54 protein-coding genes (2 of these 54 cut by a window edge) are annotated in these 57671 nt (G+C 35.4%); 33 read left to right on the forward strand and 21 right to left on the reverse strand.

The genetic code is table 11. From position 1 onward, the window contains the following. The 7 genes from DFQ03_RS05155 to DFQ03_RS05185 all read left to right on the forward strand — a co-directional run. Positions 1-661: the end of a glycogen synthase gene (locus DFQ03_RS05155; protein ID WP_133672066.1), read on the forward strand. The gene continues 875 nt to the left of window position 1, outside the view; only the last 661 of its 1536 coding nucleotides appear in the window; its start codon lies beyond the left edge, outside the window; the stop codon is at positions 659-661. Between the two features lie 114 nt (positions 662-775). Then, entirely contained in the window at positions 776-2062 is a 1287-nt protein-coding gene (locus DFQ03_RS05160) for a citrate synthase (protein WP_133672068.1), read from the forward strand. Between the two features lie 94 nt (positions 2063-2156). Next, positions 2157-3071, forward strand: coding sequence for a dimethylarginine dimethylaminohydrolase family protein (locus DFQ03_RS05165; protein WP_133672069.1), 915 nt, complete (start codon positions 2157-2159; stop codon positions 3069-3071). 41 nt (positions 3072-3112) lie between these two features. Next, positions 3113-4042 carry a citrulline utilization hydrolase CtlX gene (ctlX, locus tag DFQ03_RS05170; RefSeq protein WP_133672071.1) on the forward strand — a complete coding sequence of 310 codons (930 nt, stop codon included), beginning with the start codon at positions 3113-3115 and terminating at the stop codon, positions 4040-4042. Between the two features lie 108 nt (positions 4043-4150). Next, positions 4151-4762, forward strand: a complete 612-nt coding sequence (locus tag DFQ03_RS05175; protein ID WP_133672073.1) for a hypothetical protein — start codon at positions 4151-4153, stop codon at positions 4760-4762. A gap of 9 nt (positions 4763-4771) precedes the next feature. Next, complete coding sequence (locus DFQ03_RS05180) at positions 4772-5263, forward strand: (2Fe-2S)-binding protein (RefSeq protein ID WP_133672075.1); 492 nt, start codon at positions 4772-4774, stop codon at positions 5261-5263. A 3-nt stretch (positions 5264-5266) separates the two neighbouring features. Further along, positions 5267-7441 carry a xanthine dehydrogenase family protein molybdopterin-binding subunit gene (locus DFQ03_RS05185; RefSeq protein WP_133672077.1) on the forward strand — a complete coding sequence of 725 codons (2175 nt, stop codon included), beginning with the start codon at positions 5267-5269 and terminating at the stop codon, positions 7439-7441. A 15-nt stretch (positions 7442-7456) separates the two neighbouring features. Here DFQ03_RS05185 and DFQ03_RS05190 read toward each other — a convergent pair whose 3' ends face one another. The 3 genes from DFQ03_RS05190 to DFQ03_RS05200 are packed head-to-tail and all read right to left on the reverse strand — an operon-like array spanning position 7457 to position 9832. Further along, positions 7457-8893: an SDR family oxidoreductase gene (locus tag DFQ03_RS05190; RefSeq protein ID WP_133672079.1), complete on the reverse strand. Its 1437-nt coding sequence runs from the start codon at positions 8891-8893 to the stop codon at positions 7457-7459. Beyond that, entirely contained in the window at positions 8893-9405 is a 513-nt protein-coding gene (locus DFQ03_RS05195; protein WP_133672081.1) for a DUF1648 domain-containing protein, read from the reverse strand. The genes DFQ03_RS05190 and DFQ03_RS05195 overlap by 1 nt, the downstream gene beginning before the upstream one ends. A 1-nt stretch (position 9406) precedes the next feature. Continuing rightward, the gene (locus DFQ03_RS05200; protein WP_133672083.1) at positions 9407-9832 is read right to left on the reverse strand and encodes a hypothetical protein; all 426 of its coding nucleotides are present in this window, start codon (positions 9830-9832) and stop codon (positions 9407-9409) included. A gap of 115 nt (positions 9833-9947) precedes the next feature. On the opposite strand from DFQ03_RS05200, the gene argS reads away from it, so the two are divergent. Continuing rightward, entirely contained in the window at positions 9948-11729 is a 1782-nt protein-coding gene (argS, locus tag DFQ03_RS05205) for an arginine--tRNA ligase (protein ID WP_133672085.1), read from the forward strand. A 74-nt stretch (positions 11730-11803) separates the two neighbouring features. On the opposite strand, the gene DFQ03_RS05210 is transcribed toward argS, so the two are convergent. Beyond that, positions 11804-12502, reverse strand: coding sequence for a bacteriorhodopsin-like (locus DFQ03_RS05210; RefSeq protein WP_133672087.1), 699 nt, complete (start codon positions 12500-12502; stop codon positions 11804-11806). Between the two features lie 26 nt (positions 12503-12528). Here DFQ03_RS05210 and DFQ03_RS05215 point away from each other — a divergent pair, with 26 nt between their 5' ends. Continuing rightward, positions 12529-13437 (forward strand): Brp/Blh family beta-carotene 15,15'-dioxygenase, encoded by a 909-nt coding sequence (locus DFQ03_RS05215; protein ID WP_133672089.1) that lies wholly within the window; start codon positions 12529-12531, stop codon positions 13435-13437. Here the strand turns inward: DFQ03_RS05215 and DFQ03_RS05220 are convergent. From DFQ03_RS05220 to DFQ03_RS05230, 3 genes are all read right to left on the reverse strand, one after another. Further along, positions 13428-15947 carry a TonB-dependent receptor gene (locus DFQ03_RS05220; RefSeq protein ID WP_133672091.1) on the reverse strand — a complete coding sequence of 840 codons (2520 nt, stop codon included), beginning with the start codon at positions 15945-15947 and terminating at the stop codon, positions 13428-13430. The genes DFQ03_RS05215 and DFQ03_RS05220 overlap by 10 nt on opposite strands. Beyond that, positions 15928-16839: a FecR family protein gene (locus DFQ03_RS05225; protein WP_133672093.1), complete on the reverse strand. Its 912-nt coding sequence runs from the start codon at positions 16837-16839 to the stop codon at positions 15928-15930. Before DFQ03_RS05225 ends, DFQ03_RS05220 begins: the two co-directional genes overlap by 20 nt. Before the next feature lie 200 nt (positions 16840-17039). After that, entirely contained in the window at positions 17040-17552 is a 513-nt protein-coding gene (locus DFQ03_RS05230; protein WP_133672095.1) for an RNA polymerase sigma factor, read from the reverse strand. Positions 17553-17658: 106 nt separating this feature from the next. Between DFQ03_RS05230 and DFQ03_RS05235 the strand changes: the two genes are divergently transcribed. The 3 genes from DFQ03_RS05235 (at position 17659) to DFQ03_RS05245 (ending at position 21920) form a co-directional block, all read left to right on the forward strand. Beyond that, positions 17659-19431: a hypothetical protein gene (locus DFQ03_RS05235; protein WP_243834425.1), complete on the forward strand. Its 1773-nt coding sequence runs from the start codon at positions 17659-17661 to the stop codon at positions 19429-19431. A 233-nt stretch (positions 19432-19664) separates the two neighbouring features. Further along, positions 19665-21002 carry a signal recognition particle protein gene (ffh, locus tag DFQ03_RS05240; RefSeq protein ID WP_133672097.1) on the forward strand — a complete coding sequence of 446 codons (1338 nt, stop codon included), beginning with the start codon at positions 19665-19667 and terminating at the stop codon, positions 21000-21002. A 33-nt stretch (positions 21003-21035) separates the two neighbouring features. After that, positions 21036-21920 carry a bifunctional 5,10-methylenetetrahydrofolate dehydrogenase/5,10-methenyltetrahydrofolate cyclohydrolase gene (locus DFQ03_RS05245; RefSeq protein ID WP_133672099.1) on the forward strand — a complete coding sequence of 295 codons (885 nt, stop codon included), beginning with the start codon at positions 21036-21038 and terminating at the stop codon, positions 21918-21920. A 50-nt stretch (positions 21921-21970) separates the two neighbouring features. On the opposite strand, the gene DFQ03_RS18770 is transcribed toward DFQ03_RS05245, so the two are convergent. Further along, the gene (locus DFQ03_RS18770) at positions 21971-22117 is read right to left on the reverse strand and encodes a hypothetical protein (RefSeq protein ID WP_166637436.1); all 147 of its coding nucleotides are present in this window, start codon (positions 22115-22117) and stop codon (positions 21971-21973) included. A 115-nt stretch (positions 22118-22232) separates the two neighbouring features. Here DFQ03_RS18770 and DFQ03_RS05250 point away from each other — a divergent pair, with 115 nt between their 5' ends. From DFQ03_RS05250 to DFQ03_RS05260, 3 genes are all read left to right on the forward strand, one after another. Continuing rightward, the gene (locus tag DFQ03_RS05250; protein ID WP_133672100.1) at positions 22233-23963 is read left to right on the forward strand and encodes an alpha/beta hydrolase-fold protein; all 1731 of its coding nucleotides are present in this window, start codon (positions 22233-22235) and stop codon (positions 23961-23963) included. Positions 23964-24093: 130 nt separating this feature from the next. After that, positions 24094-25065: an aldo/keto reductase gene (locus DFQ03_RS05255; RefSeq protein WP_133672102.1), complete on the forward strand. Its 972-nt coding sequence runs from the start codon at positions 24094-24096 to the stop codon at positions 25063-25065. A 205-nt stretch (positions 25066-25270) separates the two neighbouring features. Continuing rightward, on the forward strand, positions 25271-26908 hold the full coding sequence (locus DFQ03_RS05260) for a hypothetical protein (RefSeq protein WP_133672104.1): 1638 nt from the start codon (positions 25271-25273) through the stop codon (positions 26906-26908). Positions 26909-27107: 199 nt separating this feature from the next. On the opposite strand, the gene DFQ03_RS05265 is transcribed toward DFQ03_RS05260, so the two are convergent. From DFQ03_RS05265 to DFQ03_RS05285, 5 genes are all read right to left on the reverse strand, one after another. Beyond that, complete coding sequence (locus DFQ03_RS05265; protein WP_133672106.1) at positions 27108-27533, reverse strand: VOC family protein; 426 nt, start codon at positions 27531-27533, stop codon at positions 27108-27110. Positions 27534-27535: 2 nt separating this feature from the next. Continuing rightward, the gene (locus tag DFQ03_RS05270) at positions 27536-27787 is read right to left on the reverse strand and encodes a DUF7218 family protein (RefSeq protein WP_133672108.1); all 252 of its coding nucleotides are present in this window, start codon (positions 27785-27787) and stop codon (positions 27536-27538) included. Positions 27788-27844: 57 nt separating this feature from the next. Continuing rightward, positions 27845-28684, reverse strand: a complete 840-nt coding sequence (locus DFQ03_RS05275) for an alpha/beta fold hydrolase (RefSeq protein WP_133672110.1) — start codon at positions 28682-28684, stop codon at positions 27845-27847. A gap of 65 nt (positions 28685-28749) precedes the next feature. After that, positions 28750-29304 carry a hypothetical protein gene (locus DFQ03_RS05280; protein WP_133672111.1) on the reverse strand — a complete coding sequence of 185 codons (555 nt, stop codon included), beginning with the start codon at positions 29302-29304 and terminating at the stop codon, positions 28750-28752. A gap of 3 nt (positions 29305-29307) precedes the next feature. Then, positions 29308-30813, reverse strand: a complete 1506-nt coding sequence (locus DFQ03_RS05285) for a helicase HerA-like domain-containing protein (RefSeq protein WP_133672113.1) — start codon at positions 30811-30813, stop codon at positions 29308-29310. 171 nt (positions 30814-30984) lie between these two features. On the opposite strand from DFQ03_RS05285, the gene DFQ03_RS05290 reads away from it, so the two are divergent. Beyond that, positions 30985-31617: a 7-carboxy-7-deazaguanine synthase QueE gene (locus DFQ03_RS05290; RefSeq protein WP_133672115.1), complete on the forward strand. Its 633-nt coding sequence runs from the start codon at positions 30985-30987 to the stop codon at positions 31615-31617. Between the two features lie 16 nt (positions 31618-31633). Here DFQ03_RS05290 and DFQ03_RS05295 read toward each other — a convergent pair whose 3' ends face one another. Further along, positions 31634-32542, reverse strand: a complete 909-nt coding sequence (locus DFQ03_RS05295; RefSeq protein ID WP_133672117.1) for a hypothetical protein — start codon at positions 32540-32542, stop codon at positions 31634-31636. A 45-nt stretch (positions 32543-32587) separates the two neighbouring features. Continuing rightward, a complete protein-coding gene (locus tag DFQ03_RS05300) occupies positions 32588-33301 on the reverse strand; it encodes a class I SAM-dependent methyltransferase (protein WP_133672119.1) in 714 nt (237 codons plus the stop codon). A gap of 75 nt (positions 33302-33376) precedes the next feature. Here DFQ03_RS05300 and DFQ03_RS05305 point away from each other — a divergent pair, with 75 nt between their 5' ends. The 5 genes from DFQ03_RS05305 to DFQ03_RS05325 all read left to right on the forward strand — a co-directional run bounded on the left by DFQ03_RS05305 (position 33377) and on the right by DFQ03_RS05325 (position 37247). Further along, positions 33377-33868 carry a YkgJ family cysteine cluster protein gene (locus DFQ03_RS05305; protein WP_133672121.1) on the forward strand — a complete coding sequence of 164 codons (492 nt, stop codon included), beginning with the start codon at positions 33377-33379 and terminating at the stop codon, positions 33866-33868. 25 nt (positions 33869-33893) lie between these two features. After that, positions 33894-34613, forward strand: a complete 720-nt coding sequence (locus tag DFQ03_RS05310) for a tRNA-uridine aminocarboxypropyltransferase (RefSeq protein ID WP_262711550.1) — start codon at positions 33894-33896, stop codon at positions 34611-34613. A 237-nt stretch (positions 34614-34850) separates the two neighbouring features. Continuing rightward, the gene (locus tag DFQ03_RS05315) at positions 34851-35405 is read left to right on the forward strand and encodes an ASCH domain-containing protein (RefSeq protein ID WP_133672124.1); all 555 of its coding nucleotides are present in this window, start codon (positions 34851-34853) and stop codon (positions 35403-35405) included. Between the two features lie 69 nt (positions 35406-35474). After that, the gene (locus DFQ03_RS05320; protein WP_133672126.1) at positions 35475-36179 is read left to right on the forward strand and encodes an endonuclease/exonuclease/phosphatase family protein; all 705 of its coding nucleotides are present in this window, start codon (positions 35475-35477) and stop codon (positions 36177-36179) included. Between the two features lie 195 nt (positions 36180-36374). Beyond that, positions 36375-37247, forward strand: coding sequence for a sterol desaturase family protein (locus DFQ03_RS05325; protein WP_133672128.1), 873 nt, complete (start codon positions 36375-36377; stop codon positions 37245-37247). Here the strand turns inward: DFQ03_RS05325 and DFQ03_RS05330 are convergent. Beyond that, positions 37236-38471, reverse strand: coding sequence for an exo-beta-N-acetylmuramidase NamZ family protein (locus DFQ03_RS05330; RefSeq protein WP_133672620.1), 1236 nt, complete (start codon positions 38469-38471; stop codon positions 37236-37238). The two genes, DFQ03_RS05325 and DFQ03_RS05330, sit on opposite strands and share 12 nt — an antisense overlap. A 3-nt stretch (positions 38472-38474) precedes the next feature. Here DFQ03_RS05330 and DFQ03_RS05335 point away from each other — a divergent pair, with 3 nt between their 5' ends. Next, on the forward strand, positions 38475-39716 hold the full coding sequence (locus tag DFQ03_RS05335; RefSeq protein ID WP_133672130.1) for an ABC transporter permease: 1242 nt from the start codon (positions 38475-38477) through the stop codon (positions 39714-39716). 17 nt (positions 39717-39733) lie between these two features. Here DFQ03_RS05335 and DFQ03_RS05340 read toward each other — a convergent pair whose 3' ends face one another. Both DFQ03_RS05340 and DFQ03_RS05345 read right to left on the reverse strand, forming a co-directional pair. Beyond that, complete coding sequence (locus DFQ03_RS05340) at positions 39734-40027, reverse strand: type II toxin-antitoxin system RelE/ParE family toxin (protein ID WP_133672132.1); 294 nt, start codon at positions 40025-40027, stop codon at positions 39734-39736. Beyond that, on the reverse strand, positions 40014-40256 hold the full coding sequence (locus tag DFQ03_RS05345) for a type II toxin-antitoxin system ParD family antitoxin (protein ID WP_133672134.1): 243 nt from the start codon (positions 40254-40256) through the stop codon (positions 40014-40016). Before DFQ03_RS05345 ends, DFQ03_RS05340 begins: the two co-directional genes overlap by 14 nt. Positions 40257-40387: 131 nt before the next feature. Between DFQ03_RS05345 and DFQ03_RS05350 the strand changes: the two genes are divergently transcribed. The 6 genes from DFQ03_RS05350 to DFQ03_RS05375 are packed head-to-tail and all read left to right on the forward strand — an operon-like array spanning position 40388 to position 46876. Then, positions 40388-41683, forward strand: a complete 1296-nt coding sequence (locus DFQ03_RS05350; RefSeq protein WP_133672135.1) for a M20/M25/M40 family metallo-hydrolase — start codon at positions 40388-40390, stop codon at positions 41681-41683. Beyond that, entirely contained in the window at positions 41676-42461 is a 786-nt protein-coding gene (locus DFQ03_RS05355; RefSeq protein ID WP_133672137.1) for an aldose epimerase family protein, read from the forward strand. The genes DFQ03_RS05350 and DFQ03_RS05355 overlap by 8 nt, the downstream gene beginning before the upstream one ends. A 29-nt stretch (positions 42462-42490) precedes the next feature. Beyond that, the gene (locus tag DFQ03_RS05360; protein ID WP_133672139.1) at positions 42491-43264 is read left to right on the forward strand and encodes an SOS response-associated peptidase; all 774 of its coding nucleotides are present in this window, start codon (positions 42491-42493) and stop codon (positions 43262-43264) included. A gap of 3 nt (positions 43265-43267) precedes the next feature. After that, the gene (locus DFQ03_RS05365; RefSeq protein WP_133672141.1) at positions 43268-43612 is read left to right on the forward strand and encodes a TfoX/Sxy family protein; all 345 of its coding nucleotides are present in this window, start codon (positions 43268-43270) and stop codon (positions 43610-43612) included. Between the two features lie 54 nt (positions 43613-43666). Continuing rightward, a complete protein-coding gene (locus tag DFQ03_RS05370; RefSeq protein ID WP_133672143.1) occupies positions 43667-45415 on the forward strand; it encodes a SulP family inorganic anion transporter in 1749 nt (582 codons plus the stop codon). Between the two features lie 54 nt (positions 45416-45469). Next, positions 45470-46876, forward strand: a complete 1407-nt coding sequence (locus DFQ03_RS05375; protein ID WP_133672145.1) for an MBL fold metallo-hydrolase — start codon at positions 45470-45472, stop codon at positions 46874-46876. A 349-nt stretch (positions 46877-47225) separates the two neighbouring features. On the opposite strand, the gene DFQ03_RS05385 is transcribed toward DFQ03_RS05375, so the two are convergent. From DFQ03_RS05385 to DFQ03_RS05395, 3 genes are all read right to left on the reverse strand, one after another. Next, positions 47226-48590 (reverse strand): exonuclease domain-containing protein, encoded by a 1365-nt coding sequence (locus DFQ03_RS05385; protein ID WP_133672149.1) that lies wholly within the window; start codon positions 48588-48590, stop codon positions 47226-47228. 294 nt (positions 48591-48884) lie between these two features. Then, positions 48885-49088, reverse strand: coding sequence for a hypothetical protein (locus DFQ03_RS05390; protein ID WP_133672150.1), 204 nt, complete (start codon positions 49086-49088; stop codon positions 48885-48887). Between the two features lie 860 nt (positions 49089-49948). Then, positions 49949-50179, reverse strand: coding sequence for a hypothetical protein (locus tag DFQ03_RS05395; protein WP_133672152.1), 231 nt, complete (start codon positions 50177-50179; stop codon positions 49949-49951). Positions 50180-50396: 217 nt separating this feature from the next. Between DFQ03_RS05395 and DFQ03_RS05400 the strand changes: the two genes are divergently transcribed. From DFQ03_RS05400 to DFQ03_RS05420, 5 genes are all read left to right on the forward strand, one after another. Beyond that, entirely contained in the window at positions 50397-52112 is a 1716-nt protein-coding gene (locus tag DFQ03_RS05400; protein ID WP_208295892.1) for an alkaline phosphatase, read from the forward strand. 195 nt (positions 52113-52307) lie between these two features. Then, the gene (locus DFQ03_RS05405; RefSeq protein ID WP_166637437.1) at positions 52308-52862 is read left to right on the forward strand and encodes an RNA polymerase sigma-70 factor; all 555 of its coding nucleotides are present in this window, start codon (positions 52308-52310) and stop codon (positions 52860-52862) included. 120 nt (positions 52863-52982) lie between these two features. After that, a complete protein-coding gene (locus DFQ03_RS05410) occupies positions 52983-53951 on the forward strand; it encodes a FecR family protein (protein WP_133672156.1) in 969 nt (322 codons plus the stop codon). A 201-nt stretch (positions 53952-54152) separates the two neighbouring features. Beyond that, the gene (locus tag DFQ03_RS05415) at positions 54153-57374 is read left to right on the forward strand and encodes a SusC/RagA family TonB-linked outer membrane protein (protein ID WP_243834426.1); all 3222 of its coding nucleotides are present in this window, start codon (positions 54153-54155) and stop codon (positions 57372-57374) included. Positions 57375-57392: 18 nt separating this feature from the next. Further along, on the forward strand, positions 57393-57671 hold the 5' portion of the coding sequence (locus tag DFQ03_RS05420) for a RagB/SusD family nutrient uptake outer membrane protein (protein WP_133672159.1). It continues 1479 nt past the right edge of the window; the window shows 279 of its 1758 coding nt (coding positions 1-279); it begins with the start codon at positions 57393-57395; its stop codon lies off the right edge, out of view.

A 57671-nucleotide genomic window follows, 5' to 3' on the forward strand; every position in this document is an offset into this window, starting at 1 on the left:
AGCTATTTTTAGATGGCTTCAAGAAAATTCTAAAAAATATAAAGCTGATTTTCTCGCGCATACAGGAGAGAAAATTATGCAATTTGTAGGTAATAGACCAAAATTCATTGTGTCTAGTGTAGCGCGATTAACGGAACAAAAATTCTATTTTCTAAAAAGATCTCCCGAAGCATTTGAGAAAATGCTGGCTAGGTTGAATGAAATTGACGGTATATTCATTTTATTAGGTACTGGCGATCCAGATTATGAAGAGTTCTTTCGTCATATGAGTTATCATCACAAAAATTTTGTGTTTACCAATGGACAATCTGAAGATTTGATTGATTCAATGTACCTAGAAACAGATTTGTATTTTATGCCTAGTTTATTTGAACCATGTGGTATTAGTCAAATGTTGGCGATGAGAAACGGTAACCCATGTTTGGTTCATCATACTGGCGGATTAAAAGATACCGTAGATCATTTGAAAACAGGTTTTGCTTTTAGTGGAGATACCTATGATGAGCAAGTTAGTAATATGGTGAAGAGTTTTGATGAGGCATTGACCATGTGGGAGCACGATAAACCTGCTTGGAAAAAGATAAAAGCGAATGCAAAAAAGGCGCGTTTTACTTGGGAAAAATCTTTAGATGCATATTACGAGTCACTATATCTGTTGTAATCAAAGCTATTCATAGTACTTATTGTTAATTTTACCCAAAACAAATTTATGAAATTGGTAAACCATTCTTGTTTTGTTAACTTTACGAGAAGTATTTAAAACGTAAAAATAAAAATGTCAGACAAAGCTATTTTAGAATATAATGGTGAAAAATATGAGTTTCCTGTAATAAAGGGAACCGAAAACGAACTCGCAATCGATATCAAAACATTGCGTTCGGCTACCAATGGAATTATAACTATTGATCCAGGTTTTAAAAATACAGGATCTTGTGAAAGTGCTATTACTTTTTTAGATGGTGAGAAAGGAATTTTACGTTACAGAGGTTACTCAATAGAAGAGTTGGCTGAGAAAGCTGATTTCTTAGAGGTAGCTTATGCTTTGATATTTGGTGAATTACCAAATGCAGAAGAATTAGCGAAATTTCATAAAGACATTAAAGATGAATCTCATGTAGATGAAGAGATGAAAAAGATTTTGGACGGTTTTCCAAAATCAGCACATCCAATGGGAGTTTTATCTTCTTTGACTAGCGCATTGATTGCATTTAACCCATCAACGGTTGATGTAAGTTCTGATGAAGACATGTACCATGCAATTGTTCGTATTCTCGCTAAATTTCCAGTTCTTGTAGCTTGGACTTTGCGTAAAAAGAAAGGTCTTCCTTTAGATTATGGCGATGATAGTTTAGGCTATGTTGAGAACATTCATAAAATGATGTTTAAGCGTCCTAACCAAGATTATAAAAAGAATAAGGTTGTTATAGAGGCATTAGATAAGTTATTAATCTTACATGCTGATCATGAGCAAAACTGTTCTACTAGTACGGTACGTATTGTAGGATCTTCTCATGCTGGTTTGTTTGCATCTTTATCTGCAGGTATTTCTGCGCTTTGGGGGCCACTTCATGGGGGTGCTAACCAAGCAGTATTAGAAATGCTTGAAGCTATTGAAGCAGATGGTGGCGACACGAAGAAATACATGGCGAAAGCTAAAGATAAGTCTGACCCTTTTAGATTAATGGGCTTCGGGCATAGAGTATATAAAAACTTCGATCCACGTGCAAAGATTATTAAAGTAGCTGCTGATGAAGTATTGGCAGATTTAGGTATAGAAGATCCAATTCTTGAAATTGCAAAAGGTTTAGAGAAAGAAGCACTAGAAGATCCGTATTTTGTGGACAGAAAATTATACCCTAACGTAGACTTCTATTCAGGTATTATCTATAGAGCTTTAGGTATACCAACAGAAATGTTTACGGTAATGTTCGCTTTAGGTAGATTGCCCGGGTGGATTGCACAATGGAGAGAAATGAGATTGAACGGTGAACCAATTGGTAGACCAAGACAAGTATATACTGGTGAAAATTTAAGATCTTTTGTCGAACTGGACAAAAGGTAGATTGCTACCGTTATCAAAAAAACAAAAAGCTCTTTTAATTTTTAAAGGAGCTTTTTTTTATGCCATTTTTTAATTCGTATTTAAATATAAATATATGTTACAGTTAAATATCAAGGATGAAGTTTCAAGGTTAAAAGCAGTGGTTCTAGGTATCGCCAAAAGTTCTGGGCCTACGCCTACCATTGAAGAGGCTTACGATCCAAAATCGGTAGAACACATAAAGGCTGGTACATACCCGGTTGAAGCAGATATGGTTGCTGAGATGGAAGGTTTTAGAAAAGTGTTCGAGAAATATGATGTTAAGGTCTATAGACCTGAAGTTCTTGAAAACTGTAATCAAATATTTACTAGGGATATTGCTTTTGTTATTGAAGACAAATTAATTAAAGCGAATATATTGCCAGATAGGGAACAAGAGGTAGAAGCAATATTACATGTTTTAGATAAGATTGATGATGATGATATTTTGACACCTCCAGAAGATGTTCACGTGGAAGGTGGTGATGTTATGCCTTGGAACGATTATATATTTGTAGGTACGTATACGGCACCAGATTATTCTACATATATAACTGCTAGAACTAATAAAGCTGCTGTTACTTATTTAACGAAACAATTTCCGAACAAAACAATTAAGTCTTTCGAATTAAGAAAGTCTAATACTGTAGCGCAAGAAAATGCATTGCATTTAGATTGCTGTTTTCAACCTTTAGGAAAAGGCAAAGCTATTTTACATAAAAATGGATTTCTTGTAGAAGAGGAATATCAGTGGTTGGTAGACTTCTTTGGAAAAGAAAATATTTTTGAAATAGATGCGAATGAAATGTACCATATGTATAGTAACGTGTTTTCTATTTCACCAGATGTTGTGGTGTCTGAACGTAATTTTACACGCCTTAATAATTGGTTGCGTGAGCAAGGTTTTACGGTAGAAGAAATTGCGTACGCCGAAATTTCAAAGCAAGAAGGATTGTTACGTTGTAGTACCCTGCCTTTAATAAGAGCTTAAAATTAAAGATTTATAAAAAAGAAAATTTAATTAGTACCCCTATGCAAATAACAAATACTATACTGATGATTCGTCCGGTTTCATTTAGAATGAATGAACAGACCGCTGTCAATAATTATTTTATGGAAGATATTGATATGAAGAATCAAGAGATAAATCAAAAAGCTCAAGAAGAGTTTGATGCCTTTGTATCCGTATTAAAAAATAAAGGAGTTAACGTTATTGTTGTCGAAGACACTAAAATGCCTGATACTCCAGATAGTATTTTTCCTAATAACTGGATCTCTTTTCATGCAAATGGTACAGTCGGTGTTTACCCAATGTTTGCTGAGAATAGAAGAAATGAACGTCGAGAAGATATTTTCGAAATCTTGGAACAGAACGGTTTTAAAATCAATGATGTTGTCGATTACACTTCTGCCGAAGAAGAAGAATTATTTCTTGAAGGTACAGGAAGTATACTAATAGATAGAGTAAACAAAAAAGCATATTGTGCATTATCTGAACGTGCAGATGAAGATTTGTTTATTGAGTTTTGTGAAGATTTTAATTTTTTTCCCGTGATTTTTACGGCTAATCAATCTGTTGATGGTAAGCGATTACCCATTTATCATACGAATGTTATGATGGCTTTGGCTGAAAATTTTGTTGTCATTTGTACAGATTCTATTGATGATAAGAAAGAAAGAAAAAATGTATTGGACCATCTTAAAAAAGATGGTAAAGAAGTTATTATTATTACCGAACAACAAATGCATCATTTTGCAGGTAATATGCTTCAGGTTTTAGGTAGTGATGACAAAAGGTATATGGTTATGAGTACTGCTGCTTATGATAGTTTGCGGCCAGAGCAGATTATACAAATTGAAAATCATTGTGCTATTCTACATAGCTCTTTAGATACAATTGAAACTTGTGGTGGTGGTAGTGCTCGCTGTATGATGGCAGAGGTTTTTCTTCCAAAGGATTAATTAAAATAATTACCCTGTTAAATTATATATTTTAATGGGGTAATATTTTTGTAAAGTATTCGCTATCTTCAAGGAGGTTAGATGTTTGTTTACATTTAAAAAATCACTATGAAGCTAAAACCAATTTATACTTTTCTGGCGTTAACTGTCGTGGGCTTCCTATTTGCATTGGCAAATACACCAAAAATTTCGGCTTATGAAATTTTGGAGAAACAATCCAAGAATACCCAAAATTCTAATGACGATTATGATAAGATGATGGATGTACTTACCCATCAACGTTGTATGAACTGTCACCCTAGTGACGACATACCAAAACAGGGCGACGCTAGTCATCCTCATCATTTTGGAATGGCTAGGGGTGAAGATGATCATGGTTTTGAAGCGACTAGTTGTAATACATGTCATCAATCTCAAAATAATTTAAATTCTGGTGTGCCTGGTGCTCCACATTGGGCATTGGCACCAGCTTCAATGGCTTGGGAAGGATTAACCCGCGCGCAAATAGCAGAACGTTTACTTGATAAGAGTATGAATGGTAATCGAAGTCATCAAGAGCTTATTGAGCATATGACCGAAGACGATTTGGTGCTTTGGGCTTGGGAACCTGGCGTAGATGCAGATGGTGAGCCAAGAACAATACCACCAGTTTCAAAAGAAGAATTTAAGAAAGCTGTTGAAAACTGGTTTGCTGATGGAGCAATAATACCTTCTAAATAATAAAATTTTATGGAAATTTCCTTGACTGTAAACGGTGTTTCAAAAACCGTAGATATAGCAGATGAAAACACACCTTTACTTTGGGTCGTTAGAGATACTTTAGATTTAAAGGGTACAAAGTTCGGTTGTGGAAAAGCGGCTTGTGGTGCCTGTACGTTACATGTAGATGGTGAAGCGGTCAGGTCTTGTTCATACCCCGTAAAATTTGCGGATGGAAAAGAAGTGACCACTATAGAAGGGTTGGGAGATAGAGAGAATCCGCATCCTGTTCAACAGGCTTGGATCGAAGAGATTGTGCCTCAATGTGGCTATTGTCAACCGGGTTTTATGATGGCGACTGCTGCCTTGCTGAATAAGGTTCCTAAACCTACAGATGAAGATATCGATAAGAATATTATAAATGTATGTCGTTGCGGTACTTATTACCGAATGCGAAAAGCCATATATAAAGCGGCGAAGTTACAAGCTGAGAAGGTAATTAATGAATCTAAAGAGGCGTAATCGATGGCTAGTAAACGAAGTGATTCAAAGAAGGTTTCAAGAAGAAAATTTTTAGTCAAAGGCGGATTAGGAACTATAGGTGTTGTGGCAATTGGGGCTTATTTATTTAGAAGTCCTATTCGACGTCAAATTTTAGGTGTAGTGAATTCACTCGAAGCGCCTTATCTCGATAATATTGACCAACCCATGATATGGTTCGAGGTAACTTCTGATAATAATATATTGTTATATTCTCCGAAAATGGAAATGGGTCAAGGCACATTTACCGGTATTGCACAAATGGCGGCCGAAGAATTGTCTGTATCTATGAACCAGATTCAAGTGGTACATGCAGCTTCTTCAACTGGTAATGTAGATAGTTTTGCTACTGGTGGTAGTACTTCTATATCTGGACTGTGGAAACCGCTTAGAGAACTTTCTGCCATGCTTCGGGTTATGCTTTTAAAGCAAGCTGCTCTTAAAATGAATGTAGATGTCGATCAGCTTTCTGTTGAAGACGGGCTAATATCCGGCAACGGAAAAACATTGACCTATGCTCAAGCGGCAGCGGGAGTTGAGAATTGGGAAGTGCCAGATGTTCCTGCATTAAAAGATGCCAAAGATTATAAATACATAGGTCAACCTGTTGCTAGGGTTGATTTGGATGCTAAGGTATACGGAGATCCAATATTCGGAATGGATGCAGAAATGCCTGATATGCTTTATGGTGCCGTGGTAAGACCTTTTAAAATAGGTTCAACATTTATTAGTGCAGATACGAAGGCGGCAGAGAATATGCCTGGTGTAGTTAAGATTGTTGTTGAAAATGATTTTGTTGGTGTAGTTGCAAACTCTATGTTAGAAGCGGAGAAAGCAAAAGATGCCATTATTGTTACATGGAATAGCTATGATAATTTAAATACCGAGGCAATTGTCAAAATGATGACTGTCGGTAATGGAAAGTCTTCGGTGATTCAAAAAAACGGAGACTCTTTTAATGATCAAGATAAAGTAGAAATATTAGAATTTAGAAGTCCGATTGGGGCGCACGCTCAAATTGAACCAAATGGTGTTGTTGCTTTTGTTGATGGCGATAGCGCTACTATAAAAATATCCACACAGGTGGTAAGCATTACTAGAAAAGAGGTAGCCAAGCGATTAGATTTAGATGTGGAAAATGTCAATGTAATACCTACTTATTTGGGTGGTGGTTTTGGTAGAAGATTACATACGCCGCATGCAGTGCAGGCGGCAATTTTATCTAAAGCTGTCGGTAAACCTGTTAAATACTTTTTTAGTAGAAAAGAAGAGTTTGAGCATGACATGTTTCGACCGCCAACACATCATGTTATTAAAGGAAAATTAAATGCTGAAGGTTATCTAGACGGACTAGAGCATCAATTTGTGAGTGGTGATGTAGCTACCGATTCTGCCTTAGTACCTAATGCGCTTACCAACTTTTTAGGAGCCGATGTTGGTGCCATTCGTGGCGGATTCATTCAATACACTGCTATTCCTAATTTTAAGGCTGAGTGCTGGCATGTAGAGTTGCCTTTTGCTACTAGCTGGTGGCGTAGTCTAGGATTGTTAGCCAATACGTTCGCCATGGAAAGTTTTATGGACGAAATGGCGCTAAAAGCGAATAAGAATGCGGTAGATTTTAGATTGAATCAAATAGCAGCTGAGCCCATTGACATTCGTTTAAAAAATGTAATTAAAGCCGCTGCCGAAAAAGCTAATTATAGCGAAGAGGTAAAAGATGGTCGTGCAATGGGTTTTGCTGCTTCTATAGATGCAAATACGCCATGTGCGCAGGTAGCGGAGGTTTCAATAGTTAATAATGAAATTGTCGTGCATAAAGTAACCGTTGCCATGGATCCTGGTTTAGCCGTAAATCCTGATCAGATTCGTGCACAATGCGAAGGTTGTATAATTATGGGGATGAGTGCTGTGCTTTATGAGCAAATGTTTGTGGAGGATGGGGAATTAACTCCTACGATCTACGGACCATATCAAATGGCTTTAATGAAGAACGCACCTAAAGAAATTGATGTAGTTCTACTACAAGGCAAAGACACACCAGGTGCGGTGGGGGAGCCGCCTTTAGGACCAATTGGTGCTGCAATTGCCAATGCTGTTAGACGCTTAACAGGCGAACGATTGACCGAGATGCCTTTAAAGTTATCGAAGAAAACTTAACAGCATAATTTATTATTAACTAGCATTCTTCTGATCAGCGATATTTTTAATCATACCACCAAAAATGAAGTAGTGAAACGGTACTATACTGTACCAGTATAACCTACCTCTTAAGCCACGTGGTCTAAATGTTGCGGTTTGATGTAGCACGTTGCTCTCATCTATTTTAAACTCTAGCCATGCCTCGCCTGGTAATTTCATTTCTGCAAATAGTAGTAGTCGTTTAGCTTTTTTGTCAGCTAATAGTACCCGCCAAAAATCTAGCGAATCACCGGCAAATATTTTATGAGGATGTGTACGTCCACGTCTTAAACCGACACCACCAGAAAGCTTGTCCATAAATCCGCGTATTTTCCAAAGCCAATTTCCGTAATACCAACCGGTTTCACCGCCAATGCTCCAAATACGTTCCAATACTTCTTCAGGATGTGAAATTTTTAGTTGTTTATAATCCTTTAGTACTCCATACTTTGGAACTTGAATATGTTTTTCGAGATTATCGACAAACAGTCCGCTGATCATACTATCCTTCCAGCTACTAATCACTAAATTCTGCTCGATTTTTTTAAAAGCCAGGTCAATGGCTTCTTTGTAAGTATGGGGCGTAATACCGAGAATATTTTGTAATCGGGTATCTTTTGCTACTACTTCAATCTTCATACTGTCAACCAAATTCAATGCTAATTTATATGAAGTCGAGGTTACAAAATATAACCAGTACGAAGAAAGTTTTGGGGTCATTACAGGTACGGTCCAAATCCAGTTTTTGAATCCCCTGACCTCTGCATATTTATGCAGCATTTCTTTATAGGTAAGTACATTGGGGCCGGCAATATCGAAGGAATCATTATATGTTTTTTCATTACCCAATGTACCCGTTAAAAATGCAATAACATCACGTATAGCAATGGGTTGTGTTTTTGTTAAAACCCATTTTGGAGTAATCATAACAGGTAATTTTTCACATAAATCTCGAATAATTTCAAATGAAGAACTTCCAGATCCTACAATGATACCTGCTCTTAATACTGTCAATTTAAAGTTACCCTGATACAAAATGTCTTCTACATTTTTTCTGGATTGTAGATGTTTAGATAGATTATTATCATTTACGATTCCGCTTAAATAAATTACTTGTTCAATTTGAGTTTCAGCAACGTATTTGTTGAAATTTTCAGCAGTTTTAGCCTCCATTTCATCAAAATCTTGTGTAGATGAACTCATGGAGTGAATTAAAAAGTATGCGGCATCAATATCTTGAGGAACTACATTCTCTTTTGGTTCTTCTAGAAAGTCAATTTCTATGACTTCTATTTGTTGCCTGGTTTCTTTGTCTACAGAAAGCCTGGTTTCATCACGTACAGCGCAAACTATCTCATGCCCCATTTCTAATAGCTGCGGCAAAATGCGCATACCTATATAACCATTGGCTCCTGTAAGTAGTATTTTCATTATTTGGGTATTTTGAACATTTTAAAAATGAAATAGAGCGGTAGTAGGGTTACGACAGCTACAATAATTATTGATAGGCTTGATATTTTAAAACCTAAGTCGATTTTATGAGCTTGTAAAATCGTTTCTACAATTGTTGGAGTGGCTATAATCGATATTAACAAGTTCATATAAATCAAAGTTTGCAATGACATTTTATAAACTTCAGGGGCATTCTTTTCTGTTATTTTAACTGGGTAATTCATATACCATGGTTTTACCTTTTTGATTATAAAAGCCAAAAGGGCATAGGTTAATCCCATTAAAATAGGGAGAGTCAAAATTGAATCTTTATTTCCATAACCATCAACATCTCCCTTGTAGTTAAAATGTGCAGGAATACTATCTGGTAAATCGGCATAAAAAATGCCAACAACTATGAAATTCAGCGCTATTATAATCCATCCAATAGCAATCTGCCTTTGCTGATTTTTAGTAAGTTTTATATCTATTTTTGGCGAATCTGCGAACATATTATAAATCTTCTATTGATGTTGGTGCATTATCGGTCTTGTAATCCATAATTTTTTTAAGGAATTTTTGTACCGCTTTTGTATCGGACTCCACTTTTATAAAATATTGATCTTTGTAAATGGAGTACACTGAAGCCTGCCCTTTGTATATGGAAAGTTTGTAATAGGGTATCACCAAGGCATAAGATTCTAATAAGGATCTGAACCCAACAATGATACCTTTTGGTCTCATTTCTATATTGCAGGTATTTCTGTTATTATCTAAAATCAGTAAATTCCTTATGTCAATACTGGTTTCTGTAATGATAAGTTTTGGGGAGCCTATACCGCCCAATGCCCATCTTTCTTTTAAAGTAAAAGGCTTGCCGACTTCAGAGTCAATTTTCTTGGAAACCGATTTGTTGTTATAAGATACGTTTACGAGCATGTATGTTTTCTTACACTGTTTTCATTAAAGTTAACGAAATGCCGAATGAATGCCGCATCTGTTCACCTTAAAGCATAAAAAATGATTAATTTTGCAGCCTTAATTAAACGTTTTGGTGAATATTCAAGAGGTACTATCAGATAAAGTAAAAGAAGCGGTAAAATCTATTTTTGACAAGGAATTGCCAAATGTAGAATTTCAACCTACACGTAAAGATTTTGAAGGAGATATCACTATTGTGGTTTTCCCGATGTTGCGCGTGGTAAAGGGGAATCCTGTTCAAATTGGGGAGCAAATTGGTTCTTATTTACAAGAGCATGTAGATGCTGTTGTAGGCTTTAACGTGATTAAAGGATTTTTGAATATCGTTATTGATGATAGTTATTATTTAAATTTCTTCAATTCAATTACCTCCATAGAACATTACGGTTATGTAAAAGAGTCCGATGATGCCGTTATGGTAGAATATTCTTCTCCAAATACCAATAAACCTTTGCATTTAGGTCATATTCGTAATAATTTATTGGGCTATTCCGTTGCTGAAATTTTAAAGGCATCTGGTAAGAAAGTGTACAAGACCCAGATTATTAATGACCGTGGAATCCATATTTGTAAAAGCATGGTAGCTTGGCAAAAATTCGGAAATGGAGAAACGCCTGCTTCAACAGGGCTCAAAGGCGATAAGCTAGTTGGTAATTACTATGTAGCTTTTGATAAAGCTTACAAAGAACAAGTGGCAATATTAGTAGCAGAAGGTATTGATCAAAAAGTTGCCGAAAAAGAAGCACCTATTTTATTAGAAGCCCAAGAAATGTTGTTGAAATGGGAAGCTGGTGATGAAGAAACAGTAGCACTTTGGAAAACCATGAACGGTTGGGTGTACAAAGGTTTCGAAGTTACCTATAAGAATTTGGGTGTTGATTTTGATACCTTATATTATGAAAGTGATACCTATCTTTTAGGTAAAGATGTTGTTGCAGAAGGATTAAAAAAAGGTGTTTTCTTTAAGAAGGAAGACGGTAGTGTTTGGATTGATTTGACCGAAGACGGATTGGATGAGAAAATTGTGCTTCGTTCAGATGGTACTGCGGTTTATATGACCCAAGATATTGGTACAGCTATACAACGTGTAAAAGACCACCCAGATGTAAACGGAATGGTGTATACAGTAGGTAACGAGCAAGATTACCACTTTAAGGTATTATTCTTAATACTACAAAAACTCGGATTCTCTTGGTCTAAAAAATTACACCACCTAAGTTACGGAATGGTAGATTTGCCTAGCGGAAAAATGAAAAGTAGAGAAGGTACTGTTGTTGATGCCGATGATCTAATGGCAGATATGACCCAAACTGCTGCTACAATTTCTGAAGAACTAGGCAAGCTTGAAGATTATAACGAAACCGAAAAGCAATCGCTGTATAAGATGATTGGCTTAGGTGCTTTAAAATACTACATATTAAAAGTTGATCCTAAAAAACGAATTTTGTTCGACCCTGAAGAGTCGGTTGATTTTCAAGGAAATACAGGTCCGTTCATTCAATATACTTACGCACGTATTCAGTCTATCTTAAGAAAGGCAGAAAGCATGGGTATCGATATTTCAAAAGATGCCAAGGTTACAGAATTACACGCAAAGGAAAAGGAGTTGATCAAACAACTTCAAATCTTCCCAGATACAATTCAATTGGCAGCTGAGAATTATAGTCCAGCGTTGATTGCTAACTACACATATGATTTGGTGAAGGAATTTAATTCGTTCTACCAACAAGTTTCAATTTTGGGGGAATCTGATGATCAGAAAAAGGTATTACGTGTTCAGTTATCTAAAAAAGTAGCTGAGGTAATACAAGATGCATTTAGATTGTTGGGTGTTGAAGTGCCTGAGCGTATGTAAAAAAAAAGATCGCCGAAGCGATCTTTTTCATAGCAACTAAAATTATTAACTAACTAAAATAAGTTGCTAAATTGTTATGAAGTTTTTTTAGCGGAAACTGCTGCACCATATACAACAAGTCCAAACCCGATTTTATTTATGGCATCTCCGATGTTGTAAATAACATCCATATTAAGACCTAGGTCCCCAAGACCTTCATACCAGCCTGGAGTACCAGCCATATACCCTAGTGGATATATTGCCCACCCTACAAGTACGAACCAACATAGGGTTTTATGTGCTGATAATACGGCGCCACCTGCTTGTTCCGCTAATTTCTTTGCACCACCAAACCATATTTCGTAAACAATATAGAAGTAAGCAAGACCTGAAATTAAACCCCAAATAGCTGGTCCAGTTCCTGTATTATATACTGCTTCACCAAAATAACCAGTGACAAGCATTACGATTGATGCGGCGATAAGTTTCCACATAAGCGATTTTTTTGCTCCAGCAACTTTAAGAATCAAGTAAAATTCAACACACATTAGTGGTACTGTAAGTACCCAGTCAACATATCTAAAGAATGTTGGGGATTCACCTACTGTAGCCCAATAATCTCGCATATACCAGTAATGGACTGCTGCAATAAAGGTAATCAGACCAGATACTAAAATGGAGGTTTTCCATTTACGGTCAAAATCATTCATCGAAAAGAAAAAGAAAGCAGATGCTGCCATCATGGCCATACAACCAACAAAGAATGTAAAACCAACATAATCATCAGGAACCATTTTGGTGACCAATAAAATTAAACAAAATGAAAAATAAGTATGTTGATTTAATCAAAATAGAAAGTTTAGCTATTGTAGCTACATTCTTTTCGTTGTGGTTGGCAGTTATTTTTGAAGATATGATAGAGCATATTATGTCCTATATTTTTGTTCTTTCATTTGGAATTTTGCATGGTGCAAATGATCTCACCCTTCTTCAAACGACTAAAAACAAAAACAAATCAACTAGAATTTACACGAAGATTCTGTTATATTATATACTTTTCGTGTTTTGCAGTATTTTAATTTTTTACTTCGTGCCAAGCTTAGCATTGGTAGTGTTTGTACTTTTTAGTGGTTATCATTTTGGAGAACAACATTTTATTTCTAAAACGATTAGAACATCCTGTAAAATTAGTGGGCTCTATTTTACGTATGGTACTTTTATCCTTTTTCTCCTTTTTAGTTCAAATTATATAGCAACATCTGAGATTATTAAAAATATAACAGGTTATTTTGTTCCGATTTTTATATTTGAAATTGGCTTACTTTTAAGCGGACTAAGCACATTAGCTCTTAGTCTCATATTGGTATTGAGGAAAGATTTAAAAATTAACCCAATAAAAGAGCTATTTTTTTTAGTAATATTTTTTGTAGTTTTTAAAACAGCTTCTTTACTATGGGGATTTAGTATATATTTTATTTTTTGGCATTCAATTCCCTCCCTTTATGACCAGATATTCTTTTTACATGGTGGTATTAACAAAAGTTCCTTCCGCTCATTTACGATAAGGTCGTTACCTTATTGGTTAATTTCTGTTGCAGGATTACTGTTTTTGCTATTTATATTTAGAGATAATTTTGAAAAGTCTTTAGCTTTCTTTTTCTCTTTTCTGGCGGCTATAACTTTTCCTCATGTGTTGGTGATTAAAAAGTGGAATCAAAATCAAAACTGAACTCTTAAACTTGCGTTGGGAGTAATGCCTAATGATAAGCGTTCGATAGTTTCAATTGTATTATCATCTTGCAGTCTGTAATAGGTGTTTAGGGTATTTTGCCTATTTGTAAAATTTAATACAGATACGCCAAAAATAGCATTCATTTTATCGCCCATTTTTAAGGTGTAATTTGCAGATGCGTCTGCCCTAAAATATTCGGTTAGCCTGCTGCTATTTGGTACTTCGTAATTTATTTCGGTTGGGAAAACGTTTTCATTAATTGGGTCGTTCTCATCAGGTTGTGTAAAGGGTTTTCCTGATTTGTAATTAAATCCCATTCCTATTTTAAGATTACCAACAGTATAGTTACCTGCAAGTGTAATAGCATGTCTAACATCTAAATTGTTTGGAAATGTTGCTGGAACCAAAACATCGAACGTATAGTCGTTTTTGTTAAAGGTGTAGCTAAGCCAAACACTATAGTCGTTATTCTTGGTGTTGATCAAGAATTCAGCTCCCTTAACTACGTATGAGCCAATCTCACCATCAAATTGATTCTGGTTTTGGAAACCCTGTGTATATACATTAATACCATTTACTTCTTTGTAAAAAGCATCTATGCCTACATATAATGTATTGATGTCATAATTGAAGCCAATTGATCCTTGTTTGCTTTTTGTAATGGGCAGGGCATCACCATCAGAAAGTATCCACCGTCTTTTTTCAATCCCTAGAAAGTTCTGTTCCAAATCGATAATCTGATTGGTAACCTGACTTTTATATTCGCCTAATACTTCGGTCTTAAAATTTGGTAGCAGCTCATAGCTAACATTAATGCGAGGTTCAATTATGTATTCTTGAAACGTATCAAGATTTTCAATATAGTTTAATCGACCACCAATGAACCCATTAAATTTTTCATCTTCTGAGCAGTAGGATACCTCGCTATATAATCCGTGTTTACGGATAACACCTTTTATATTACTTGCAAAAGGTGGCTGATTAACGTTAGTGGTGTTTTTAATTCCTGTTTCGGTAAATTCATAACCGTTTATCCAAGCTAGGTTCTCTCTTAATTTGTATTTGGTAGTGAATTTTATATTCGATTCTTTTACTAGATTGTTTTGTTCCAATTGTTGGGCATTATTGTTGGATATGGATAAGGCGTCCAAATCATACTGAGTATAATAAAAGCTTAGTTGTGATGTAAGAACATCTGTCCATTCGCTTTGTAATTCTCCACCAATAGAAAAATTATCCTGATTCAGATTACTTATGTTAGGAGAAAGAGTATCATTAGTTATTTCAGAATAATTAAGATTATTACTCATATTTATAAAACTGACACTCGCTTTCTGATATTTATTGATTTCATATATAAACTTAGCGGTGAAATCATAAAAATAGAATTCACTTTCACTATTTACTTCTGTATCTTGAAATGCCTTTTCTGAGAATGTCGAGTAAGTTGGGGTGTTTAAGAAATCTGTATATGATCTACGGGCAGATACTTGTAACGCCATGTTATCTTGAATTGGAATTTCGCCAAAAACATCGCCCGAGATTAAATTTAATCCTGCTCCGCCAGTAAAATTTAAAGGTAACTCGTCGGTGGCACGCATACTTAAAGTTCCGCTCACGCCACCACTGTAAATAGCAGATGTACCATTTTTAATGATGGTTACTTTTTCAGTTACATACGGATTAAAAGCAGATATTAATCCGAAAAAATGCCCGGTTTGGTACATTTTTATTCCGTCCCAAAGAATTAGATTCTGGTCATTTGTTCCGCCTCGTATGTTAATGTCAGAAACGGTTTCGTCAACACTTTTAATTCCGGGTAAAGCCTGTACGGTCTGCAGTATGTCTGGTTCGCTAACTCCAGGTAAGATTCCGAACTCTGATGAATTTAATTCAATATTTGTGTTAGCCAGTTTCTTTAGTCCCGTTGTTAAAAATTGGGTTACTATGACTTCTTCTAATTCTTGATAGCTGAGTGCCATCGCAATCGCTATACATTCGGTAGTTTTTACAAGTTTTTTCGCTTCAATGAAAATGGGTTTGTAACCGAGGTGTTTTATATGCACTAACGAATTGATAGGTACGTTTTCAAAGCTGAAAGAACCATTGTCATCTGTAACGCCTGATAAATTAGATTCATAAATTTCTACCGTGGCGCCGGGGATATTGTTTTCTTCAAAATTGTCTAGAACAAAACCGCAGATAGAAATAGTGGTAGTTTTATTTAGTGTGTAGTAACGATCATTTAATTTTTTGATAGTAATACCGGTTGCATCTCGTAGGTCTTTAAGAATTTCGTCAAGAGCATTAGAGCTAAATTTTATGATGTAAACCGAATCAACATCAGTATCGGCATAAGAGAATTTTACGTTAAACTTAGATTCTAGTTCAGATAAGAAATCACGTAATGCTATACTGTCTTTTGTTGTGGTCTGGGCATAACTAGCCCCACTGAAAATCAGCAAGAAAAATAAGGTGGTAAAAGTATTAAGGTGCTTCTTCAGCATAGAACAGCACTTTGTTCCCATCTAAGTTAAACTTAATTTGTAAAGGAAGGCTTATGCTTTTAAGGGCAAGTTCTAAATTTTCATTGCTAAAAGATCCCGTAAATAGTTGAGTAGTATCAATATTTTTAGCGTTGACCTCAACATTAAACTGTCGTTGCAGCTCATCTAAAACATAATGAAGCGGAATACTTTTAAAAGAACTCTCTTTAGATAACCATGATGGTTCGCCATTGACCATAGCTTTAGACATCGTGCTGTTTCCTGCTATTGTCATTAAAGAATTTCCGGCAGGTAACTTGGTTTCTTCACCGTTAATAGTAACACTAACCAAGCCTTCAAAACAGGTGACCTCAAAAAAGTTTTCTCTAGATTCTATATTAAATTGCGTGCCTAATACTGTAACCAGGCCCTGAGCAGTTTCTACAGTGAATTTTTTTCCTTTTGCTACTCTAAAATAAGCCTCACCCTTAAGGTCAACATTTCTATTGGTATCCCATTTATTCTTGCTAAAAGCTAACTCAGATTCTGCGTTCAAAATTACTTCAGAGGTATCTGGTAAAGTGATGAATTTGTTCTCAGCATATTCCGTAGAAAAAGATTCGTTTAATGTGCTTAAATAGAAGAATGACCCAGCAATTAATAAGGCCACTACAGCAGCAACACGAAGAAATCTCTTAAAAGGTGATAAAATAAATACTTTGGTTTCTTTTACGGTCTTCGTTTGATCAATAGATTCCCATGCTTTATCCATATCAAATTCAGGCGATTCCAGCTGCGAAGCCGTCGCCTTAATTTTCTGATATGTTTCATAAGCTTCAGACTTTTTGAACTCCGCCAATTCGGCATCGGTCAATTCATCATTAAGCCATTTTGCTAAGTAATTGTCTTGCATATTTTTAGCTTTGTCTTAGTATAACAACTATGTAGAGGAATACCCTACTTTTTTATTTTTTTATTTTTGTATTAAGTATTAAGTTAATGGTGGTGGTTAAGAGTACTAAGTAAAAAGTATTAAATAGTTGTGTTGTATAATTGAAATGCATTTTTTTCACTAACTAACTAACTAACTAACTAACTAACTAACTAACTCACCTATATCCCATCAATTTGCTCTCTTAAACTTTTCAGTGCCAAATGCATCCTTTTTTCTATCGCTTTTACACTTACTCCTTCCATTTCGGCAATTTCTGCATATTTTTTTCCGTCTATCCTATTCAATAAAAAAGTGGTGCGTTGATTTTCTGGCAGGCTGTTCAATGCATTATCCAATTTTTCCTTAAATTGATTTTCCTCCATAATAAACTCCGGAGATTCATTTGTGGTCTTTAAAGTAGTATCGGCATATTTTAACCTTACTTTTTCTGCCTTAATAACATTGAGGTAAAGATTGTTGGCAACAGTATATAAATATGATTTTGCTTTTTCTGGTGCAACTTTGGCACAATTCTCCCACAGCTTTACAAATGCTTCTTGTACAGCATCATTGGCTTTTTCTTCATTGCCAAATTTGTAATAAATATAATTGAAGATGGTTTTAGACGTTTCGTTAAAAACCCTTTTGTAAACCTGCTCTTCGCACACATTTAATTGTTGGTCAGCTTTCAATAGATTGATTTTTACCAAAGATATTTGAAAAAAAATTAAAAAAGAGGTAGGGTATTTTTAAAGTCGATTGTTTTAGAAGCATAATAACAAACAATTCCAAGTCATTATGAAAAAATATTTCAAATATGCAATGTACGTTAGCCTACTAACAATTGTACTGAGCTTTACCGCTTGTCAAGATGAAATCGAAGAAATTAATAACGGTGAAGAGCCAACTGCGATTACAGCAAATTCTTCTACGGCAGATTTAATTCAACGTACCAGTTCTAACGATGGTTCTTGGGATAATATCGTTGATGGTACTAGTTGCTTTCAAATCAATTTTCCGTATACGGTTGAAGTTAACGGTTTAATACTTACCATCGATTCTGAAGAAAATATTGAGCAAATAGAAGAAATTTTTGATAGTGTAGAAGATGATGAAAACCTTCTAGATATAATTTTTCCTATAACAATTACTGCAGGTGACTTCTCTGAAATTACTATTAACAGTTTAGATGAGTTACGCTTATTAGCTGCAGATTGTAAAGAAGGCGGCGAAGATGATGATATAGAATGTATAGATTTTGTATATCCTATGACACTATTCACCTTTAACGTCAACTTAGAGCAGACCAGTACTGTTGAGGTCGCTAGTGATCGCGAGTTGCGTTTGTTCTTCAAAGATTTAGGGGACGATAACCTTATAAGTTTTGATTTTCCGGTGACCTTAAAATTGTCTGACAATACTACCATCGTAGTTGAAAGTAATGAAGAATTGGCTATCGCGATAGAGAATGCAAAAGACGATTGTGATGAAGATGACGACGATGATTACAACGATGACGATTTCAACCAAGATGAATTGAAAGCTGAATTGATTAAGTGTGTATGGTTCGTAACAGAATTCAAAAGAAACGATGAAGACCAGACTCCGCAATACGTAAATTACATTTTAAACTTTAAAGAAGACGGTACGGTAAGTACTGGGTTTAACGGTGCAACTGTGGTTGAAGGTACATGGAGTACAACAGTTGGTGATGATGGAGCAAAACTTACGATGGAATTTGAAGCATCTACAGAATTTAACTTAGAGTGGAATGTGTACGACTTAGGTGATGATAGAATAAAACTTTATAACGGTGATGGTAACCGTGTTGTCATGAAGCAATTCTGTGAAGAAGATTTGTTGGAGTTAACTACTGAGGGTGTAACCGAAATATTGAGAGAATGTACTTGGGTCATTAAAAGAGTAAAGAATAACGGCGAACAAATCAATAGATTATTAGGTGGCGAGTTTGAATTTCAGGCAGAAGGTGTAATAACCCTTTCGAATGACACTACTGTTTCTGAAGGAACATGGGCAATTACTACCAATGCTCAAGGTCGTTTTGTAGTTGCGATTACTATGGGCGATGAGAATGCCGTAAGTTTTGAATGGTTGTTAAGCGATTTAAAAGATAGAATAATAAAGTTCAATGTTGAGGAGACTTTCTATGAATTGGTTATCGTTAAAAAATGTATTGATGATGACGATGAGGAAGAAGATATCACTTTCATTAAGAATATGTTTGATAATACAGCATGGGACGTGGCTTACTTCGCAGAAAATAATGATGAGTCTACAGCGCTTTATACAGATGTAAAGTTATACATGGAAAATGATGGAACGTTGGAAGTAAGAAACTTAAACGGTGATGTATTCAGTGCCGGAAATTGGTTTGTATACAGAAATGCTTTTACCGGTAAATTAGAAATGATTATTGCTTTTGAAACTGGTAGTAATTACCTGCCATTGGCCAATGATTACCAGATTCTGGAGATAGATGAAATGAGAATAGAGCTGAAACATGAGAATGAAACAGGTTTATATGATCATTTGGTCTTAGAAAGAGAGTAAGATTAGAACATCCAGAAATATACCGTCAACAGTAAAGAGTTGGGCCTCGTTGGCGGTATTGATGGAGGTTTTAACTTGGGAGTTTATGAAAATGTAATTCCTTTTTTGCCCCACAACTAAGTTTAGAGCATCCATTTTATAATGGGTGCTCTTTTGTTTTGTTTATTTTATGGTACTTGCTACTGAATTTACGCTGATATTATTAAATTTGTAACCCCTTAAAAAAGAAAAGAATGTTCGATAATTTAAGCGATAAGCTAGATAAGGCTTTACATGTACTAAAAGGACATGGTCAGATTACAGAAATTAATGTTGCAGAGACTACCAAAGAAGTACGCCGAGCCTTATTGGATGCGGATGTCAACTTTAAAATAGCCAAAGAATTTACCAATAGGGTAAAAGAAAAGGCATTGGGGCAAGATGTATTGACAACTTTACAACCTGGTCAGTTAATGGTCAAGATCGTAAAAGATGAGCTTACTCAATTAATGGGTGGTGAATCTGAAGGTATTAATCTATCTGGTAATCCATCGGTTATTTTAATGTCCGGTTTACAGGGTTCAGGTAAGACAACCTTTTCTGGTAAACTTGCAAACTTCTTAAAGACAAAAAAATCTAAAAAACCATTATTGGTAGCTTGTGATGTTTATCGTCCGGCGGCAATAGATCAGTTGCATGTAGTTGGTGAACAGATAGATGTTCCTGTATATTCTGATAGAGAAAATACCGATCCGGTTTCTATAGCTCAAGCAGGTATTGCTAAGGCAAAGGCAGAAGGTTTTAATGTAGTGATTATTGATACCGCTGGTCGTTTGGCGGTAGATGAGAAAATGATGGCAGAGATATCTGACATTCATAAAGCGATTCAACCGCAAGAGACCTTGTTCGTAGTAGATTCTATGACAGGGCAGGATGCTGTGAATACGGCAAAAGCCTTCAACGATATTTTGAATTTTGATGGGGTTATCTTAACCAAATTAGATGGTGATACCCGTGGTGGAGCAGCTATTTCTATTAAGTCGGTTGTAGATAAGCCAATTAAGTTTATTGGTACAGGTGAGAAGATGGAAGCTATTGATGTTTTCTATCCATCACGTATGGCAGATCGTATTTTGGGCATGGGTGATGTTATATCGCTTGTTGAAAGAGCCCAAGAGCAGTTCGATGAAGAAGAAGCTAGAAAGATTCAAAAGAAGATTGCCAAGAATAAATTCGGATTCGATGATTTTCTGAGTCAAATTCAGCAAATCAAGAAGATGGGTAATATGAAAGACCTTATGGGGATGATTCCTGGTGCAGGAAAAGCCCTAAAAGGTTTAGATATTGACGATGATGCCTTTAAGCATATAGAAGCTATCATTTATTCTATGACTCCGGAGGAGCGTTCTACACCATCCAAATTAAATGCAAGTAGAAAAAAGCGTATTGCAAAAGGATCAGGTAGAGAGGTTCAAGAAATCAACCAGCTTTTAAAGCAGTTTGATCAAATGAGCAAGATGATGAAAATGATGCAAGGCGGTGGCGGTAAGAAAATGATGCAGATGATGGGCGCCATGAAAGGAATGAAATAACAACCGAACAACACAACTTAAAAAGAGACGGATATGGAATTATTGGATGGTAAAAAAGTATCCAACGAAATAAAAGAAGAAATCAAGGCCGAAGTAGCCAAGATGAGAGAACGTGGTGAAAAAGTACCACACTTGGCAGCAATTATTGTCGGTAGTGATGGCGCTAGTTTAACCTATGTAGGCAGTAAAGTTCGTTCTTGCGAACGTATCGGTTTTGAGTCTACCTTAATTCAAATGCCGAGTACCACTTCTGAGCAAGAATTATTGAAGAAGATTAAAGAATTGAACGTTGATGATGATATCGATGGCTTTATTGTTCAATTACCGTTACCAGAACAAATAGATACCCAAAAGGTAATTATGGCCGTAGATCCAGATAAGGATGTTGACGGATTTCACCCTACCAACTTCGGTAAAATGGCTTTGGATATGAGTACATTCATACCTGCTACTCCGTTCGGTATCCTTGAATTATTGGAGCGCTACAAGGTAGATACAAAAGGTAAACATACGGTAGTTATTGGTCGTAGTCATATTGTAGGTAGACCAATGAGTATTTTAATGGGTAGAAAAGGATGGCCAGGTAACTCGACCGTAACACTTACCCATAGTCACACTAAAAATATTACACAGATCATATCTCAAGCAGATATTGTAATCTCTGCATTGGGAGTGCCAAAGTTCTTAAAAGCGGAAATGGTGAAAGATGATGCTGTAGTAATCGATGTAGGTATTACCAGAGTACCAGACGAAACAAAAGAAAAAGGATACTACATTACTGGTGATGTTGATTTTGAAAATGTAAGTAAAAAAGCATCATATATTACTCCAGTTCCAGGTGGTGTTGGTCCTATGACTATTGCAATGCTATTGAAAAATACATTGTTAGCACGTGAGAGACACAGAAGTAGAAACTAGTTTTTTATGAAATTGATGAAAAGCCTTGCAATAGTATTGTGGGGCTTTTTTTATGCAGGTAATTTCTTGATAGCCACTCCTGTTTCGGTTGTGTCATTAGGTGTTAAAATATCAATATCATTACTATCGTCATAATCGCAACTGGCTAGTACTGTTATTGAAACTCCGATTAAAAAAACATATAATAATTTTTTCATAGCATAGATTTTTGGGTGCAATTAAGTAGGCTTAGGTATATAAAACGTTGAAATTATAGTCTTGGTATTTGATGTGAATAGAGAATACTGTACCTTTTGTGAAACATTTATCGATATGAGAAAAATTCTTTTTATTCTAGCGGTCGTTGGTTTTATAATGGGTTGTGAGCAATCTAAATTAGAACCCAAATATTCTATCAAGGTAAGTTATTCAGCTGAGGTAGATTCGCTGGCTAAAGATGGTCGATTGCTGCTTATGCTTTCTACCGATGATAGCGATGAACCAAGGTTTCAAATTAATGACGGACTCAACACACAACTGATATTTGGAGTGAATGTGGAGAATTGGGCTAAAGATTCTGTTTTAACTTTTGATGAGTCTGTTTTTGGGTATCCATATGAAAGTTTAAAAGATGTTCCACCGGGCGAGTATAATGTACAGGCGCTATTAAATGTATATGAAACCTTTAATTTATCTACTGGGCATACGGTAAAGTTGCCTATGGATAATGGTGAAGGACAACAGTGGCAGAAATCTCCAGGTAATTTATATAGCAAGCCATTTAAAATAAGAGTTGCCAGTAACGGTTTTGAAAATGTGTCGGTAGAATTGGATCAAGTGATTCCGCCAATCGAAGAGCCCGAAGATACCAAATGGATAAAACACATAAAGGTGAAATCTGAAAATTTATCCGAATTCTGGGGAAGAGATATATTTTTGGGGGCACATGTGCTATTGCCAAAGGGATTTGAAGAACATCCCGAAGCTAAATATCCTTTGATGGTTTTTCACGGACATTTTCCTTCAGATTTTGGCGGATTTAGAACTACGCCTCCAGACCCTAAAATGAAACCAGAATATTCAGAACGTTTTAGTTTGGATGGATATAATATTATTCAACAACAAGAAGCATATGATTTTTATAAGCGTTGGAACGAGCCTGATTTTCCAAGATTTATCGTACTACAAATTCAGCATCCTACGCCGTATTATGATGATTCTTATGCGGTAAATTCAGCCAGTCAAGGTCCGTATGGAGATGCTATAACCTATGAATTGATTCCTGAAATAGAAAAACGGTTCAGGGGAATGGGAGAAGGTTGGTCCCGTTTTCTTTATGGAGGCTCAACTGGCGGTTGGGAAGCTTTGGCAGTACAAGTAAAATACCCGAATGAGTACAACGGTTGTTTTGCGGCTTGCCCAGATCCCATTGATTTTAGGGCATATACCTTAACCAATATTTATAAAGATAAAAATGCGTATTACTACCCAAGTGAACATAAGAAATTGGAGGTGCCTTCACATAGAAATTACCTAGGTCAAATTCAATCTACCTTAAGGCAAGGCAATCATCTGGAGTTGGTATTGGGAGATAAATCTAGATCTGGTCAACAATGGGATATTTGGGAAGCAACCTATTCTCCTCAAGGTAAAGATGGTTATCCGCAACGAATTTGGGATAAAAAGACGGGTGAAATAGATCATAAAGTAGCAGAATATTGGAAAGAGAATTTCGATTTAAGACATATTCTAGAACGCGATTGGGATAAACTAGGAGAGAACTTAAAGGGTAAAATTCATATTTACTGCGGTGATATGGATAATTACTACCTTAATAATGCTGTATACCTAATGGAAGATTTCTTGGAAAGTACTACGGATCCATATTATGAAGGTGAGGTGAAATATGGAGACCGAGATGAACATTGTTGGAACGGAGATCCAGATCAGCCAAATGCTATTACCCGATTAAGGTACAATACTATGTACGTACCAAAAATTATCGAACGTATAGAGAAAACCGCACCAAAAGGAGCAGATTTAACGAGTTGGAGATATAAATAAATGTAATAATAAGCTCATTTCGAGTGAATTTTGAGGTACGATAAATTTGTATCGAGAAGCGGTGAGATTAGAAAGGCGAAAATGCTAAACTAGGCAAAACAAGATTAAATAATTAAAGCATAAGGAAAGTATGAAATACAGAAGATTCGGAAGAACAGATTGGCAAGTTAGTGAAGTAGGATACGGAATGTGGGGAATGGCCGGTTGGACGGCTAGTGACGATGCACAGTCAGCCAAATCTTTAGATTTAGCTGTTGAAAACGGGGTCAATTTTTTTGATACCGCTTGGGGTTACGGTGAAGGACATAGTGAGGAGTTATTGGGGCAGTTGGTAAAGAGACATACTTCTAAAAAGTTGTATACGGCAAGTAAAATTCCACCAAAAAACTTTCAATGGCCAGCAAAACCTGAGTATACCTTTGAAGATTCTTACCCTACCGAGCATATTATGGAATACACCCATAAGACATTGAAGAATTTGAACTTGGAGCAAATAGACCTAATGCAGTTTCATACTTGGGATGACGGTTGGAGCGACAGAGAAGAATGGCAAAGGGCAATTGAAGATTTAAAGACTTCAGGTAAAGTCGCAGCAATGGGTATTAGTATGAACCGTTGGGAGCCAGAAAACGGAATCAAAGCTTTAAAAACAGGATTGATAGATGCCGTACAGGTTATTTATAACATATTCGACCAAGCACCAGTAGATAAACTTTTTCCACTTTGTAAAGAGCTGGATATTGCAACCGTAGCTCGTGTTCCTTTTGATGAAGGAACATTGACAGGGAATATAACAAAAGAAACTACTTTTCCGGAAGGCGATTGGCGAGGTACCTATTTTGTGCCGGAAAATTTAATTTCTTCGGTAGAACATGCAGATGCTTTACGACCGTTAATACCTGAAGGTATGACGATGGCAGAAATGGCACTTCGTTTTATTTTGATGAACGATAATGTAAGTACTACCATACCTGGTATGCGTAAACAACGTAATGTATTGGCGAATACAGCAACGAGTGACGGAAACGGCTTGCCTTCAGAACTATATGAAGAATTAAAAAAGCACCGTTGGGATAGAGTACCGACTTCTTGGTCTCAGTAGGATTGTATTTAGAACGTGAAGTTAGGTAATATTATATCCATATTGGATATTTTGAAACAATCTTTGGGTTAATTTAATTGTTTAAAATCAATTAGCTTTAAGTTTAGAACTAAACAACACAATACAAGTTTATTAATAAACGTTCTTTTGTGTAAATTAAGTTTATAAATGCTTTATAATCAAAATTCCACTTAAGAAAAAAAATATGTTTCGCTACCCTTTTCGACTACTTATTGCCTTAATTGTATTTGTTGCTATTTCTTGTGACCCGGAAGAAAACATTAGTGAATTTAATGGAGAAGATGAGAATGCTCCAAAAATTTCCATAAAAGGTTTTACGTCAGAAATTGAAGTTGCCACACAAATATCTATTGAAATAATTGATGATTCAGAAATTGTAAACAATAGGCTAATAGTAAATGGAGAAAAAATACTAGAAAATTCGGATAAGAATTTCAAGTTTGAGATAAACCCTTTTGACTATCCTGTAGGTGAAAATAAATTTGTTTTTTATTCTGTCGATGAAGATGGCAATGAAACTAAATTTGAAGTTACTACAATAATTAAAAAATTTTTAGCAAGTATAGCCTCTCCCCATTTAATGGGTAATGGTAGAGTTTTTATTTCGGCAAATAGCATGTCTGGTGAATTATTAACTAATGTAGAAGTTTCTAAGGATTTTGGAAATGTAAAATTGTATGCAGATGATAATTTTACGGAACAACCAATTATAATAACCTCATATATATTGTTAGGTGCAGATAATGGAGTTTTTTCAGAGATAAAATCTATTTTTAATATTGAGCCAGGAACTGACTTAATCGAATATCAAAAAAAATCTGGAACTTTTACGGAAAACACATATAATCCTAATAGCCCTACGGAATATTTTTCGATTGAAGTTCAAGAGTTCGAATTTGAAAATATAGCTAATTCACTTCTTGGAAATTATAGAAATGGATGGGATTCTTTTGCTCAAGTCTTCACTACTGATGTTGTAGAAGAACCAAATGGTTTTAAAAGTAATTTATTTGGGAATGTTTCAAGGAACGCGAATGTTGAGGATATTTTACTTCATACTACAAACTCGACTTTAAATTCTAGTTTTGATAAAATAAAGTTACAAGACTATAGGTATTTGTTTGTAGATACTTCTAATGAACAGTCAATTTCATTCTCCCAATTTTTGCCTCCAGATAATATAGGATATATTTATTTGCCTGATAATGTAGAAAGATACTCGTTATCTGTTACTGGATTCAAGAATGAATCGGCAATGAATCAGCAAAACTATTCAACAATGTTTTCTGAGTCACCACGTAATTTTAATAAAAAAACAATTGAAATTCCTCTAATAAATGAATTTGGTTTTATAATAAGTAAAATTTCCTTTCCTGTTAATGCTTATACTAGTATGGAAGCTTCTGTAGTTGGAGAAAAAACTATTGAAATCCCTAATTGGAGTGGTCAAAAAAATGGAGAATTAATCACTTTAAATGGCGATTTCGATTTGTTCCATTTGTTAACAATAAAAAGATTGCCAATTGATAATAAAACAGTGAGATGGGAATATTTCCATAAAAATGAAAATGAGGTCAACCTTAATATTAAGTCGTTTGAATTTCCTGAAGTCATAAAATCGCTCGCTTCGGCTAGTTTTTTTGAATTAGAATCAATAAAAACACCGGATATAGAAAGTGTAACTTTCATAGGTTCCTCAGGAGATTTAGAATATGAGCAGTTGTTGTTTGGTAATAATGGATTAATTCCTCGACCTTACAATGCAGGACCTGTAGATATTTTCACACTTAGAACAGCATTAATTTCTTCGAACGGTGATTGATTTTGGGAGTAGTATTGTTTAGTCTAATGATTTTTACTGAGTCATTTGTTTTTAAGAAATTATATTTTTTTCTTCGGAATTTTTAAGTGTAAAGGAATATTTATGTTTCTGACTGTAAATGGGAAGCAGTTATCATTATTCATATGGCATGGTAAATGTATGGTGTTAAGATTGTTATAATAATTATTTAAATTAAATATCACTTCGCAAATAACTGCCCCATATCTTTAAAAGCTTTGAACTCTAATGCATTACCGGCTGGGTCATAGAAAAACATGGTAGCTTGTTCACCAACTTTTCCTTCAAAACGCACATAAGGCTCAATGACAAATTCCACACCTTTCGATTTTAATTCTTCAGAGAAATTTTGAAAAATATCCCATGGTAAAACTACCCCGTAATGCGGCACAGGTACGTCATGACCATCTACGGGATTATGGTGAACGCTTTCCGTCTCAGATTTAGGCTTGTAGTGTATCACCAATTGATGACCGAATAGGTTAAAATCTACCCAATGGTAGCTACTACGACCTTCTTCACAATTCAAGATATCTCTATAAAAGGTTCTGCATTCCGCTAAGTTATGTACAGGAATGGCAATGTGGAAAGGTGTTACGTTTTGCATAATCAGTTATTTCTTAAGGCTGAAATTAACTCTTTTTTGCTCATTTTAGAACGTCCGTCGATACCAATTTCTTTAGCTTGGTCATAAAGTTCCTTTTTGGTTCTTTTTTCATAAGTGGAAGCTTCGCCACCTTTCTTACCGGCATCTTTAGTATTTGCTATTCGCGCAGCTTTTTCTTTACTATATCCTTTGTCTACTAAAGCTTCGTATTGTTCTTCATTTTGTATTTGAGGTATGTTGTTTAATTTTGCCATTTTTATTTTAAAATTAGATAAAAAGTGACTTTTTGGTGTGCTGTATACAATCAGAAATTATCCTTCTAAAAAAGACACTATCTTCTCGTTTACACCATCTTGGTGCATAGAGTGTCCTAATCCTTCAGTACTTATAAATTCGCTATTTATCCAATGTTTATGGACATCAACAGAGGCGTGGTACGGAGCGATTATATCAAACTTGTCATGAAAGAGTAATCCTTTTTTGTGGTTGCTCTCAACAAATTTGGAACTTGAAAATTCTTTAACCGTAAATTTGAATTTAGCATACACCAAATTCTCGAGTGCTGTCAAAACTTTTTTGTTAAAGCCGAGTAATTTTTTGTAATGAGCTAGTATTTCATGAAATTCAGAAGGAGAGCCAATAGTTACTATTTTTTCTATGGTATCGTTAGGGTGTATAGATTCATTATACAGAACGGTCATGCCACCCATTGAATGCCCTATAGCAACTGTTGGTTCATATTTTGTCAATACCTGTTGAACAGTTTCGGCGTAAAGTGGTACATGTAACATTTCGCCTGAAGAATACCCATGTGCAGGAGCGTCAAAAGCAATTATATTGAAATCTGCTTGGCGTAATTTTTCTATTAGTTTGTGCCATCGCCAGGTATTACTTTCCCAGCCATGGACAAGTAAAACGGTTTCTTTGGTTCCCGACCAATTGTATACTTGAATTTCATTTTCATCCAATGATAACACCTCTAATTTGGCTTGGTCTAAAAATGCCTTTTGATTTGGTAGTACACGACCTTTTCTAACTTTTATAAAAACTAAAAATGCCTTATAGGCCGCTTTTTTTGGCGAAAACCATACAACGATGTTAAAGTAGAAACCAATTAATTTCGGTATAAGCTTTTGAAGGAATACTGGCACCTGATAAAATTTTGAAATGTATAAAAGTTATCCGTAGGATATCGAATTTGAAGGATTTAAGAATATCAATCCCAACCTACCATCATATATTTTACTTTCGCAGTATCTGGTATTTGTACCTCTTCAATTGTGCTATTGGCGTTATATCGAAGGCTTTCTGGCAATTCTTTTTTATCTATGGTAAAATATAGGTCACTATCTTTTAGTAAAACCACTACATTATTAATTGCGCTAATGATCTTTTTAATAGGGTAGTTTTCTCGTATTTCTTTGAAAGTACTCAGTTTAGATATACCCTTATCTGTAACGAATCGTTCATCATTGACCATTACATTCTGTATAGTGGCGATGCTATCGTTATTCGGTGTTAAGGTCAATAATAAGGTGCCACCTCTTTCAAAAATCTTTATTTTACTGGCTCCATTACCGAAATTTAGCTTAACGGTATCCTGTACTACCGAGTCTTTTTCGAAAATTAATTCAATATCGCGTGCTAAGCTTTGCTTCGATAATCTACCAACTTGGTCACCAGATATTTGAAAATCTGTATTTTTCTCATCAGTGCAAGTTATTAGTAAACCACCACACAAAATTAATAATAGGGTATATCTAAAATTCATATGCTATCTCATCACTTTTTTTAATACTCCAAGTACACCTCTAATAAAAGTTGCGCTTGTTAAAACTTTAATTACCGGATTTTGTCTTGTACTTGTTCTTCTCGATGTTTTTCTCGCAGCCGGTTTATTCTTTTCTTTTTCCGCTAACTTTTCTGCAGTTTCTATTTTTTCATTCAGAATTTCATAAGCACTTTCTCTATCAATGACCTCACCATATTTTTTTACTAATGAAGATCTGTCATTTACTTCTTTTAATTCTTTATCTGTCAAGACATCCATACGGCTCATTGGTGCACGTAATAATGTTGCTGCAAGAGGTGTGGGTCTACCTTTCTCATCTAAGGCAGATATCAATGCCTCACCAATACCCAAAGAGGTAAGTACTTCTTTTGTATCGTAGTACTCAGATTCAGGATAGTTTTCAGCCGTCAATTTGATCGCTTTTCTATCTCTAGCGGTAAAAGCCCTTAATGCATGTTGCACTTTTAAACCTAATTGAGATAATACGTCATTTGGTACATCTGTTGGATTTTGGGTTACAAAATACAAACCGATTCCTTTTGAACGAATCAGTTTAACAATACTTTCTATTTGATCTAACAATGCTTTTGAAGCTTCTTTGAAAATAAGGTGCGCCTCGTCTATAAAAAGAATTAATTCTGGTTTGTCGCTATCGCCCTGTTCTGGGAAGGTGTCATATATTTCTGCCAGTAAGCTCAACATAAATGTCGAGAATAACTTAGGTCTGTCTTGAATATCGGTCAATCTTAAAATGTTGATATATCCTTTTCCTTCTTCGTTTATGCGCGTAAGGTCGTTTACATCAAAGGACTTTTCTCCAAAGAACAACTCTGCACCCTGCTGTTCCAGCTCAATGATTTTTCTAAGAATGGCACCTGTAGAACTTGTTGAGATTCTACCATATTCTTTAGTGAAATCCGCTTTGCCAGCACCGGTAGCATATTGTAATACTTTTTTGAAATCTTTTAAATCTAACAAAGGCATTTTCTGGTCATCGCAATATTTGAAAACTACAGATACAATGCCCGATTGTGTATCTGAAAGGTCTAATATTCTTGATAATAAAACAGGTCCGAATTCTGAAACCGTAGCTCTTAATTTAACACCGTCTTGTTCAGACAATGAAAGTATTTCTACAGGGAAACTACTTGCTTCAAAAGGGAAGCCAATTTTTGCATGGCGTTCGTCAATTTTTGCGTGACCAGGACTAGGTTGTGCCAGTCCGCTCAAATCACCTTTTAAATCCATCAACATAACCGGTATACCTTTGTCAGATAAATTTTCTGCCAATACCTGCAACGTCTTTGTTTTACCTGTACCTGTAGCGCCTGCAATAAGACCGTGCCTGTTTAATGTTTTCAACGGAATTTTTACAAAAGCATCTTTTATAGCTTCGCCGTTAAGCATTGCTGCGCCCATATTTATGTAATCTCCTTTTGTGGAATATCCTTTTTCTATATGGTCAAAAAATTCTTCGGTACCGGCCATTATATATATTTTCGATAAAAATAGGGGATTTTTAACCAAACCAAAAGACTAGACCAGTCTTAAATATCACAACTTTTTAACATTTAATGTACTAACAGTGCATGTTTGAGAGCAGAATTTACCGATGCCTACTTCTAATAGAATTTGTCAACTAAAACGTATCTTTGCCGAATGAAAAATGAGGAGGTACTTGAGAAAGTAAATAAAGGGGTGTATTTACCCTTAATGGAAGAGTTTTACACCATACAGGGTGAAGGCTTTCATAAGGGAACCGCGGCTTACTTTATTCGTGTTGGCGGGTGTGATGTTGGTTGCCATTGGTGCGATGTAAAAGAAAGCTGGAATGCGGAAACGCATCCGCCTACTGCTATCAAGCAAATTGTTGATAATGCCGCTAAGTATTCTGATACTATTGTTATTACTGGTGGTGAGCCTTTAATGTGGGATATGACCCCGATTACAACAGCACTAAAAAATAAAGGTCTTAAAACTCATATTGAAACTTCTGGTGCCTATACACTTTCTGGCGATTGGGATTGGATATGTCTTTCACCAAAGAAAAATAAATTACCTGAAGGTCGTATCTACGATGAAGCGCATGAGCTCAAGGTTATTGTTTATAACAAGCACGATTTAATTTTTGCTGAAGAGCAAGCTGCGCAAACTAACGCTAATTGCATTTTATACCTGCAGCCAGAATGGAGTGTTAGAGATAAGGTAGTGCCAATGATCGTTGATTATGTAATGAACAACCCGAAATGGAAAGTTTCATTGCAAACGCATAAGTACTTGAATATTCCTTAAAATATACTATTCTTAATTAGCGCCCTCCGTTAGCTTGAATATCTAATAAACATTCGGCATCTAAAGGTACTGTATTTGTAGTTTTGCCTGTATTCTGTTGTAGTAGGCTTAAAACAGTTGTGCCGGATAAAGTACAGCCAGATTTTACGCCGTCTTCATATTGGGCAAGAGCATTAGATGGTAAAAATTTACCTGATGAACCACCGAATTGTAATTCTGCACGCATAAGGCAAACAGCTTGGTTGCAATGATTATCGCCCACTAGCTGACCGTCTTCATTTTCAGATTCAGACTCATGGTCATTTACCATATCGGTACCTAAATTCACTAAGCCGAATAGGTGACCGAATTCATGATTTAAAGTGGTGGTTTCTACATCTGCTTCGCTAATAGAAGAACTTAAACTTGCTAAATCTCTTACGGTTACTTCGTGTATCACCATAGAAGTGTTGCGGTAAACGGCACCCAAAGTTACAAGGCCGCCTTCTAGATCATCACCTTCTGCCGGTGCATCTGCAAAGTAAATATAGATAGCCAATGTGCTGCCGGTATTAAATGCTGTTCTGTTCGAGGTTTCTAAATCTGCTATTTCTTGAAGTGTAAGTTCGTCTTCTGACGGACTAGATAATTCGTTATATATTAACTCGATATCTTCTTTGAACGTATGTTCTTGTAGATATTCTGTAAAATCTGCCATAGCAGCTTCAGTTGGTTTAAAACCGGTGACGTATGCTATTTCAATTAGAAGTTTGTCATAGGTTTCATTAGAAAGTATGTCTTTTGCAGAATCTCCTGTAGCCAGTAAATTTGCAGCTTTGTCAACTTTGGCTTCTTCATTGTCGCCGTCAGAATCTGAAGAACTTTTAGAGCACGAAACGGAAAATGCTATAATACCAACTAGAAATAAACTTTTGAACTTATTCATAAAATCATTTTATACAAAAAGGATAACGAAAAAAAGGGATCGCTATTACTTCATATGTGTCAATCTTGCTAAATAGTCGTAATGTTCGCCTTCCATTACAAGCTCACATGTTAAATTACTATAATTTGCAGCCCTTTGTAAGGTGTTGTAGTCTACATATAACCACGGAAAAGATGCACTTTTTTCCTTTTTGTATTCCATTTCAAAGCTTACTTCACCATAGTAATTAACGTTATCAGGAATCCAATATCCACCATCTTCGTCATCTTCGAACATGTAAATTATATCGCTGGAGTCTAACAGAATTTGTCCGTCTTCTTTTAAAAGGGCTTTTAATTTGGAGAAGAAAGGTTCTAATCCGTCTAAGGTACCTGCCAAGCCGACGCCATTCATTAAGATTAGAATAGTATCGAATTGCTCACCTTCGTAATCTAGCAGTTCTGAGTATGCAGTGTTTTTGAGTCCGCGTAATTTGCTAACTTCAATAGCGCCTTTAGATACATCTAGACCAGTAACCAAAACACCCTTTTCTTGTAAATACAGACTATGGCTACCGGCACCACAACCAACATCTAGCACTTTGCCTTTACATAATTGTAACCCCTTTTGCTCTAGCTCGGGCATATCTTTAAAACTCCTGAACATATAAGGTAGGGGTAATACATCTTCTTCTTGCAGCGATGAATATGTTGTGATATCTTCGGTATAGTTTCCGTTTTGATAATCCAAAAGTGCGGTGCCTAAAATGTCCTTGTTCAAAATTCTTATATTTCTAGATACAAAAGTCTAGCTTTTTGCTGCTACTTCGCTAGTTTTGAAGAATTAATTTTGCACATGGAAGAGGTTTTACGTGAATTGCCACAAAAGGCAAAAGAAAAACATAATGAAAATAAAAAGTTCTTTGTCAAGTTACGAAAGAAGCCGCCGAAGAATCTAGATTATATCATGCAAGAACTGCATGAGGCGGAATTTGAACGAACTGATTGTCTTACCTGTGCCAATTGTTGCAAAACCACAGGACCGTTATTTACCAATTCTGATGTAGAGCGTATTTCAAAATCGTTCCGTATGAAACCTCAGAAATTCATTGAGACCTATTTACGTATTGATGAAGAGAACGACTACGTTTTACAACAAACTCCGTGTACTTTTTTAGGAGCTGATAATTACTGCTCTATTTACGATGTTCGCCCAAAGGCATGTCGGGAGTTTCCACATACAGACCGAAAGAAGTTTCAGCAAATAAGTAATCTTACCCTTAAAAATGTAGCTATTTGCCCAGCTGCTTTTAATATTGTGGAGGAAATGAAGAAGTTGATTAAGTAATTAGGAAATTGAAAAGAAATTAAGATTGCAAGTCGAAATAAATAATATAAGAATTCAATGTTACACATGCATGCGGCCTTCGAGTACCTGTATTTGTAAACATATAAGTCCTTTAAAGACAAAAACTCGTTTTATAATTCTTATGCACCCGAAGGAGTATAAAAAAGAAAGAAATGGAACCGGGTACATGACGAATCTTCAGCTTGAAAATTCAGAAATTATAGTTGGTGTCGATTTTAGCGATAATGAACGTGTAAATGAAATATTGACCAGTGAGGAAAATTCATTATTACTTTATCCGGGTAAAGACAGTTTTAACCTATCTCAAAGAAAAGGTTCTGAAATGCATGATTTTCTAGACAAAGGTGCAAACGTCTTTATTCTCGATGGTACATGGCCCTGTGCCCGAAAAATGCTTAAATTGAGTGAGAACTTGCAAAAATTGAATAGAGTAAGTTTTGATAATAGTATAGCATCAAAATTCATAATCAAGCAGCAGCCTGAAGCTCTTTGCCTTAGTACTATTGAGTCAGTCTATACTGTTTTAAATTTACTTAATAAAGGTGGCGTAGAACAATGCAATACGACGGATTTTCTTTTGCCTTTTGAAAAAATGATAGAACATCAACTTGACTATATGCTAAACCCAAACAATAAAAATTATAGTTCAGCTGCTAACGTAGAGATTGCTCCTAAAACTATGTACAAAAATAACAAGGAGAGAAATGTTGTTTTTGAGTTGTAGTAGATTGGGATTGCTGAATCTAAACTGAGTAGATGAAGAGATGTAAATATAATTAGGAATATATCTATATTAAGCTATTTGTAGATTCACTTACAAAAGAAACTCCAAGAATTTATCATAATACGCATATTGAAATATAGAATGGTTGATTGTAATTTAAGCGGACTTTTAACTAAGATATTATATGCTATTGTATTTTTATAAAATTCGAAATGAATTCCTTATTCCTAAAATTTCATGAAACACCTATCCATATTTCTGATTTTAATATTTATTAGCTGTAAAAATGATGCAAAGAAAGAATTAGCAACAGAAAATGGTATTGACGCATCTGTCTATGAAATGTGGAAAGATTACACAGAATCTAACCCTAAAAGTATCAAAGAAGAATTACCGGAGTCTTGGTTTTTTCACAATAATAAAGAAGATGCCGATAGATTGGCGGCATTGACTGTAAACGGAAAAAAGAGCGCTACTACGTCGGGATTGTATAAATGGTATGTTGAGGCAAAAGCTGCTTTACCGAAAATAGGCACTAACCATATTATTACAGATTTTGATGGTAAAGCTCAAGCTATCATTGAAATCACCAAGGTAGACACCGTTCCTTTCAACCAAATTACAGAATCGCTGGCGGAATTGGATATGGGAACCGATATAGAGCCTCTCGATAAATGGAGAAAAGCGCACTGGGATTTTTTTGTAAGTGTAATGAGAGAAAACGGAGAAGAACCTACGGAAGATATGCTTATCGTTTTTGAAACATTTAAAACTGTTTGGACAAAGAAATAAGGAAGATAAATGAGTACAGACCCTTTAATTTTATTATGTAACTAGCTCCCTCAATTAAATATTAAACTATTGAAGATTTTAACTTGGAATTGTAATGGTGCTCTAAGAAGAAAATTTGGGCATTTAAGTGATTATAATGCTGATATTATAGTTGTTCAAGAATGTGAAAACCCTGCTGAGACTACGCACAAAACATATACTGAATGGGCTAATAATTATTTATGGATAGGCGATAATAAGAATAAAGGTGTTGGGGTTTTTGCTAAGAAACATATTAGATTAGAAAGGCTAAATTGGTCTAATCGCTTCAGGAATCATGAAGTAAAATACTTTTTACCTTGTTCTATAAACGGAGAGTTTGAATTATTGGCGGTTTGGAATCATAGTAATCAATCTCCCACTTTTGGCTATATAGGTCAGCTTTGGAAATATCTACAGATAAATAAAACAAATCTTAATAATTGTATGGTTATCGGGGATTTCAATAGTAATAAAATTTGGGATAAGTGGGATAGATGGTGGAACCATTCAAATGTTGTGGAAGAATTTAAAGAAATCGGAATAGAGAGTTTATATCATAAATCATTTAAGGAAGAGCATGGTCTAGAGACTCAACCTACATTTTATCTTCAACGAAATTTGCAAAAACCATATCATATTGACTACGTTTTCGGAAGCCAAAATTTCGTAGCAAGCTTAAAAACCCTCGAAATTGGTCCAGTATCTTACTGGTTGAAAATTAGTGACCATCTACCCTTGGTTTGTGAATTTTGAGAATCTTTATGTACTTAGGTTATTTGAATTTCGTTATCATTAAGTAAAATTAAAACTTATTTAATCAGTAAAAGTTTATTATATTAAATGATTATTTGCGAATTTATCAGAATTTATATTTTTATTTGATGATGCTTTAGTTGGGTGTTGAAATTCTATTTCGCATTTATATAACTTAAATTACACATTCATTTCATGGAACAGATTATTACATATTTCGAATCGATCCCAGCAGCCCACAGATCTCTTATTTTAGTTGGTGGTATCACCTTTTTTTGGATATTAGAGGGTATCGTGCCATTGTTTAACGGCAGCTATAATAAATGGAAACATTCGGTTCCTAATTTCTTTTTTACCCTTACTACGATAGTCATCAATTTTCCTTTAGCATTTTTATTGTTAAAAACATCTGATTGGGCAGTTGCCAATGATTTCGGAATCATTAATTGGTTGCCAGAAATGCCATTGTGGGCGTATGTGTTTTTAGGTGTGGCATTGTTAGATTTAATAGGAGCTTATTTGGCGCATTTGGTTGAACACCGGGTTAAACCATTATGGATGGTGCATTTGGTACATCATACAGATCATAATGTAGACACGACTACTGCGAATAGACATCATCCTTTAGAAAGTTTAATTCGTTACATTTTTACTTTAGTAGGTGTTTTCGTGGTAGGGGCGCCTGTCGGTATTATTATGTTGTATCAAAGTCTTTCTGTAGTATTGTCACAATTTAACCATGCGAATATTAAACTACCAAAGGGTGTAGATAAGGCTATAAGTTATGTGCTAATCTCACCAGATATGCATAAAGTACATCACCATTATGTATTGCCGTATACAGATAGTAATTACGGAAATATATTTTCTTGGTGGGATCGTTTATTTGGTACCTACATGCATTTAGATAGAGAGAAAATCGTTTACGGTGTAGACACTTTCCCAGATGAGGTGGCAAACGGACAAATTAGCTCGTTGCTGAAATATCCTTTTGTTGGCTATAGAAAACCAACAACCGATGGTAGTGACCTTACAGATATCGTAAATGAACAGCCTTTAGTAAAGTAGATACTTTGCTCTAATCTTTTTAAATTTTTCTATATTCTTGTGCCAAGTACTTTTTATTTCGGCATTGGTTGCACCGTCTTCAATTTGCTTTTGCAGCCTGTCATTTCCTGCGTGTTTGGTGAAGCCGCTAGTTAGAAAGAATTTACTTTTATCGACCGAATTGGTATAGGCATCAATGATGTAATCCATCGTTACCTCATTCATGCGTTTCGTTTTTGATAGGTCTTTTCCGTAGCACAACTTTCCTTCTTCCTTTGGGTATTTAGAACCAAAATTAGGCTCTGGAGTATAGTTGAAATCATACACCTTTGCGTCTAAAAATGAAGCTCCGTAGCGTTGAAACTGAAACTCCGTTCCACGACCGGCATTAATATTAGTGCCTTCAAACATTCCTAAACTAGGGTATAGCGTAATAGAAATGTCATTTGGTAAATTTGGAGAAGGCCTAATAGGTAAGCTATAGAAACTTTCATGTGTCCAGTTTTCTAAAGGTATCACAGTTAAGTCCGCTTTCTTATCACCTTCTAACCAATTTTCTTCATTGATCATGTTTGCATATTCACCAATAGTCATTCCGTATACTAACGGAATTTCAGTCATCCCAAGAAAAGAGGTATTTGCAGCTTCCATGGTTGGTCCGTCTACATAATGACCATTCGGGTTAGGTCTGTCCAACACTATAACTGGAATACCTTTTTCCGCACAAGCTTCCATCACTAATTGCATGGTCGAGATATAAGTATAAAAACGAACGCCCACATCTTGAATATCAAACAATACCAAATCTAAACCTTCTAATTGCTCTTGACTTGGTTTTCTGTTTTTACCGTGTAACGATATTAAATCTAATCCTGTTTTAATGTCTTTACTATTGTTTACGTGTTCACCTGCATCAAAATTCCCTCTAAACCCGTGCTCTGGGGCAAATACGTGTTTAATATCAACATCTAAAGAAAGCAAACTATCTACCAAATGGGTATGTCCGCCAGAATTAAAAATAACACTGGTTTGGTTAGTGACGACAGCTATTTTTTTTCCTTTTAAAAGCGGTACATATGCTTCTGTTCGGTTGGCGGCGACCACAATTTTTTTTGCCTCTTGTTCTATTTGAGGTTTATCGGTTGGTGATGTGGTAATAGCTTGCTCTTTGGTTTCGTTTCCGCAAGTAGCCAATACCAAAAACCATAATAAAACTGTACTTTTGAAATTGGATAAAAATAACATCATTTGAATCTAGAATATTTTATCGCCAAACGGCTTATAAAGGGTAAGGAGCATAAAATTAGTATTTCCGCACCAATAATAAAAATAGCCATTGCCGCAATTGCCATTGGGGTGATCATGATGTTGATCGCTATTGCTACGGGTCTTGGTCTTAAAGAGAAAATTCGTGAGAAAATAACGGCTTTCAACGGTCACGTACAAATCTATAATTACGACAATAATAACTCTGAAGTTTCTGTGGTGCCCGTGAGTACGGAGCAAGAGTTTTATCCGGACTTTAACATGGTCGATGGTATTGTGCATATACAAGCTGTGGCGACCAAGGCAGGGATTATAAGAACAGAAGAAACATTTGAAGGTATTATCGCTAAAGGTGTTGGCAAAGAATATAATTGGGAGCCGTTCGATGAGTTTCTGATTGAAGGTGTTTTGCCAGATTATTCTGGAGAACTAAATTCTGATGTGCTTATTTCTAAAATAATGGCGAATCGTCTAAACTTAAAAACAGGCGATTCTTTCTTTACCTTTTTTCTGCGGGATGATGTAGCTGATAAAATACCCAATCAAAGAAAATTCACGATTACCGGAATCTACGATAGCGGCTTTGAAGAAATTGACGGGCTTTATATATTCACGGATATACGCCATATTCAGCGTATGAATAAATGGGAAGATACCGAAGTCGGTAATTTCGAAATTTTCTTGAACAGTTTTGACGAAATAGATCAAAAAGCTAATGAGATTTACGGTGAAACGGTAGCAAGTTTAGATACTAAAACTATAAAAGATAAGTATTACAAGATTTTTGAGTGGATAGGATTGTTCGATTTTAATATTGCCTTGATCATAGGGATAATGATTATTGTTGGTGGTATAAATATGATTACCGCATTACTGGTTTTGATATTAGAGCGTACCCCCATGATTGGTATTTTAAAAGCATTGGGTACTACGAACTGGAGTATACGTAAAGTTTTTTTATACAATGCGGCCTACCTTATTGCTGTAGGTTTGTTTTGGGGTAATCTTATAGGTCTTGGAATTATTTTTATTCAAGAGAAGTTTCGTGTATTCAAATTTCCAAATCCAAAGGAGTATTATATTGAGTACATACCCGTAAGTATAGATCTGTGGACTATTCTTCTTTTAAATGCGGGTGTGTTGCTGCTTTGTTTATTGATGCTTTTGATCCCATCGTATATTATAACCAGGATAACACCGGTAAAAGCTATTCGATTCGATTAGTGTTGGGAGGGTTTGAACTATAGATGCTCAATAAAGTTCATTCGTTTTCCAAGAACTCTTAAAACGTAGATGTCATTTTCATTTTCGAATTGATAGAAAATGACATGGGCTTTAAAATTGTAGAATTTTAAACCGTTGGCTATGGTTGAAGCATCTTTTGCCAATGTAGGCCTGTCGGATAATTCAATTAAAAAATTTTCTAATTCTTGCAAGTAAGTGGTTGCGGGCGATTGTTCAAAAAATTTAATTCCATATTTGTAAATAGCAATTAAATCGTGTTGCGCTTTTGCAGATAAATTATAGTTTGCCATTATCTACTTGCTCAATAATATCACTGATTTTTAATGAGCTCCTTCCGCTTTGTAAACCTTCATCAATGGCGTTTTTTAGTTCTGCCAATTTCATATTTTCTTGCTGATCTTTTCTGACCAGATCACGTATATATTCGCTGTCATTCGTATAATCGCCATTTTCGACTTTTAACTTTATCCAGTTGTCTTGCTGATTTGTAAAGGTTATAGATTTTCGTATCGTTCCCATAAAAATAATTATGGTGCAATATAGTGATTATTTGCACCACTTTATATTTTACTCTCAAGCTTAACACAGTAAGTAGTATATTCTCGCTATAAATTGAGTGTTTTTGGTAAATTTGATGTAAAACAGACCACATGCATCAAAAAATACTACTTATACTTATTGCTGTGTTTTTATTGACAGGTGTCAATGCACAGAAACTTTCAAAAAACGAGAAGAAGGTTGTAAAAGCCATAGAGCAAAATAATGCGGAGGCAATTTCATTTTTAGAAAAAGTCGTAAACATTAATAGCGGAACCTTAAATCTAAAAGGTGTTGAAATGGTAGGACAAGAATTTGCTACTGCGTTCACAGATATAGGTTTTGAAAGTACTTGGATACCTATGCCCGAAGAAATGAACAGAGCTGGTCATTTATTCGCTGAGATAAAAGGTTCTAAGGGAAAGAAGTTATTGTTAATCGGTCATCTAGATACGGTTTTTGAAGAAGATAGTCCGTTTCAGACTTTTGAGATGGTGAACGATTCTATTGCCCATGCACCGGGCGGTAATGATATGAAAGGCGGCAATGTCATTGTATTATATGCACTTAAAGCACTGCAACAAAACGGTTTGTTAAATGACGCTCAAATAATTGTTGCCTTTACAGGTGATGAAGAAAGTACAGGGAGTCCACTAGAGAAAAGTAGACATGATCTAATTGAGGCAGCCAAAAGAAGTGACATAGGTTTGGGTTTTGAAAACAGTACCGGATTCAATTATGCAACCGTTGCCCGTAGAGGTTCTTCTGGCTGGAAGGTTGAGGTCGAGGGTAAGAGAGCTCACTCATCTGGTATCTTTAGTGAAGATACAGGTGCAGGAGCTATTTTTGAAATGTCGAGAATCTTAAACGGATTTTATACCGATGTAAAAGGTGAAGATTTATTGACCTTTAATCCTGGGACATTAGTTGGTGGTACTTTTGTAGAATTTGATGAAATGACTAGTAAAGGAACTGTTTTTGGTAAGACCAATGTAGTGGCTCAAAAAGCGGAAGTTCGTGGCGGATTACGTTTTATATCGGAAGAGCAAAAAGAACGTGCCCGTGAAAATATGAGAACCGTTGTTGCTAATAACTTACCACACACATCTGCAACGGTAACTTTTAAAGATAGTTATCCCGCTATGCAACCTACAGAAGGTAATAAAGCGTTATTGGCAAAACTTAACAAGGTGAGCTTAGATCTAAAACAAGGCGAAGTGTTGGCGTATGATCCCGGTAAAAGGGGTGCTGCAGATACTTCTTTTGTAGCGGAATATGTAGATTGCTTGGACGGATTGGGAACTATGGGTAATGCAGCCCACACTCCTGAAGAAACAGTGAATTTGAATACTATCGAAGCATTAACGAAAAGAACAGCACTATTAATTTATAGATTGATAAATGAGTAATATAACCACATTAAAAGTAGGTGGCCAGCAAATAAAAATTGAAGCTGGAGAATTAGTAAGCTACGAAGTATCTGGTCATGAATTTATGCACCAAAAGGGAAACCCTGGGTGGCGTAGCGTAGATACGGAAATGTTCCCTTTGATAGGACCAACGAACGAAGCAGATTTTAAGGTGAAAACTCCGAAAGGATTCGCTACTCAAGATCAGCACGGTTTGCTTCGTGAAATGAAATATAAGTTGATGGAAAGCTCAGCAAGTAAAGCAATATTCGCTAAAAAATACACAGCTAATACAGCCGTTTTGAATTCTAAATATCCGGCTAAATCTACTGCTGAGAAATTGAGTTGGCCATACGATTTTGAGTTCGTTAAAACATTTGAATTGATAGATAACTCTTTAGAAGTTACATTTTCTATTTTCGGTGAAGAGGGTATGCCATTTATGTTAGGCTATCACCCTGCATTTATGCTGCATACCGATAGTGCTATTATTTCTGCCGGAGAACAAAATATTACTATACCAGAGGTAATGGAAGTTGGTAGTAGAGCATTACAAGTGCCAAATACCGATGTAATTACTTTAAAAGATGAGAAATCACTTCAAATAAAATCGGAAGGCTTTAGTCACTTTATGTTGTGGACAGAAGTGCCTAATATGGTGTGTATAGAACCGATTACCTTTTACCCGTATGCTGTAGCGCAAGAAAATTTATCAGAAGGTTTTATGGTCTTAAAAAATGAGCCTGCAATTTTCAAAGTAGCATTGAAACCCTTGTAGTTTAAAAATTCATCACTAAAATATAGTGTATGTGTTATGATGTAAAAACCAGTTTAGAAGCTCAATTAAAAAGGGCGAAACGGAATCAAGATTTAAAGGCGATTGAAGAAATTGTTGAAAAGCTTGGACCGTTGACAGACTTGCCACTACATCATGCTTCGGGGTTTTCGCATCCTGAAGTTTTAATATACACTAGTGAAGATCTGTTCTATCCTATGGTGGCTACATGGGGATTGATTCCGCACTGGGTAAATAGTGTTGAGCAACAAAAGAAAATTTGGAATAGTACCTTAAACGCTCGTGTCGAAACTATTTTTGAGAAACCCGCATTTAGAGATGCTGCCAATGAAAAACGCTGTATACTTTATGTTGACGGATTTTACGAGCATCACCATTATAACAATAACACGTATCCGTTTTTTATCCACCGAAAAAATAAAGAACCTATGGCGTTGGCTGCCTTGTGGTCTGAATGGAGAAACCCTGAGCATGGTGGTATTATTAATTCATTTTCAATTGTAACTACAGTCGGTAATGGTATGATGGCTAAGATTCATAACAACCCGAAATTAAAAGAACCTCGAATGCCTTTAATGCTATCTGAGGAAGTCGAAGAGCAGTGGCTAACATCATCCGCAGATTTTGAAAAGGAATTAAAAGTGTTGTTGAGCTCAAACAACGATGTAAGATTACAATCGTATACCGTTGGTAAACTTCGTGGAAAAAGTTATCGAGGAAATACACCTTCAATAGCCAAAGAAGTAGTATACAAAGAGCTTGAACCAGAAGCACTAAACTTTTAAACTATGGCATATAGCGAGTATTTGGCAGATAGGGTAAGACCTCGTTTAAAAGGCAAAGGCGAGCTGGAGGAGAAGAAAATGATGGGCGGACTCACTTTTATGGTCAATGGTAAAATGTGTGTGGGTATCATTTACGATAAAAAAAGTAAAGAAGATAAGTTGATGGTGCGTGTAGGTAAATTGAATTATGAAGAACTTCTGAATAAACCAGGTAGCAGACCAATGGATTTTACGGGTAAACCGATTCGTGGTTTTTTATTTGTTGGTCCCGATGGATTCGACGCCGAAGATGATCTTGATTTTTGGGTAGAAAAAGCCTTGGAGTTCAATAGACTTTTGAATCCATAATGTAATGGTTTCAAAATCTGATTCTATGCCCTTTGAAATGATTAAATTTACGGTGTGAAAAACATTTTCCCTTTTCTGGAATGGGTTTCAACCTATAAAAAAGCTTACTTCATAAAAGATTTGTTGGCTGGTCTTACTGTGGGTATCGTATTGGTGCCACAAGGTATGGCGTACGCTATGATTGCAGGGTTGCCACCAGTTCATGGTCTATATGCTTCTTTATTTCCGATACTTACCTATGCACTTTTAGGAACATCACGAAAAATAGCCGTGGGTCCCGTGGCGATGGATTCGTTATTGGTAGCGGTAGGTTTGGGGACGTTGGCAATTACCGGTGTAGAAAACTATATCATAATGGTCGTTTTGCTTACCCTTATGGTAGGTTGCATTCAGTTTTTATTGGGCTTATTACGAATGGGTTTTTTGGTTAATTTTCTTTCCAAACCAGTTATTAGTGGCTTTACATCGGCGGCAGCGATTATCATAGTACTAAGTCAGCTGAAGCACTTATTAGGTATCTCGGTACCTGGTAGCAATAGAATTTATGAGACTATTTTTAATATTTTTTATAAACTAAGTGAAATCAATTGGGTAGATTTTAGCATTGGCATGGTCGGTATCGGTTTGCTATTAGGTTTTAAAAAATGGAATAGAAATATTCCCGGTATTTTGATCATAGTAGTGCTAGGTATTCTTTCTGTTTACTTATTTCAGTTAAATGTTTTTGATATAAAATTAGTGGGTAGTGTACCTAGTGGTCTGCCAACTTTTGTTTTGCCAACTATCGATGTTGATAATATGAAACAATTAACACCTATAGCAATAGCTTTGGCGTTGGTAGGGTATTTAGAGGCAATTTCTATTGGTAAGGCCATTGAAGACAAAACAGGTGAAGATACTATAAATGCAAATCAAGAATTAATTGCAATTGGATCATCTAACATAGTTGGGTCATTCTTTCAAGGTTACCCGGTAACCGCAAGTTTCTCTAGGTCTGCCATAAGTTATGATGCTGGTACAAAGACTAATTTATCAGCCATTTTTAGTGTTATTTTAGTGGTATTGACATTATTGTTTTTGACACCTTTATTTCAGTATTTGCCCAATGCTATTTTGGCAAGTATTATAATGGTATCGGTAGTAAAATTGATTGATATCCCTTATTTTAAACATTTATGGCTCAATCGAAAAGATGAGTTTTTTGTAATGCTGATTACGTTTGTAATTACACTGTTTGTAGGTATTACTCAAGGCATTTTAATTGGAGTACTCTGTTCTTTATTGTTGATGGTGTATAGAACATCTAAACCTCATTTTGTAGAAATAGGTAATATCGGTAATTCCGATTATTATAAAAATGTTATTCGTTTTGCTGATGAGGTGGTTGTGCGTAATGACCTATTAATAGTTCGGTTCGATTCGCAATTGTATTTCGGAAATTCTGCGTATTTTAAGAAGCAGTTATTAAAACATATTAAGGCAAAAGGACCAAAATTAAAAGGGATTATTCTGAATGCAGAATCTATAAATTATATAGATGCCACAGCAGCAGATATGCTAACAAAATTAATACATGATATTCGTGAAAGAGGACTCCAGTTTTATATTGCAGGGGCCATTGGACCAACACGAGATATCATTTTTAATACAGGTATTATTAAAGAACTGCAACGAGAGTTTTTATTCGTAAAAACAAAAGAAGCGGTAAATTTCTTTGATGATCCTAATGAAGTTTCTTTATTGGCTGCAAAAGTAGCTTATGAAAATAGTAGAATGGCTAAAACTAAAACAAGCCTAAATTAAATAAATCTCGTACCTTAAAGGTGAAGAGGTTTTCAAAAAATAAAAAAGTGTAGTATGAATATAGAACAGATATATACAGGTTGTTTGGCTCAGGGAGCTTATTATATTGAGAGTGATGGTGAAGTAGCAATAATAGACCCGTTGAGAGAGGTCAGTCCGTATATAAAAAGGGCTAAAAACGACAATGCAAAGATCAAGTATATATTTGAAACTCATTTTCATGCAGATTTTGTTAGTGGTCATGTCACCTTATCAAAGGAAACTGGTGCGCCGATTATTTATGGACCTACCGCAAACCCATCTTTTGATGCTATCATTGCTGAAGACGGACAAGAATTTAAATTAGGGAAGATTACCTTTAAAGTGCTACATACTCCAGGGCATACTATGGAGAGTACGACCTATTTGCTCAAAGATGAAAATGGTAAAGACCATGCTATATTTTCTGGAGATACCTTGTTTTTAGGTGATGTAGGTAGACCAGATTTAGCACAGAAATCTGCAGATATGACACAAGAACAATTGGCGGGTACTTTGTTCGATAGTTTACGTACTAAAATAATGCCGTTAGCAGATGATATTATTGTATATCCGGCTCATGGTGCAGGTTCTGCATGCGGTAAGAATATGATGAAGGAAACGGTAGATACTTTGGGAAATCAAAAAAATATGAACTATGCCTTAAGGGCAGATATGACTAAAGAAGAGTTTGTCAAAGAAGTTACCGATGGTCTGTTGCCACCGCCTAAATATTTTCCTCTGAACGTAAAGATGAATAAGGAAGGGTATGAAGATATAGAAGATGTACTTGATCGTGGTAATGTTGAGTTGTCTCCCGATGAATTTGAGAAGGCAGCTAACGATACCGAAGCTTTGGTATTAGATGTAAGACATCAAGATGAGTTTGTAAAAGGTCATATACCAAGATCAATATTTATAGGTCTTAATGGTGATTTCGCTCCGTGGGTAGGTGATTTAATTGCCGATACCAAACAACCTTTGTTATTGGTGATACCTGAAGGAAAGGAAGAAGAAGCAATCACCAGATTATCGCGTGTAGGTTTTGATGCTGCAATAGGATATTTAAAGGGCGGAATTGATGCTTGGAAAGAATCAGGAAAAGAAATAGACCAAATAAATTCCATCACGGCATCCGAGGCAAAAACTTTAATAGATAAAGGCAATGCGGTTTTCGATGTTCGTAAAGATGGCGAATACTTAAGCGAGCACTTAGTAGGTGCAATACATACACCACTTAGCGAGTTGAACAAGCATTTATCTGAATTTCCTGAGAATGGAGAGTTTTTAGTGCATTGTGCAGGCGGATACCGTTCTGTAATAGCATCGTCTATTTTAAAGAGCCGTGGCATCCACAATCTAATTGATGTGAAGGGCGGATACGGAGCGCTTAAAAATGAAGATTTACAGAAAACAGATTACGTTTGTCCGACAACATTGTAAATGCATTGGTTTCGTTTGTAATTAGTTTAATATATTTAAGAGATTATAATTAGAACTATGTTGAAAAATTTTATAGAGCGAGTTGGCTTAATGAATATTGTTTTGTTGTTAGTTGTGATTTCTATTATTATCGTATCGGAAGTTCTCTTTTTATCTGGTAAAAAACTAGATGCTATTTTCATAGCTTTTTGGGCACCGACGATTCTTGGTTTTATGAACTACTTAAAGTATAAAAAATAGTGGAATTCGTTCTAATTTATTCAATTGTTATTACTGCCATATTCTTGGTATGGTTACTTTTTGTGATTAGAATGTATAACAAAATGAACGAATAAAGTAATCGCTATTTTTATATAGATACTGCTGAATCCGGATTTTTTCTTAAATAACTTTCTACAATACGCTGGGTTTCTAGCGTATTTTTTTGTGGAGTGATAAACAACTCTAAATCTTCAATTTGTTCTATGGCAACATCGGTAGGTGCGAAGCCATACCCGGCATAATTGTTTTCTCTGATGATTACAAAACCGTTTTCATCTGTGTTTCTACCGTTGGTTCTTATAACAAGGGTAGCTTCCACTTCCTTGATGCTCTGTAAGGCATCTTCTACCCTTTGGTTGTATTCTTGTACCATTTCTAGATCAGAACAAATACCAATGCATTGCTTGATTTTGTAGTGCGAGCATACCGCTACATTTTCTTGCAGATGGCAATACTTAGGGCAAAGCTCAAAAGTGCTACACAGGGTTTCTAAATATTGTCTAGCTTCAGTGGGACTATAGCAAATGGCGACCGGATTCGGAGTCATCTTTATTTTGTTGAACGCAAGATGGATTATTCCGTTTCGATCTTCATATTTGAAAATGCCGTATTGTTGAATAGACCTTTTCTGAGCACTGTTGTATTTAGGGTAGTGGTGTTTAATTTCGGCAGATTCTTTTAATAAGGCAATCAGCTCATTACCGGTCTCTTCAAAATCTAAAGAAGCAGTTTCTGCACACAGCGTAATTTGTTTTGTTTTTTTGTCGTAAAAATGACCAAGCACTCTTTTTTTAATATTCTTGGCTTTACCAATATATATGATTTTTCCCTTACTGTCTTTAAAATAATACACGCCTGCTGTGGTTGGCAGTTTTAGATATTCTTCTTTTGGTAACCCAGGTGGTAAAGTTGCCTCTTGAGATTTTGAATTCAAGAATTGCTTAAAAACGGTGTCGGAATGCTCTGCCCTTAATAATTTATGAAATAATAAAACTGTGGCGTGGGCATCACCCCTCGCTCGATGTCTATCTGTTAGGGGTATACCTAATGCAGCCGTTAATTTTCCTAAACTGTAAGAGTTATATCCGGGTAATAATTTTCTTGATAAACGAACCGTGCATAATTTCTTTCTAGAGAAATCATGACCGAGTAATTTAAATTCGTTTTTGATGACGTTGTAATCGAAATTGACACTGTGAGCAACAAAAATGGTGTCCTTGGTGATTTCTACAATCTGCGGAATTAGTTCTTCTAACAATGGGGCATTACGCACCATATCATCATCTATACCTGTCAGTCCGGTAATAAATGCGGGTATCGCACATTCCGGATTTACCAAAGAAGTGAACTCATCTACCACCTCGTGACCATCATATTTAAAAATGGAAATTTCGGTAATTCTGTTACCTTTTATGCCATTTCCGGTAGTTTCTATGTCAATTATCGTATACAAAAAGAGAAGAATGATTTAGAACTGCAAAGTTAGCAGAAAATGCATTAACAGAAGTGTATCTCTATAGGTTAACATTTGATTAAAGCCATGCTGTACAAAAGGCAACTTAGATGTATTGGCTAATAGGTATCGTTATATTAAATTTCAATACCAAGTAGAATAATATGCGTTATTAAAGAGAAAAGGTTGTGGACTTGCGAAAACGGCTAGATAAGATTTCTAGCTTTTAATAGAATTTGAAATCAGTTGGTATTTATAGATGGTAAATAAGGGGGATAAAAAAAATGTGTATTTCTATTTTACAGAACTTGAATTATCAATAACCGCTACCCCTAAATTGTCGCTGTCAGTGGTATTGTTAGAGATTACTTTTTCAGTGTTATCTCGAACTACATACTCTGAAACTAGGTCATAGTCTTTCCCGCAAGAAGATAAACTTAAAAGAAAAATAAAGGCTGCTATAGGGACGAAAAAGGTTTTGGTAGTATTAAATTTCATGTAATTGGTGATAAAAATTATCCCGCTATTTTATTAGCGCATTTCGAAAATATTTAAACTTTATGCATTAACGATGAAAAGTTTGTTTTATTCGATGAAATGCACTCAAATGTTATTAACAACTCATGTTGATAACAAAAACGCCAAATAATATAAGTGTATTGATTTATGCCGTAAAAGAAATATGGAAGATTTTTCTAGTTAATAAATAAAAAACCAAGCCTTTCATATTCGTTACTGAGATATTTTACCGATTTCGATTAGTAATTGCCATAAAGGGCTTGATCTAGAAAAGGTTCATTGTCTTAAATATGTCACATTTAGTTTTTGCTCTTTTGTTGTGTAGTTTAATTATAAGTAGTGATTGAGATTCGGTTAGTTCGTAATATGTTTTCAGTGATTTTAATTTTCGCTCGCCCAACTTTGCCAATATTTGTAATTCCTCTTTTTGCCTTTGCTTTTTATTTGATATTGAAATCCGTCCCTTTGTTGGAAAGCCGGATTTGTGTAACAAACAAGTCAGTTTACTAAAATAGTATGTACTGATTAATGGCGTGGGTAGGCTTACCTCTAAATAAATACGAAATACCGGGTATATTCTAGTTTGTGATTGGGTGTTATGTTTTATTTTGATAAAAAGGGAATATGAGGTACAGTACAAGTACAACAAACTTCAAAAAACACCGAATTTAAAGTTAGCTTGATGTTAAGGTAAACTACAAATTAATAAATGAATGCATCTTTGCAACGAGTTTAGAATAAGTTTGAGTTAGTTGAATAACCGGTACATCCTCATATGTGTATCGGTTTTTTTTATGTTCTAAATTAAAGATATAATAAAGTGCGAAGTTTTGTTTGAATTATAGTTCAACTCTAATCTGATTGATTTTAAAAACCTGAGTTCTCAGAAGGTTTTGAAAAATCTGAACAATTCTCTCTTGATTCTTTTCAGGAATACGACCACCAATAATCCAATTTTTCTTAACGAACTTGGTGCTTTCTAAATTAAACTCTGACTTCAAAAGTAGTAGAGCTTGATCGCGAGTTTCGTCGTTCATTTTACTGAACATTTGTCTTATATTTTCGGTCATGGTTGGTATTGGTAGAATTCAAAAATAAATAAAAAAGTGTTTCAAATGAGTAATTTCTATTAATAGATACGAGCATGTTGATAACAATTTAATCTTAACTTGACATTAACTTAAATCGAAATCGATTTTTGGATGTCACATTTGTAAACTTTAATTTATCTTGAGTAAAATTGTAACATTTCATTTTACGCCACTTTTTTATAAAAATAATTGATTTATGAGATTTAAAAGACTATCAATAATTTGTTTATTCTTAATTGTGGTGTGCTCTGGTTTTGCTCAAGAGTATAAAATTCATTCTCATAATGATTATAAACAGAATATTCCATTTTGGAAAGCTTTTGGGGCAGAAGTACAGTCTATTGAAGTTGATGTTTTCTATGAAGATGGAGAATTGTTCGTGGCGCATGAAGTAAAAGAAATTAATGAGAACAAAACCCTGCAACGTTTGTATCTAGAACCTTTAAAAGAAGCTTTGTCGTTACAAATGATGACTAATAGGTCGTTACAATTAGTAATAGATGTAAAGACAGATGCCGTTAATTCACTTAATGCTATCGTAAGCATCTTAAAGCAATACCCTACGATTATTAATAATAAGGATGTTAGAATTGTTATTTCAGGTAATAGACCAGACTTGAAAGAGTATGTAAATTATCCTGAATATATTTTATTCGACTATCATAGTGTTGAACCGATTACAGACTTAAAAACACTTGATAAAATAGCAATGGTAAGCGTAAGCTTTAAAAACTTTTCTGAATGGAATGGAAAGGGAAGATTAACGGCAGAAGACTATGCAAGGGTTACAGATGTTATTCATAAAGCACATCAATTAAATAAGCCTTTTCGTTTTTGGGCAACTCCAGATTCTAAATCGGCTTGGAAAGCTTTTGTAAATATGGGAGTAGATTTTATCAATACTGATCAGCCTAATGAGTGCGTAGCTTATGTTTCTACTATAAGCCAACGGGTTGTTCAAAATACCGTTTTTTCAGAAGTGTATCGCCCTACTTTTGCATCTGATAAGGCAAAGCGAAATCCTAAGAATATTATCTTAATGATTGGCGATGGTAATGGCCTCACGCAGATTTCATCAACGGTATTAGCGAATAATGGTGAACTATCGCTTACCCAACTAAAGAGCATCGGTTTTATTAAAACGCAATCTGCCGATGATTTTACCACAGATTCTGCCGGGGCAGGTACTGCAATAGCTACTGGTGAAAAAACGAACAATAGGGCAATTGGCACCAATGCCATGGGAGATAACATTCCGAATATAGTAGAGATTTTATCCAAAAATGGTTTTAATACGGGTGTTATCACAACAGATGAAATTACAGGGGCTACGCCTTCTTCATTTTTTGCACATAGAACAGACCGTGGAATGGTACAGGAAATTGCATCTGATTTGAATTTTTCAGAATTGGAGTTATTTATTTCACAGCATACTTCTGCTGTTCATGGTATTGAAGAGGTAGGGTACCAAATGAAAACCGAAATAAAGGATATTGGTATAAGTATGGAAGAGAAGGTAGGTGCTTGGTTCAATAATACCAAAGATGAAACTTTAGAGTCCTATGTCGAAAGATTGTCGGTAGCTACCAAAAACGGATTGTCTTTCCTTGCGAATAAAAAGGAATCTTTTTTCTTAATGACCGAAGGGGCAAAAATTGATAGCTATGGGCATGAAAATAAAATTGAAGGTGTCATCAACGAGAGTATTTCTTTTGATAAAGCTATAAGCGAAGCTTTAAAATTTGCCGATACAAATAAGAATACTTTGGTCATTATCACTGCAGATCATGAAACGGGAGGGCTAACTATTCCACAAGGTAATGTTGACAAGCATGAAATTGAAGCAGACTTTACTACTCACGACCACACTGGTACTATGGTGCCAATTTTTGCCTACGGCCCAATGTCTTAAGAATTTCAAGGGGTCTATGAAAACAACGAAATATTCTCAAAGCTTCTAAAAGTATTGAATATTACTGTTCAAAAGTAGGTTTTAATCTACTATTTAATCGGCGGCTAATAGAGATCATTTGACCTAATGTTTACAATGTTATAATATCACTTCGATTAATTTATAGGAGATTTGTGAACTATGAAAATGAAGGGTATGGATAGTAGTGTTATTGAAGATTTGGTTTTACGTGTTAAAAAATCAGATCAAAAGGCATTCAATACATTGTTCGAAGTGTTGTGTGAACCCATGTATTCCTATGCCTGTTCCATACTCATGAACGATAGTCTTGCCCAGGATATCGTGCAAGAAATTTGGATAGATTATTGGCAAAAAAGACAAGATTTAGATGTTAAGTTTCTAAAATCTTATTTGTACAAATCTATACGTAATAGGTGCTACAATCATTTAAGGGATCAAAAATTCAATAAAATCCAATTAGAGGTCGCCAATTCGGTTTCTATAGACTCAGAAGTAGATCAGAGTTATGACGTCATTGAATTAGCGACGAAAATTAATAGCGTAGTTTCCAATTTGCCAAAAAGATGCCAGCTAATTTTTAGACTTAGTCGTGTTAATAATATCAACAATAAAGAGATTGCCAATAAATTGGATATTTCTCAACGTTCTGTAGAGAATCAAATTTCTTTTGCCTTGCGTCAATTACGTAAAGAACTTGCAGTGGCAAAAACCTTGTTTTCCTTTCTTTAGTTTCCATATCATTATCTAAAAGTTAAGTGAGAAGTTACTTTGTTAAGTAATCATTAAGCCTATTTTTTTGAGTGTGCGTACTTCATCTATTTCGGTACTTATCATTGAAACGATAGTATAATGACCGAAAAAGAAGTAAAAATACTCATGACCAAGTACCTAAACGGTACTATTTCTACTAAGGAAGAAAAGCTTTTGGAAAAGTTTGACGCTTCTTTAATTCTTAAAAATGAGCATAGTGTTTTTAAAACTGATAATCATAAAAAACGATTAGGTAAAAAATTGTTTAAAAAGATTCGCCAAAAACAAGATGGTAGATCTGTGACCCCATGGTTTAAAATTGCTGCATCTATTGCAATAATTATCAACTTAGGTTTCTTGACGTATTACGGAATCATTAGCCAAGAAAAAGAGCCAATTACCATTACCCAAATAACGGAAACGACGGAATGGGGAAAGAGAATGGATTTCACCTTATCGGATGGAACTAGAATAAAATTGAATTCGGGAAGTACCATTTCATTTCCAGAAAAATTTATTGGCAACACCAGGGAAGTAACATTAATAGGAGAAGCTTTTTTTAATGTTGCCAAGAATCCAGATAAGCCTTTTATTATAAAATCTGGAGATCTATGTACTACGGTTTTAGGTACATCATTCAATATTAATGCCTACCCTAAAAGTGATGACATTTCAGTGACCGTGGCTACGGGTAAAGTGCACATTGGCGCCAAAAAAAGTATGGTATACCTACACCCAAATGAGCAGGGAGTGTTCCATAAAAAATCCGATAGTATATCAAAGAACGATGTAGACACAAACAGTTTGATCAATTGGCAAAAAGGACTTTTAAAATTCAACGATATAACGGTTAAAGAAGCTCTTGGAATTTTAGAGAAGTGGTATGGAGTAAATTTTGTAATACATGATGATCAACCATTTGATTGTCATATAACTGCTTCTTTTGACAACGAAACCCTATCCAATGTTTTAGAAAGTATCACGTATGTAAAAAAAGACTTGTCTTTTAATCCATTAAAAAACAATACCATTCTGATCAAAGGAAAATGCAGAGATAACAACCAATAAATTAAAAAACCAATCTATGATGTAAACTTAAAAAAGAAGACAGCCTGTAACACTTTGGCGAGCTAAAACAGACTGTCGATTATTCAACGATTATTTAAAAAAAACAACCATTAAACATTATGTGAAATTATGAATTTGCTAACTAATAAACAATTTATCAAGTTGACATTCAATACGTTTTGTCTCCTTATAATCATGGCGATGCTGAATCCCATACTTGCAGCTGACCTTAGGGGCCAAAAATTAGAAAATTATAAAGTGGATATTGCCGTAAAAGGCGCATCGGTTTTAGATATTTTAGATGATATCGAAAATCAGACAAATTTTAATTTTGTCTACGATCGCAAAGTAGGTAGGCTTAAGAATACCTACAATATAGCTTATGAAAGCGTGTCTTTAAGATCGGTTTTAGAGCTAATGGCCAAAGATGCCAATTTAACCTTTAGAAGAATTAACAAAACCATTTCTATTACGGTTAAGCCAAAGGTGTATAAGAGAATAGTAGAGGTTGAGTTTCTCACTGTAAATGGTACGGTAACAGATCAAGGCGGTGTTCCTTTGGTGGGTGCAACGGTACTTGAAAAGGGAACTTTGAACGGAGTTACGACAGATTTTGATGGTAACTTCACCATTGATGTTAAGAGCGATGCTGTACTAGAAGTATCGTATTTGGGCTTTACAACTAAAGAAATAGCGCTACATGGTCAAACTACGTTGACCGTTCAGTTAGCGGAAGATGCTACCCAGTTAGATGATGTTGTTGTCGTTGGTTACGGTACTCAAAAACGATCGGATGTTACCGGTTCTATTGCATCGGTAAAGAGCGAAAATTTTAATAAAGGGGTAGTTGCCAATCCTGGTCAGCTATTACAAGGTAAGGTTGCCGGTGTTAACATTACTTCGGTAAGTGGTGAGCCTGGTGCCTCTCAGAATATCGTTATTCGTGGTATCGGTAGTTTTAGATCAGGTACTTCACCTTTGTTCGTTATTGATGGTTTTGTCATTGATAACACTTCCACGGGTGTAGCTTCCAATCCTTTAAATTTCATCAATCCGCAAGATATTGAGTCTATGGATGTATTGAAAGATGCTTCTGCCGCTGCCATATATGGAGCACGTGCTGCAAACGGGGTAATTGTAATCACTACCAAAAAAGGGAAGACCGGTAAAACGGAAATGAATGTTTCGGTCTCAACTGCTTTTGCAACATTGGCAAATAAAATTGATGTGTTTTCTGCGGATGAGTTTAGAACGCAGGTGCCAGCTGTTGGTGGTACTTTGGCCGATGGCGGTGCAAATACCAATTGGCAAGATGAGCTTACACAAACAGGGATATCTAAAAATGTAAACTTTTCTATGAGCGGTGGTGCTTCCGATAAGTTCAATTATTATACTTCAGTTGGGGTTGATGATCAAGAAGGTACGTTTGCAAATAGTTCTTTAAAAAGATATTCTGGTCGTTTAAACTTAAATCAAAAAGCATTGGATGGTAAGTTGAACGTAGATTTTAATCTTTCCGCTACCAGAACATTGAACAATAGACCAGATGCAAGTGCTACGGTTACAGATATGTTAGAGTTGAATCCTACCGTTCCTTTATACACGAATGGAGAACCAACGATATTGGATGATAACAGATTAAACCCGTTGATACGTAACGAAATTTATGCAGACGAATCTAACAGCAATCGTATTCTAGCCAATATTTCCCCATCTGTAGAAATTGTAAAGGGGCTAACGTATAAACTGAGCTTGGGTGTCGATTATTCTTCCACGAATAGAGATCAGCAACGTGCACCTTATGCCTTGTTAGAAGATTTAAATCAAGGGTATTTAAATACATGGATTACTACCAACCAAAATACTCAGGTAGATAATACCTTGACCTATACATTTGAAAAAGGTGATCATGGTGCAACGATTTTAGTTGGTCATTCATACCAAGAAGTATTTTTTCAACAAAAGAAATTTGAGTTGGAAAGTTTTGCTGATAATGACATCGACCCAAGATATCAAGATCAGATCAGTAGTCAAGAGTATCCAACCAGCATGTACTCAACGGCTGAGAAAAATGAGCTGCAGTCTTTCTTTGGTAGGGTAAATTATGATTATCAAGACAGGTATTTGCTAACGGCGACCATGCGTGCAGATGGTTCTTCAAAATTTGGGGAGAACAATAAATACGGATATTTTCCTTCTGTTGCCTTAGGTTGGAATATTAGTAAAGAGAATTTCTTGGCAGAAAGTACAGTTGTTAACAACTTAAAGTTACGTGCTAGCTGGGGGCAAACGGGTAGTCAAGAAGGTATAGATAATAAAGTATCCTTGGCGAGTTATATTGATAGTAAGAGCGACAATGATACCTATCCTTTAGATGATAGTGCCACTACTTTAGATGGTTACCCTTTTGGTACGGTACCTGCAAGAACTGCCAATCCTAATTTAAAATGGGAGGTAGCTACACAAACCAATATCGGTCTTGATTATGGTTTCTTGAACAATAAGATTACAGGTACAATAGATTACTTTAATAAAGTAACTACAGATGTAGTTTTGTTCGCCAATAGAGTAGATCCAATTCAGCCAACCGAGAAAATATGGACCAATCTTGAAGATTTGGAAATACATAACTCCGGTCTTGAATTTGCATTGGATTTTAGAACAATGATCGGTGAAGATTTCTCATTAAATGTTGGTGGTAATGCTACTTTCATAAACAATGAGGTAACAGATTCTCCTTTTGCCATTATTACCACTGGTGCTGCGCAAGGTGGCGGTCAAACCGGTGCTACGATCAATGGTTATTTAAATAATGAAGCTATCGGTACTTTTTACATGAAAGAATTTATCGGTATTGGTGATGATGGTTTAAATCAATTTAGAGATGTTACTGGCGATGGTGAAATTTTAGATGATGATCGTATTGCCGCAGGTAGTGCCTTACCAGATTTCACCTATGCGTTCTATTTGAATTTCGATTATAAGAATTTTGATCTAGGTTTTAACTTCAATGGGGTTTCCGGTAATAAAATTTATAACCATACCGCAATGTCCTCTTTTTCAAAAGGACAATTGAGCAGAAACTTGAATACTACAGATTTTGCTATTCAATTTCCAAACGAAGATGTAAGTAATTCCAACGAGGTTTCAACGAGATATTTGGAAGACGGTGCTTACTTAAAATTGAATAATGCTACGTTGGGATACAATCTTTTGGCAAGTAAAATAGGCTTGGGCGATTATGTGAACGATATACGTTTTACACTTACAGGTCAGAATTTATTCATTATTACAGATTATACGGGTTACAGCCCAGAGGTAAATACAGGTAGTGCAATAGATGATATTCAAACTTTTGGTATTGACCGGTATACTTACCCTAATTCAAGAACCATCTTGTTCGGTTTAAATGTATCCTTTTAACATAAAAAAACTATCAAAATGAAAAATAAACTAATTATATCGTCATTGTTTCTTGTCGCTTTGTTGACATGGAGCTGTACGGATCTAGAAGAAGAATTATTAGATGAATCATTGACCGGTGCCCAGGCAGAAGTTATTAGTGGAGCTATTGCGCCTGCTTACGGCTATATTTCTTGGACTTGGAGGCATACCAACTATTATGGTTTACAGTTAATACCTTCAGATGAAGCTATTTTGCCATATAGAGGAGGAACAGATTGGTTTGATGGTGGTAAGTTCTTGGCGGCACATAGCCAT

The organism is Maribacter caenipelagi (genome assembly GCF_004364175.1).
Classification (GTDB): Bacteria; Bacteroidota; Bacteroidia; order Flavobacteriales; family Flavobacteriaceae; genus Maribacter; species Maribacter caenipelagi.

Bases quoted from the DNA above. Each gene is read 5' to 3' on its own strand.
- DFQ03_RS05180 (WP_133672075.1), top strand. From the start codon at position 4,772: ATGGAAATTTCCTTGACTGTAAACGGTGTTTCAAAAACCGTAGATATA.
- DFQ03_RS05185 (WP_133672077.1), top strand. From the start codon at position 5,267: ATGGCTAGTAAACGAAGTGATTCAAAGAAGGTTTCAAGAAGAAAATTT.
- DFQ03_RS05375 (WP_133672145.1), top strand. From the start codon at position 45,470: ATGAATATAGAACAGATATATACAGGTTGTTTGGCTCAGGGAGCTTAT.
- DFQ03_RS05325 (WP_133672128.1), top strand. From the start codon at position 36,375: ATGGAACAGATTATTACATATTTCGAATCGATCCCAGCAGCCCACAGA.
- DFQ03_RS05280 (WP_133672111.1), bottom strand. From the start codon at position 29,304: ATGAATTTTAGATATACCCTATTATTAATTTTGTGTGGTGGTTTACTA.
- DFQ03_RS05165 (WP_133672069.1), top strand. From the start codon at position 2,157: ATGTTACAGTTAAATATCAAGGATGAAGTTTCAAGGTTAAAAGCAGTG.
- DFQ03_RS05395 (WP_133672152.1), bottom strand. From the start codon at position 50,179: ATGACCGAAAATATAAGACAAATGTTCAGTAAAATGAACGACGAAACT.
- DFQ03_RS05160 (WP_133672068.1), top strand. From the start codon at position 776: ATGTCAGACAAAGCTATTTTAGAATATAATGGTGAAAAATATGAGTTT.
- DFQ03_RS05350 (WP_133672135.1), top strand. From the start codon at position 40,388: ATGCATCAAAAAATACTACTTATACTTATTGCTGTGTTTTTATTGACA.
- DFQ03_RS05415 (WP_243834426.1), top strand. From the start codon at position 54,153: ATGCTGAATCCCATACTTGCAGCTGACCTTAGGGGCCAAAAATTAGAA.
- DFQ03_RS05210 (WP_133672087.1), bottom strand. From the start codon at position 12,502: ATGGTTCCTGATGATTATGTTGGTTTTACATTCTTTGTTGGTTGTATG.
- DFQ03_RS05200 (WP_133672083.1), bottom strand. From the start codon at position 9,832: ATGCTCGTAAACGTATCTTATAACAACAAATCGGTTTCCAAGAAAATT.
- DFQ03_RS05190 (WP_133672079.1), bottom strand. From the start codon at position 8,893: ATGAAAATACTACTTACAGGAGCCAATGGTTATATAGGTATGCGCATT.
- DFQ03_RS05255 (WP_133672102.1), top strand. From the start codon at position 24,094: ATGAAATACAGAAGATTCGGAAGAACAGATTGGCAAGTTAGTGAAGTA.
- DFQ03_RS05235 (WP_243834425.1), top strand. From the start codon at position 17,659: ATGAAAAAATATTTCAAATATGCAATGTACGTTAGCCTACTAACAATT.
- DFQ03_RS05245 (WP_133672099.1), top strand. From the start codon at position 21,036: ATGGAATTATTGGATGGTAAAAAAGTATCCAACGAAATAAAAGAAGAA.
- DFQ03_RS05390 (WP_133672150.1), bottom strand. From the start codon at position 49,088: ATGAAATTTAATACTACCAAAACCTTTTTCGTCCCTATAGCAGCCTTT.
- DFQ03_RS05195 (WP_133672081.1), bottom strand. From the start codon at position 9,405: ATGTTCGCAGATTCGCCAAAAATAGATATAAAACTTACTAAAAATCAG.
- DFQ03_RS05225 (WP_133672093.1), bottom strand. From the start codon at position 16,839: ATGCAAGACAATTACTTAGCAAAATGGCTTAATGATGAATTGACCGAT.
- DFQ03_RS05260 (WP_133672104.1), top strand. From the start codon at position 25,271: ATGTTTCGCTACCCTTTTCGACTACTTATTGCCTTAATTGTATTTGTT.
- DFQ03_RS05175 (WP_133672073.1), top strand. From the start codon at position 4,151: ATGAAGCTAAAACCAATTTATACTTTTCTGGCGTTAACTGTCGTGGGC.
- DFQ03_RS18770 (WP_166637436.1), bottom strand. From the start codon at position 22,117: ATGAAAAAATTATTATATGTTTTTTTAATCGGAGTTTCAATAACAGTA.
- DFQ03_RS05315 (WP_133672124.1), top strand. From the start codon at position 34,851: ATGAAACACCTATCCATATTTCTGATTTTAATATTTATTAGCTGTAAA.
- DFQ03_RS05215 (WP_133672089.1), top strand. From the start codon at position 12,529: ATGAAAAATAAGTATGTTGATTTAATCAAAATAGAAAGTTTAGCTATT.
- DFQ03_RS05265 (WP_133672106.1), bottom strand. From the start codon at position 27,533: ATGCAAAACGTAACACCTTTCCACATTGCCATTCCTGTACATAACTTA.
- DFQ03_RS05285 (WP_133672113.1), bottom strand. From the start codon at position 30,813: ATGGCCGGTACCGAAGAATTTTTTGACCATATAGAAAAAGGATATTCC.
- DFQ03_RS05355 (WP_133672137.1), top strand. From the start codon at position 41,676: ATGAGTAATATAACCACATTAAAAGTAGGTGGCCAGCAAATAAAAATT.
- DFQ03_RS05400 (WP_208295892.1), top strand. From the start codon at position 50,397: ATGAGATTTAAAAGACTATCAATAATTTGTTTATTCTTAATTGTGGTG.
- DFQ03_RS05305 (WP_133672121.1), top strand. From the start codon at position 33,377: ATGGAAGAGGTTTTACGTGAATTGCCACAAAAGGCAAAAGAAAAACAT.
- DFQ03_RS05410 (WP_133672156.1), top strand. From the start codon at position 52,983: ATGACCGAAAAAGAAGTAAAAATACTCATGACCAAGTACCTAAACGGT.
- DFQ03_RS05365 (WP_133672141.1), top strand. From the start codon at position 43,268: ATGGCATATAGCGAGTATTTGGCAGATAGGGTAAGACCTCGTTTAAAA.
- DFQ03_RS05340 (WP_133672132.1), bottom strand. From the start codon at position 40,027: ATGGCAAACTATAATTTATCTGCAAAAGCGCAACACGATTTAATTGCT.
- ffh (WP_133672097.1), top strand. From the start codon at position 19,665: ATGTTCGATAATTTAAGCGATAAGCTAGATAAGGCTTTACATGTACTA.
- DFQ03_RS05220 (WP_133672091.1), bottom strand. From the start codon at position 15,947: ATGCTGAAGAAGCACCTTAATACTTTTACCACCTTATTTTTCTTGCTG.
- DFQ03_RS05405 (WP_166637437.1), top strand. From the start codon at position 52,308: ATGGATAGTAGTGTTATTGAAGATTTGGTTTTACGTGTTAAAAAATCA.
- DFQ03_RS05330 (WP_133672620.1), bottom strand. From the start codon at position 38,471: ATGTTATTTTTATCCAATTTCAAAAGTACAGTTTTATTATGGTTTTTG.
- DFQ03_RS05250 (WP_133672100.1), top strand. From the start codon at position 22,233: ATGAGAAAAATTCTTTTTATTCTAGCGGTCGTTGGTTTTATAATGGGT.
- ctlX (WP_133672071.1), top strand. From the start codon at position 3,113: ATGCAAATAACAAATACTATACTGATGATTCGTCCGGTTTCATTTAGA.
- DFQ03_RS05290 (WP_133672115.1), top strand. From the start codon at position 30,985: ATGAAAAATGAGGAGGTACTTGAGAAAGTAAATAAAGGGGTGTATTTA.
- DFQ03_RS05295 (WP_133672117.1), bottom strand. From the start codon at position 32,542: ATGAATAAGTTCAAAAGTTTATTTCTAGTTGGTATTATAGCATTTTCC.
- DFQ03_RS05270 (WP_133672108.1), bottom strand. From the start codon at position 27,787: ATGGCAAAATTAAACAACATACCTCAAATACAAAATGAAGAACAATAC.
- DFQ03_RS05345 (WP_133672134.1), bottom strand. From the start codon at position 40,256: ATGGGAACGATACGAAAATCTATAACCTTTACAAATCAGCAAGACAAC.
- DFQ03_RS05360 (WP_133672139.1), top strand. From the start codon at position 42,491: ATGTGTTATGATGTAAAAACCAGTTTAGAAGCTCAATTAAAAAGGGCG.